The 57,671-nt window shown below is 39.3% G+C and carries 54 protein-coding genes (1 of these 54 running past the window's edge); 38 read left to right on the plus strand and 16 right to left on the minus strand.

Annotated features, from left to right (window positions below; all coding sequences use genetic code 11):
* Nucleotides 1–236 precede the first annotated feature (236 nt).
* The 4 genes from pth (at nucleotide 237) to serS (ending at nucleotide 4,471) form a co-directional block, all read left to right on the plus strand.
* On the plus strand, nucleotides 237–866 hold the full coding sequence (gene pth, locus RM541_RS16220; protein WP_311501181.1) for an aminoacyl-tRNA hydrolase: 630 nt from the start codon (nucleotides 237–239) through the stop codon (nucleotides 864–866).
* A gap of 7 nt (nucleotides 867–873) precedes the next feature.
* A complete protein-coding gene (locus RM541_RS16225) occupies nucleotides 874–1,812 on the plus strand; it encodes a bifunctional riboflavin kinase/FAD synthetase (protein ID WP_311501182.1) in 939 nt (312 codons plus the stop codon).
* On the plus strand, nucleotides 1,802–3,124 hold the full coding sequence (locus RM541_RS16230) for an HTTM domain-containing protein (protein ID WP_311501183.1): 1,323 nt from the start codon (nucleotides 1,802–1,804) through the stop codon (nucleotides 3,122–3,124). Before RM541_RS16225 ends, RM541_RS16230 begins: the two co-directional genes overlap by 11 nt.
* A gap of 75 nt (nucleotides 3,125–3,199) precedes the next feature.
* Nucleotides 3,200–4,471, plus strand: a complete 1,272-nt coding sequence (gene serS, locus RM541_RS16235; RefSeq protein WP_311501184.1) for a serine--tRNA ligase — start codon at nucleotides 3,200–3,202, stop codon at nucleotides 4,469–4,471.
* 58 nt (nucleotides 4,472–4,529) lie between these two features.
* On the opposite strand, the gene RM541_RS16240 is transcribed toward serS, so the two are convergent.
* A complete protein-coding gene (locus tag RM541_RS16240; protein ID WP_311501185.1) occupies nucleotides 4,530–4,751 on the minus strand; it encodes a hypothetical protein in 222 nt (73 codons plus the stop codon).
* Nucleotides 4,752–5,039: 288 nt separating this feature from the next.
* Here RM541_RS16240 and RM541_RS16245 point away from each other — a divergent pair, with 288 nt between their 5' ends.
* The 6 genes from RM541_RS16245 to RM541_RS16270 all read left to right on the plus strand — a co-directional run bounded on the left by RM541_RS16245 (nucleotide 5,040) and on the right by RM541_RS16270 (nucleotide 11,404).
* The gene (locus RM541_RS16245; protein ID WP_311501186.1) at nucleotides 5,040–6,824 is read left to right on the plus strand and encodes a tetratricopeptide repeat protein; all 1,785 of its coding nucleotides are present in this window, start codon (nucleotides 5,040–5,042) and stop codon (nucleotides 6,822–6,824) included.
* 34 nt (nucleotides 6,825–6,858) lie between these two features.
* Nucleotides 6,859–7,167, plus strand: coding sequence for a DUF4286 family protein (locus RM541_RS16250; protein WP_311501187.1), 309 nt, complete (start codon nucleotides 6,859–6,861; stop codon nucleotides 7,165–7,167).
* A 42-nt stretch (nucleotides 7,168–7,209) separates the two neighbouring features.
* Nucleotides 7,210–8,043 carry a 16S rRNA (adenine(1518)-N(6)/adenine(1519)-N(6))-dimethyltransferase RsmA gene (rsmA, locus tag RM541_RS16255; protein ID WP_311501188.1) on the plus strand — a complete coding sequence of 278 codons (834 nt, stop codon included), beginning with the start codon at nucleotides 7,210–7,212 and terminating at the stop codon, nucleotides 8,041–8,043.
* Entirely contained in the window at nucleotides 8,027–9,379 is a 1,353-nt protein-coding gene (gene mgtE, locus RM541_RS16260; protein WP_311501189.1) for a magnesium transporter, read from the plus strand. The genes rsmA and mgtE overlap by 17 nt, the downstream gene beginning before the upstream one ends.
* 639 nt (nucleotides 9,380–10,018) lie before the next feature.
* The gene (locus tag RM541_RS16265; protein ID WP_311501190.1) at nucleotides 10,019–11,005 is read left to right on the plus strand and encodes a 2-hydroxyacid dehydrogenase; all 987 of its coding nucleotides are present in this window, start codon (nucleotides 10,019–10,021) and stop codon (nucleotides 11,003–11,005) included.
* A gap of 9 nt (nucleotides 11,006–11,014) precedes the next feature.
* On the plus strand, nucleotides 11,015–11,404 hold the full coding sequence (locus tag RM541_RS16270) for a VOC family protein (RefSeq protein WP_311501191.1): 390 nt from the start codon (nucleotides 11,015–11,017) through the stop codon (nucleotides 11,402–11,404).
* Between the two features lie 197 nt (nucleotides 11,405–11,601).
* Here RM541_RS16270 and RM541_RS16275 read toward each other — a convergent pair whose 3' ends face one another.
* From RM541_RS16275 to RM541_RS16300, 6 genes are all read right to left on the minus strand, one after another.
* On the minus strand, nucleotides 11,602–12,252 hold the full coding sequence (locus RM541_RS16275) for an SDR family oxidoreductase (protein WP_311501192.1): 651 nt from the start codon (nucleotides 12,250–12,252) through the stop codon (nucleotides 11,602–11,604).
* A 101-nt stretch (nucleotides 12,253–12,353) separates the two neighbouring features.
* On the minus strand, nucleotides 12,354–14,156 hold the full coding sequence (locus tag RM541_RS16280) for a GNAT family N-acyltransferase (RefSeq protein ID WP_311501193.1): 1,803 nt from the start codon (nucleotides 14,154–14,156) through the stop codon (nucleotides 12,354–12,356).
* A gap of 28 nt (nucleotides 14,157–14,184) precedes the next feature.
* A complete protein-coding gene (locus RM541_RS16285) occupies nucleotides 14,185–15,453 on the minus strand; it encodes an aspartate kinase (protein WP_311501194.1) in 1,269 nt (422 codons plus the stop codon).
* Nucleotides 15,450–15,929 carry a GNAT family N-acetyltransferase gene (locus tag RM541_RS16290; protein WP_311501195.1) on the minus strand — a complete coding sequence of 160 codons (480 nt, stop codon included), beginning with the start codon at nucleotides 15,927–15,929 and terminating at the stop codon, nucleotides 15,450–15,452. Before RM541_RS16290 ends, RM541_RS16285 begins: the two co-directional genes overlap by 4 nt.
* 57 nt (nucleotides 15,930–15,986) lie before the next feature.
* Complete coding sequence (locus RM541_RS16295; protein WP_311501196.1) at nucleotides 15,987–16,475, minus strand: GNAT family N-acetyltransferase; 489 nt, start codon at nucleotides 16,473–16,475, stop codon at nucleotides 15,987–15,989.
* A gap of 187 nt (nucleotides 16,476–16,662) precedes the next feature.
* Nucleotides 16,663–17,088, minus strand: a complete 426-nt coding sequence (locus RM541_RS16300) for a TerB family tellurite resistance protein (protein WP_311501197.1) — start codon at nucleotides 17,086–17,088, stop codon at nucleotides 16,663–16,665.
* Nucleotides 17,089–17,227: 139 nt separating this feature from the next.
* Between RM541_RS16300 and RM541_RS16305 the strand changes: the two genes are divergently transcribed.
* From RM541_RS16305 to RM541_RS16315, 3 genes are read left to right on the plus strand one after another with little or no spacing between them, the layout of a single operon-like run.
* The gene (locus RM541_RS16305; RefSeq protein ID WP_311501198.1) at nucleotides 17,228–18,256 is read left to right on the plus strand and encodes a ligase-associated DNA damage response exonuclease; all 1,029 of its coding nucleotides are present in this window, start codon (nucleotides 17,228–17,230) and stop codon (nucleotides 18,254–18,256) included.
* Between the two features lie 18 nt (nucleotides 18,257–18,274).
* Entirely contained in the window at nucleotides 18,275–19,867 is a 1,593-nt protein-coding gene (locus tag RM541_RS16310; protein WP_311501199.1) for an ATP-dependent DNA ligase, read from the plus strand.
* A gap of 26 nt (nucleotides 19,868–19,893) precedes the next feature.
* Nucleotides 19,894–22,362 (plus strand): ligase-associated DNA damage response DEXH box helicase, encoded by a 2,469-nt coding sequence (locus RM541_RS16315; RefSeq protein ID WP_311501200.1) that lies wholly within the window; start codon nucleotides 19,894–19,896, stop codon nucleotides 22,360–22,362.
* Here the strand turns inward: RM541_RS16315 and RM541_RS16320 are convergent, their stop codons facing one another.
* A complete protein-coding gene (locus RM541_RS16320; RefSeq protein ID WP_311501201.1) occupies nucleotides 22,363–22,869 on the minus strand; it encodes a DUF1440 domain-containing protein in 507 nt (168 codons plus the stop codon). It abuts the gene before it with no gap.
* Between the two features lie 102 nt (nucleotides 22,870–22,971).
* Between RM541_RS16320 and RM541_RS16325 the strand changes: the two genes are divergently transcribed.
* Complete coding sequence (locus RM541_RS16325; RefSeq protein ID WP_311501202.1) at nucleotides 22,972–23,751, plus strand: amidohydrolase; 780 nt, start codon at nucleotides 22,972–22,974, stop codon at nucleotides 23,749–23,751.
* On the opposite strand, the gene RM541_RS16330 is transcribed toward RM541_RS16325, so the two are convergent.
* Nucleotides 23,738–25,351, minus strand: coding sequence for an Ig-like domain-containing domain (locus RM541_RS16330; protein ID WP_311501203.1), 1,614 nt, complete (start codon nucleotides 25,349–25,351; stop codon nucleotides 23,738–23,740). The two genes, RM541_RS16325 and RM541_RS16330, sit on opposite strands and share 14 nt — an antisense overlap.
* Nucleotides 25,352–25,406: 55 nt before the next feature.
* Nucleotides 25,407–26,087 (minus strand): ComF family protein, encoded by a 681-nt coding sequence (locus RM541_RS16335; RefSeq protein WP_311501204.1) that lies wholly within the window; start codon nucleotides 26,085–26,087, stop codon nucleotides 25,407–25,409.
* A gap of 60 nt (nucleotides 26,088–26,147) precedes the next feature.
* Between RM541_RS16335 and RM541_RS16340 the strand changes: the two genes are divergently transcribed.
* From RM541_RS16340 to RM541_RS16365, 6 genes are all read left to right on the plus strand, one after another.
* Nucleotides 26,148–27,032, plus strand: coding sequence for a DUF8428 domain-containing protein (locus tag RM541_RS16340; RefSeq protein WP_311501205.1), 885 nt, complete (start codon nucleotides 26,148–26,150; stop codon nucleotides 27,030–27,032).
* 60 nt (nucleotides 27,033–27,092) lie between these two features.
* Nucleotides 27,093–28,631, plus strand: a complete 1,539-nt coding sequence (locus RM541_RS16345; protein WP_311501206.1) for a glycine--tRNA ligase — start codon at nucleotides 27,093–27,095, stop codon at nucleotides 28,629–28,631.
* 191 nt (nucleotides 28,632–28,822) lie between these two features.
* On the plus strand, nucleotides 28,823–31,789 hold the full coding sequence (locus tag RM541_RS16350; protein ID WP_311501207.1) for a GEVED domain-containing protein: 2,967 nt from the start codon (nucleotides 28,823–28,825) through the stop codon (nucleotides 31,787–31,789).
* A gap of 130 nt (nucleotides 31,790–31,919) precedes the next feature.
* Nucleotides 31,920–32,681, plus strand: a complete 762-nt coding sequence (locus tag RM541_RS16355) for an exodeoxyribonuclease III (RefSeq protein WP_311501208.1) — start codon at nucleotides 31,920–31,922, stop codon at nucleotides 32,679–32,681.
* A gap of 12 nt (nucleotides 32,682–32,693) precedes the next feature.
* Entirely contained in the window at nucleotides 32,694–33,647 is a 954-nt protein-coding gene (locus RM541_RS16360) for an OmpA/MotB family protein (protein ID WP_311501209.1), read from the plus strand.
* Nucleotides 33,648–33,789: 142 nt separating this feature from the next.
* Nucleotides 33,790–34,821: an NADP(H)-dependent aldo-keto reductase gene (locus tag RM541_RS16365; RefSeq protein WP_311501210.1), complete on the plus strand. Its 1,032-nt coding sequence runs from the start codon at nucleotides 33,790–33,792 to the stop codon at nucleotides 34,819–34,821.
* Here the strand turns inward: RM541_RS16365 and RM541_RS16370 are convergent.
* The 6 genes from RM541_RS16370 to panC are packed head-to-tail and all read right to left on the minus strand — an operon-like array spanning nucleotide 34,818 to nucleotide 40,741.
* Complete coding sequence (locus RM541_RS16370) at nucleotides 34,818–35,948, minus strand: peptidoglycan DD-metalloendopeptidase family protein (RefSeq protein WP_311501211.1); 1,131 nt, start codon at nucleotides 35,946–35,948, stop codon at nucleotides 34,818–34,820. The two genes, RM541_RS16365 and RM541_RS16370, sit on opposite strands and share 4 nt — an antisense overlap.
* A 43-nt stretch (nucleotides 35,949–35,991) precedes the next feature.
* Nucleotides 35,992–37,356, minus strand: a complete 1,365-nt coding sequence (gene radA, locus RM541_RS16375) for a DNA repair protein RadA (RefSeq protein WP_311501212.1) — start codon at nucleotides 37,354–37,356, stop codon at nucleotides 35,992–35,994.
* A 20-nt stretch (nucleotides 37,357–37,376) separates the two neighbouring features.
* A complete protein-coding gene (locus RM541_RS16380) occupies nucleotides 37,377–38,525 on the minus strand; it encodes an alpha/beta hydrolase (RefSeq protein ID WP_311501213.1) in 1,149 nt (382 codons plus the stop codon).
* A gap of 34 nt (nucleotides 38,526–38,559) precedes the next feature.
* Entirely contained in the window at nucleotides 38,560–39,525 is a 966-nt protein-coding gene (locus tag RM541_RS16385) for a lysylphosphatidylglycerol synthase transmembrane domain-containing protein (protein WP_311501214.1), read from the minus strand.
* A gap of 3 nt (nucleotides 39,526–39,528) precedes the next feature.
* A complete protein-coding gene (gene panD, locus RM541_RS16390; protein ID WP_311501215.1) occupies nucleotides 39,529–39,879 on the minus strand; it encodes an aspartate 1-decarboxylase in 351 nt (116 codons plus the stop codon).
* Nucleotides 39,880–39,889: 10 nt separating this feature from the next.
* Entirely contained in the window at nucleotides 39,890–40,741 is an 852-nt protein-coding gene (panC, locus tag RM541_RS16395; RefSeq protein ID WP_311501216.1) for a pantoate--beta-alanine ligase, read from the minus strand.
* A 110-nt stretch (nucleotides 40,742–40,851) separates the two neighbouring features.
* Between panC and RM541_RS16400 the strand changes: the two genes are divergently transcribed.
* The 18 genes from RM541_RS16400 to RM541_RS16485 form a co-directional block, all read left to right on the plus strand.
* Nucleotides 40,852–41,664, plus strand: a complete 813-nt coding sequence (locus RM541_RS16400) for a glycogen/starch synthase (protein WP_311501217.1) — start codon at nucleotides 40,852–40,854, stop codon at nucleotides 41,662–41,664.
* A 10-nt stretch (nucleotides 41,665–41,674) separates the two neighbouring features.
* On the plus strand, nucleotides 41,675–43,234 hold the full coding sequence (gene bamH, locus RM541_RS16405; protein WP_311501218.1) for a BamH family beta-barrel-assembly machinery protein: 1,560 nt from the start codon (nucleotides 41,675–41,677) through the stop codon (nucleotides 43,232–43,234).
* Between the two features lie 6 nt (nucleotides 43,235–43,240).
* On the plus strand, nucleotides 43,241–45,088 hold the full coding sequence (gene glmS / locus RM541_RS16410) for a glutamine--fructose-6-phosphate transaminase (isomerizing) (RefSeq protein WP_311501219.1): 1,848 nt from the start codon (nucleotides 43,241–43,243) through the stop codon (nucleotides 45,086–45,088).
* A gap of 255 nt (nucleotides 45,089–45,343) precedes the next feature.
* Nucleotides 45,344–46,855 carry a F0F1 ATP synthase subunit beta gene (atpD, locus tag RM541_RS16415; RefSeq protein WP_311501220.1) on the plus strand — a complete coding sequence of 504 codons (1,512 nt, stop codon included), beginning with the start codon at nucleotides 45,344–45,346 and terminating at the stop codon, nucleotides 46,853–46,855.
* A gap of 74 nt (nucleotides 46,856–46,929) precedes the next feature.
* Nucleotides 46,930–47,217 (plus strand): hypothetical protein, encoded by a 288-nt coding sequence (locus RM541_RS16420; RefSeq protein WP_311501221.1) that lies wholly within the window; start codon nucleotides 46,930–46,932, stop codon nucleotides 47,215–47,217.
* A gap of 662 nt (nucleotides 47,218–47,879) precedes the next feature.
* Complete coding sequence (locus RM541_RS16425; protein WP_311501222.1) at nucleotides 47,880–50,189, plus strand: putative monovalent cation/H+ antiporter subunit A; 2,310 nt, start codon at nucleotides 47,880–47,882, stop codon at nucleotides 50,187–50,189.
* Between the two features lie 33 nt (nucleotides 50,190–50,222).
* Nucleotides 50,223–50,636 carry a Na+/H+ antiporter subunit B gene (locus RM541_RS16430; protein ID WP_311501223.1) on the plus strand — a complete coding sequence of 138 codons (414 nt, stop codon included), beginning with the start codon at nucleotides 50,223–50,225 and terminating at the stop codon, nucleotides 50,634–50,636.
* The gene (locus RM541_RS16435) at nucleotides 50,637–50,990 is read left to right on the plus strand and encodes a Na+/H+ antiporter subunit C (protein ID WP_311495037.1); all 354 of its coding nucleotides are present in this window, start codon (nucleotides 50,637–50,639) and stop codon (nucleotides 50,988–50,990) included.
* Nucleotides 50,987–52,516, plus strand: a complete 1,530-nt coding sequence (locus RM541_RS16440; RefSeq protein ID WP_311501224.1) for a proton-conducting transporter transmembrane domain-containing protein — start codon at nucleotides 50,987–50,989, stop codon at nucleotides 52,514–52,516. Before RM541_RS16435 ends, RM541_RS16440 begins: the two co-directional genes overlap by 4 nt.
* Nucleotides 52,513–52,989, plus strand: a complete 477-nt coding sequence (locus RM541_RS16445; RefSeq protein ID WP_311501225.1) for a Na+/H+ antiporter subunit E — start codon at nucleotides 52,513–52,515, stop codon at nucleotides 52,987–52,989. The genes RM541_RS16440 and RM541_RS16445 overlap by 4 nt, the downstream gene beginning before the upstream one ends.
* A complete protein-coding gene (locus RM541_RS16450; RefSeq protein WP_311495040.1) occupies nucleotides 52,986–53,258 on the plus strand; it encodes a monovalent cation/H+ antiporter complex subunit F in 273 nt (90 codons plus the stop codon). The genes RM541_RS16445 and RM541_RS16450 overlap by 4 nt, the downstream gene beginning before the upstream one ends.
* Entirely contained in the window at nucleotides 53,255–53,665 is a 411-nt protein-coding gene (mnhG, locus tag RM541_RS16455; RefSeq protein ID WP_311495041.1) for a monovalent cation/H(+) antiporter subunit G, read from the plus strand. The genes RM541_RS16450 and mnhG overlap by 4 nt, the downstream gene beginning before the upstream one ends.
* Nucleotides 53,666–53,815: 150 nt before the next feature.
* Nucleotides 53,816–54,961, plus strand: a complete 1,146-nt coding sequence (locus RM541_RS16460) for an aminotransferase class I/II-fold pyridoxal phosphate-dependent enzyme (protein WP_311501226.1) — start codon at nucleotides 53,816–53,818, stop codon at nucleotides 54,959–54,961.
* Nucleotides 54,958–55,575 (plus strand): dethiobiotin synthase, encoded by a 618-nt coding sequence (bioD, locus tag RM541_RS16465; RefSeq protein ID WP_311501227.1) that lies wholly within the window; start codon nucleotides 54,958–54,960, stop codon nucleotides 55,573–55,575. The genes RM541_RS16460 and bioD overlap by 4 nt, the downstream gene beginning before the upstream one ends.
* A gap of 42 nt (nucleotides 55,576–55,617) precedes the next feature.
* The gene (locus RM541_RS16470; RefSeq protein ID WP_311501228.1) at nucleotides 55,618–55,863 is read left to right on the plus strand and encodes a hypothetical protein; all 246 of its coding nucleotides are present in this window, start codon (nucleotides 55,618–55,620) and stop codon (nucleotides 55,861–55,863) included.
* Entirely contained in the window at nucleotides 55,853–56,122 is a 270-nt protein-coding gene (locus RM541_RS16475) for a type II toxin-antitoxin system RelE/ParE family toxin (RefSeq protein WP_311501229.1), read from the plus strand. Before RM541_RS16470 ends, RM541_RS16475 begins: the two co-directional genes overlap by 11 nt.
* A 68-nt stretch (nucleotides 56,123–56,190) precedes the next feature.
* Nucleotides 56,191–57,486, plus strand: a complete 1,296-nt coding sequence (gene bioA, locus RM541_RS16480) for an adenosylmethionine--8-amino-7-oxononanoate transaminase (RefSeq protein WP_311501230.1) — start codon at nucleotides 56,191–56,193, stop codon at nucleotides 57,484–57,486.
* A gap of 87 nt (nucleotides 57,487–57,573) precedes the next feature.
* On the plus strand, nucleotides 57,574–57,671 hold the 5' end (the start) of the coding sequence (locus RM541_RS16485) for an SET domain-containing protein (protein WP_311501231.1). Its footprint extends 490 nt past the window's final position; 98 of the gene's 588 nt are visible here — the first part of the coding sequence; its start codon is at nucleotides 57,574–57,576; its stop codon lies off the right edge, out of view.

Below are 57,671 nucleotides of genomic sequence, written 5' to 3' on the forward strand. Positions count from 1 at the left end.
GCTTAAAGCTTTCCACTTTCCTCTCTCCACTTAAAGAGCCTTTAAAAATGCCAATTTTCGGCCTTGAGTAAAACCTTAACCTTTTTATTTTAAACTAACGGTCTACAGTCTACGGTCTACGACCTACAGCCAAAAATTCCAGTTTTCATCAATCAGTTAATCCTGGAACTTTTCAACTTTAAAACTTTCCGACTTTCAACTGAATATTTAATTTTATCTTTACCAAAAAAGAGCATATGCTGTCTTTCTTCGGAAGAATATTAAGTAAAAGAAAGCCTCAGGAAGAAGAAATAGATCCCATGAAGAAATTTTTAATCGCCGGCCTTGGAAATATTGGTCGGGAATATGAAAATACCAGACATAATATAGGTTTTAAGATTGTGGATTTTCTCGCCGCTCAGGAGGAAGTTAACTTTTCTACCGACAGGCTGGGAGATATCGCCCAATTCAAATTTAAAGGACGGACTTTTATTTTGCTGAAGCCCAGTACTTACATGAATCTCAGTGGAAAAGCAGTGAATTACTGGATGACGAAGGAGAAAATTCTTCCCGAAAACCTGCTGGTGGTTACAGATGATCTTAACCTTGCCTTTGGAACCTTACGATTAAAAACAAAAGGCAGTGATGGAGGGCATAATGGGCTAAAAGACATCCAAAACGTCCTGAATACCACAAGTTATAACAGATTTAGATTTGGAATAAGTGACGAGTTTTCCAAAGGAAAACAGATAGATTACGTGCTGGGGGAATGGACGGAAGAGGAAGAGAAAAACCTTCCGGAAAGATTAAAAAAATCTGCAGAACTTATTAAGTCTTTTGGAACTGCAGGAGTTTCGAATACAATGAATAATTTTAACGGAAAATAAGCCGACTTTGAAAGAACATCAGGGAGCAAATGCTTTTCACAGTGAGTGCCAGACGGCGGTAACTATAGGGACTTTTGACGGAGTACATGCAGGTCATCAAAAAATTATTGAACGGCTGGTAAATACAGCAAAAGCAAATAATCTTGAATCTGCTATCCTTACTTTTTTCCCGCATCCAAGAATGGTGCTGCAAAAAGAAAGCGGACTTAAGTTAATCAATACAATTGCTGAAAGGAAGCAGATGCTGGAATCTACCGGCGTGGATCATTTAATAGTCCACCCTTTTACGCACCAGTTTTCAAGACTTTCGGCATTGGAATTTGTACGCGATATACTCGTAAATAAACTGAAGGCGAAAAAGGTAATTATCGGCTACGATCATCGTTTTGGAAGAAATCGTACTGCAGACATTAATAATCTCAAGGATTTTGGAGAGCAATTCGGTTTTGAAGTCGAAGAAATTAGCAAACAGGAAGTAGAAGCAGTTGCGGTAAGTTCTACCAAGATCAGAAATGCTCTTTATGAAGGAAGGGTTGAAAAGGCAAATAATTACCTGCAGCACCCTTTTACCTTAACCGGAACTGTGGTAAAAGGTCGCGGACTGGGAAAAGAATTTAATTTTCCTACCGCCAATCTGGAAATAAAGGAGGATTACAAGTTAATTCCGAAAAATGGAGTTTATGTGGTAAGATCCCAAATTGATGGAAAATATTTCTTCGGAATGATGAACATTGGTACAAATCCTACCGTTGGAGGGGAAGATCAAACGGTTGAAACTTACTTCTTTGATCTGGAACAGGATCTTTATGATAAAAAACTTCAGATTGAACTACTGGTGCGCATTCGGGACGAGAAAAAATTTGATTCAGTAGAATCTTTAAAAATCGCGATGAAACAGGACCAGGCTTTTTCCAGGCAGTACATACGTGATAATTATGCTGAATAGGTGGCTGTTTAAACACATAGATAATTCTGCTCTTGTAGTCTTCCGCATTCTTTTTGGGATGCTAATTACCATAGAAGCGTGGGGTGCAATATTTTCAGGATGGATCCAAAGAACGCTTATAGATCCGCCAAAGTTCACTTTCAATTTTATAGGTTTTGAATTCTTGCAACCGTTACCGGGCGATCTTATGCTTTGGTATTACGGACTTATGGGATTATTTGGTGTTTTTGTGATGCTGGGTTTTAAATACCGCATTAGCATTTTCTGTTACGGACTTATGTGGACAGGCGTTTATCTGATGCAAAAATCTTCCTATAATAACCATTATTACCTGCTAATGTTGCTCTGCATCATTATGCTTTTTTTACCTGCGCACCGTAACCTCTCCATAGACGCTTTAAAAAATCCATCCCTGAGAAAAATTTCTATGCCGCGCTGGGTCTGGATCGTAATTGTGCTGCAAATGTGGATTGTGTACACCTACGCTTCGGTCGCCAAATTCTATCCCGACTGGCTGGACGGTACAATGCCGGATATCCTGATGAAGAGTAAAGAAGATTACTGGCTGGTGGGCGATTTTCTTCAGAAGCAATGGATAAGACCGGTAATTACCTGGTTCGGACTTATTTTTGACCTGCTGATAATTCCGCTTTTGCTTTGGAAAAGAACACGTCTCATGGCATTTTTTATGGCTGTGTTCTTTCATCTTTTTAATAGCGTAATTTTTCAGATCGGCATTTTTCCTTACCTCTCGCTGGCTTTTATCCTTTTCTTTTTCCCTACGGAAAAGACCAACAAATGGTTCCTTCGGAAGAGAAAACCGCACTACGACAAAGGAGAAATCATAGTACCTTCCTATAACAAGGCGATAATTGCCATTTTAGCGTGCTGGTTTATTATCCAGGTTTCCCTGCCGCTAAGGCATTGGTTTTTTCAGGATAATGTGTTGTGGACAGAAGAAGGACATCGTCTAAGCTGGAGAATGATGCTGCGGTCTAAAAGAGGAAGCAGTTACTTTAAAGTTGTTGAAAAAGGAACTTCAGACACCCTTGTTGTGAAAAAATCTGAATATTTAAGCAAAAAACAACGACGGGCACTTAATTCCAAGCCCGATATGCTCTGGCAGTTTGCCCAATACCTTGAAAAGGAGTATGCTGAGAAGGGGAAGGAAGTAGAAGTTTACGTAGATGCACGGGTAAGTGTAAATGGGCGACCTTTAAAACAGCTTATTGATCCAAAAGTAGATATGGCCAAGGCAGAATGGAGCCATTTTGGCCATAATGACTGGATTTTACCTTCAGATTTAGACTAGAATTTTTAAGCGCTTTTGTTACATTTGCAGCTTCAAAATTAATTTTTAACCGGCACTTTAAAAATCAACGCCCTTATGTTACAAGTCAGCATTATCAGAGAGCAAAAAGATGCATTTATAGCAGCTTTAAAGAAACGAAATTTTGATGCTCAGGGGATTTTTGATGAAATCCTGCAGCTCGACGATATGCGCCGTTCTACGCAAACAAAGCTGGACAACACCCTGGCTGAGTCCAATAAATTATCCAAAGAAATTGGAATTCTGTTCAAAAACGGGGAAAAGCAAAAAGCAAATTTGCTAAAAGAGAAAACCGGAAGGTTAAAAGAAAATTCGAAGAATTATTCAGAGTTGCTTGCCAATACTATTATTGAAATGGAGAAGCACCTGTACACTATTCCTAATATTCCGCACGATTCTGTTCCCGCGGGCACTTCTGAAGAAGATAATGAAGAGGTTTATAAAGAGGGTGATATTCCGGTGTTGGCCGAAGGTGCTTTGCCACACTGGGAACTGACAAAAAAGTATGATATTATAGATTTTGAATTGGGAAATAAGATTACCGGGGCTGGTTTTCCTGTATACAAAGGAAAAGGAGCCAGGTTACAACGTGCACTTATTACTTATTTTCTTGACAAAGCTGTGGAAGCGGGCTATACCGAATATCAGTTGCCGTTAATGGTAAATGAAGCTTCCGGTTATGGTACAGGCCAACTTCCCGATAAAGAAGGGCAGATGTATCATATTGCTCAAGATGATCTGTATATGATTCCTACGGCAGAAGTGCCTATAACCAATATGTTTAGAGGAGATTTATTGACCGAAAATGATTTCCCGATTACCTGCACCGGTTATACGCCTTGTTTTAGAAGGGAAGCCGGTTCTTACGGTGCCCACGTACGCGGATTAAACCGTTTGCACCAGTTTGACAAAGTAGAGCTGGTAAGGCTGGAAAAACCTCAGGATTCCTATGCCGCCCTGGATGGAATGGTGGAACATGTAAAAAATATTCTTAAGGATCTTAAATTGCCTTATCGCATTCTGCGCCTTTGTGGTGGTGACCTTGGATTTACTTCGGCATTAACTTATGACTTTGAAGTTTTTTCTACCGCACAGGATCGCTGGCTGGAGATAAGTTCTGTGTCAAATTTTGAAGCTTTCCAGGCAAATCGCCTGAAATTGCGCTATAAAGACAAAGACAACAACAAAGAGCTTGTACACACTTTAAACGGAAGTGCACTGGCCCTGCCAAGAGTGCTTGCAGGCATTCTGGAAAATTACCAAACTCCTGAAGGTATAAAAGTGCCTGATGCTCTTATCCCGTATACCGGATTTGATATAATCGATTAGCGGATAAATAAAAAGGCCATCCAAATAATTTTGAATGGCCTTTTTAATCCTAAAGAGACTAACTGTCTCTTTTATTTTTCTTTCCTCTCTGTGTAATGCCTTCTGCCTCACTGGCGTCCTTCAGGTCATTGTCTCTTTCTTTCCTCTTTTCGGCGTGATCACCTTCCGCTTCCTTTGCTTTTAGAACGTCTTCGTTAAAATGAACACCATCACTGTGCTGGTCGTTCAAAATAACTTCGTCTCTTTCTTCATCTTTTTTCTTATTGCTGTTTGGATTCATCTTTTTCTTTTTAAGATAAGATTTATGCTCAATACTATCGAATAATTTTTAGACATTATAATACATTTAACTGTTGGTAATCAGTTCTATATCATCAACACGGAACGGAAGGCACAGGTTAAAGAAATAATTTGAGCCAGATTTTCTTCGAAAAAATAAGAATTAAAAAATTTCACTGTTTCAGGATCAGTACTTTCAGCACAACTATTTTTCAAAACATCTCATTTTATAAAACTTATTCAGTAGTAGTAACCTCTCTGGAATTAATCGAATCCTTATCTTTACAGTATGCGCTTTTTTCTATTCATAATTCTTTTTTTAACTGCCAGTTTCTCGCTGTTTGCACAGTCGGAACAATTGGCCAGGAATTTTTTTGAACAAGGAGAATATGAAAAGGCTCTTAAGACTTACCAGCAGCTCTTAAAACAAAATCCTGCTAATCCCATGCTTTTCGAGGGGGTGGTCTCCTCTTATCAGCAACTGGAGAATTTTGAAGAGGCAGAAAAGCTTTTGTATGAGAAGCTAAATAACTCAGCCAATAATCCAAATATTTTAATAGAACTGGGCCATAACTTTGAGCTGAAGGAAAACAAAGCCAGGGCCAAACAGTTTTATGAAGAAGCCCTGGATGCAATTGAAGGCAGACCAAATTATGCCTATTCTATAGCTCGTGGATTTGAAAAATATAATCTGCTGGATTTCGCTTCCCAGGCTTATGAGAGAGCTATGGAGCTTAGTGCAGATATGAATTTTAGTCTCCAGCTTGCCCGTATTTACGGGGAGCAGGGAAAGACGGAAGAGATGTTTCAGAATTACCTGGACCTTATCGACGCCGATCCTAAATTTTTTCCCATTGCCAACAGGGAATTTAATCGCTATATTTCTGAAGATGCTTCTTCAGAAGCTAATGTGACCTTCAGGAAATTAGTGCTGAAGAAGCTTCAGGAAAATCCTGCTTTGATTTATAATAAGATCCTTAGCTGGCTTTTTGTTCAGCAAAAACAATATGATCGTGCTTTTCTTCAGGAAAAGGCGATGTACCGCCGCGGAGAATTTGGCCTACAGGGTGTTATGAATTTGGCAATTATCGCCCGGGATAATAAAGATTTGGAGACAGCGAAAGAAATTATAGAATATGTAATAGAAGAGTCGCCTTCAGAGAATACCGTTCTACAAGGAAGTCAGCTCTTATTAGCGTTAAAACAGGAAAGTGCGAATCCGGAGGAATATGATTCACTGGACAAGGAATTTCAACAGTTGTTAAACCAATATGGCTATGGTATAAATACGCTTTCACTTCAGATCGATTATGCTACATTTTTGGCTTTTAACAGAAATAAAACTACAGAAGCCGTAGACTTACTAAAAAATCTGTCTGAAAACGTGACCAGTAACTTTGACAAAGCTCAGGTGAAACTAACACTTGCCGATATTCTCGTTTTAGAAGAAAAATTTAATGAAGCATTGATTTATTATTCACAGGTGCAGAAACTTGTGAAAAACGATGAATTTTCTCAAAATGCACGCTTTAAAGTGGCAAAAACCAGCTATTATAAAGGTGATTTTGAATGGGCCAAAAACCAGCTGGATGTTTTAAAATCTTCAACATCACAGCTAATTGCCAATGATGCGATGGAACTGAGCCTGCTTATCGAGGATAATTCCATTGAAGATTCTACACAGGCAGCATTAAAGCAATATGCCAGGGCAGATTTATTGGCATTTCAGCAAAAAGATTCCGAAGCTATAAGTGTTCTGGATAGCGTTCTGGAGTTTCATAAAGGGGAAAAAATTGAAGACGAGGCGCTGCTGAAGCAGGCAGGATTGTATGAGAAGGGTGCAGAATACAAAAAGGCGGAAGCTAATTATCTTCAGATTATAGAGCTTTACAATGAAGATATTTTGGCCGATAATGCCAATTTTTACCTGGCGGAATTATATGCCAATCACCTTAATGAGCCGGAAAAGGCAATGACTTTTTATGAAAATATAATTTTTAATTTTGCCGACAGCATCTTTTTTGTGGAAGCCAGGAAAAATTTCCGCACTTTACGGGGAGATCAACTTGAATAGTCTGTTTCTAAACTTCAAATAAAGAAGAAATTTTATGTATATATATAACGTCACTGTTAATGTCCAGGAAGAAATTCATGAGAAATGGGTAGCCTGGATGAAAAAAGAACATATTCCGGATATGTTAAAAACCGGAAAATTCTCAAAGGCTTTAATGACCAAAGTGATGGTAGAGGAGCCAATGGGAGGAATTACTTATTCTGTTCAATACACCGCTGACAGCAAGGAATTACTTCAGGAATATTACGATGAAAATGCAGAGGAACTTAGGGCGAAAACCAAACCTTTCGAAGGAAAGTTCGTAGCTTTTAGAACAGAACTCGAAGTAATTTCTGAACAATAATCTTTCCCGGACTGCCATAAAGGAGCAGATAAAACCACAGTTATGAAAAAGCAGAAAAAATTTAAAGCCTCCTTTGGGGCTGGGGAAGAGAACGGAGCTGTAAGGGCAAAAAAGCATCTTGGCCAGCATTTCCTAAAAGATGAAACTATAGCAGAAAATATTGCTGATACCTTAAGTTATTCCGGATACACGAAAGTGCTGGAAATTGGTCCGGGAATGGGCGTTTTGACTAAGTATTTGCTTCAGAAAGATGCAGAAGTGCATGTGATAGAAATTGATACTGAAAGTGTAGCCTACCTTCATGAGAATTACCCGGCACTGCATGGCAGGATACATGAGCAGGATTTTTTAAAATATGATCTGTCCCAGGCTTTCCAGCAGGAGCCTTATGCTGTAATTGGCAATTTTCCCTATAATATTTCTACACAAATTGTTTTTAAAGTACTGGAGAATCGTGACCTGGTTCCGGAATTTTCAGGAATGTTTCAGAAGGAAGTGGCAAAGCGTATTTGTGAGAAAGAAGGCAATAAAACCTACGGAATTTTATCTGTACTTACGCAGGCTTTTTATGAAGCCGAATATCTTTTTACCGTGCCACCTTCAGTATTTAATCCGCCGCCAAAGGTAGACAGTGGTGTGCTGCGGTTAAGGCGTAAGGAAGATTGTTCCCTTCCCTGCGACGAGAGATTGTTTTTCCGTGTAGTAAAAGCAGCATTTAATCAGCGTCGTAAAACGTTAAGGAATAGTTTAAAAAGCTTTGATCTGCCCGATAGTCTAAGGGAAGATACTATATTTGGGCAGCGTCCGGAGCAGCTAAGTACAGAGGCTTTTATGGATCTGACTTTAAAAATTCAGCCTTATGCAATTTCAGGTTAGTGATGAACTTATAGAAAGAATAGAATTTCTCATCGAAAATCAAAAGGATGAGGAATTGCTGGATCTTCTGGAGGAAATCCACCACGCTGATATTGCAGAAATTATAACAGAGTTAGAACTCGAACAGGCTACTTACCTGGTTAAATTGCTGGACAGCCAGAAAACGGCAGAGGCGTTAATGGAACTGGATATTGGCGTTCGGGAACGTATCCTGGAAACCCTTTCTTCAAAAGAAATTGCTGAAGAGTTAGAGGAAATGGATACCGATGATGCTGCCGATATCATTTCTGAACTTTCTCTTGAGCGTCAGCAAACAGTAATTGCCGAAATTCAGGATGAGCAGCACGCTGGTGATATTGTTGAACTTTTACGGTATGACGAGAATTCTGCCGGAGGTTTAATGGCAAAAGAGCTGGTAAAAGTAAACGAAAACTGGAGTGTAACAGGCTGTATGACAGAAATGCGTGCCCAGGCTGAAAATGTGACCCGGGTGCATTCCATATATGTGGTAGATAACAAAGATAAACTGAAAGGACGCCTTTCACTTAAAGATCTTCTTACGGCCTCCAGTAAAGCTAATATCAGCGATATTTATATTCCCACTGTAGATTACGTAAACGTACATACCGAGGGGGAAGAGGTTGCCAGGGTGATGCAGAAGTATGACCTGGAGGCAATTCCCGTGGTAGATGAAATGGGGCGGCTTGTTGGCCGTGTAACGATAGATGATATTGTTGATTTTATCAGGGAAGAGGCAGAAAGGGATTATCAAATGGCGGCCGGTATTTCTGAAGGGGTAGAAGCAGATGCTACTATCTGGAAATTAACGCGGGCTCGTTTGCCATGGCTGATTCTTGCTCTTTTTGGAGGATTTGTAAGTGTAACGGTGCTTGGAACATTTGATGCCGCCATGCAGGAGCACGCTGCACTCTTTTTCTTTGTGCCGCTAATAGCCGCTATGGCCGGTAATGTGGGGGTACAATCTTCAGCAATTGTCTTGCAGGGTCTGGCGAATCAGAGTTTAAGGGGTTCGCTTTTGCAAAGGCTAATTAAAGAAATATTATTGAGCCTTTTAAACGGAGTTGTACTGGCAACACTGCTACTTGTAGGCGGAATTCTTCTTTTGGGTTTTGACTTTCTTTTTGGTCTCACAATTGGGATTTCTCTTATTTCAGTAATCATTATAGCTTCTCTTATAGGAACCTTTGTGCCTATCATTCTCGATAAATTCGGAATAGATCCCGCTATGGCTACAGGACCTTTTATAACCACCAGTAATGATATTTTCGGGATCATCATCTTCTTTTCCATTGCCAAGGCTATATTAGAATTTTAAGAGACTTCTGAAAAATGCCAATTATCGGCCTGTAGTTTTTTTATTAATGCTGAAGCTGTTCCAATCGTCTTCAAAATGTCAGGTTAAGCCTGTCGAAACCTACTTTTTTGAAACTTTTTAAAACTATCTCTAGAACTTCTCCTGAAGGCGACACCTCGAAAAGGACAATTATCGGCTATCATCAATTGAGAATTCATAGTAAAATTTAAAGTGAGGCCGTCTTTCTTTTTCATCTAAGGAAAAAGAAAGAGCCTTTTCGGAGTCACACTGAGCCTGTCCAAGTGTGAACAATTAAGCAAATTCAGGAAACCTTAGTTGTATTTTCTTCTTCAAATGTCAGGTTGAGCGGAGTCGAAACCTATTTTTTCTTACTGAAATTCTTTGAAATATATTTATATAGCTTTCCTGAAGGCGATACCTGAAAAATGTCAATTTTCGGCTTCTAGTTTCCCGAAAAATTTTTCGGAGTACTTTCAGAATCTTTAGCGCTTTTGAGTGAATATTTTTGATCTGTTTATCTCTGATTTTCTTAATTAAAATCATTCTTTACCTTTGTAAGTTATGATCTGAAAACGGGAAATTATTTCATTTCAGGTTATGAATTAGTTCAATAATAGATTAAATCAAAAACTACTACAAATGATTATTCTACACTCCGATACCAACCATCCTATTTTACTTAAAAAACTTGCTGAAGCAGGGCATCACAATGTTGAAGCTTATGAGCAAAGTCGGGAAGAAACCCTGCAAAATCAGCATTTATATGACGGGATTGTAATAAGGAGCCGGTATACGATAGATAAGGAATTTATAGACGCCGCACCAAATTTGAAATTCATTGCAAGAGTAGGCGCCGGACTGGAAAATATTGACGTTCCCTATGCTGAAGAAAACGGAATAACGCTGTTTTCTGCGCCAGAAGGTAATATGAATGCGGTGGGAGAACATACGCTGGGAATGCTGCTTTCCCTTTTTAACAAGTTGAACAAAGCTGATAAAGAGGTGAAAGAAGGGCTATGGCATCGTGAAGAAAACCGCGGAATTGAACTCGACGGGAGAACAGTAGGAATTATTGGTTACGGAAACATGGGAAAGGCATTTGCCAAAAAACTCCGGGGTTTTGATGCTGAAGTGCTTTGCTATGATATTAAAGCTGACGTGGGAGATGATAACGCCAGGCAGGTTGATATGGATGAATTTTGTGAAAAGGTAGATGTGGTGAGCCTTCATACTCCATGGACAGAGAAAACTCATCAAATGATCAATAATGAATTTATTAAAAAATTCAGAAAGCCTTTTTGGTTTGTTAATACTGCGAGGGGAAAAAATGTGGTAACTGAAGATCTGGTGGCCGCTATTAAAGATGGCCGGGTGCTTGGTGCCGGACTGGATGTGCTGGAATATGAAAAAGCATCTTTTGAAAGCCTTTTTGCCAACAAAAAGAACGTGGCTATTAGTGCAGCAGAACCACTACCGGAAGCAATGCGGGAGTTAATGTTTCTTCCAAATGTAATCCTTAGTCCGCATGTGGCAGGCTGGACGGTGGAATCTCATAAACGACTTGCAAGTGTAATTGCTTCTAAGATAACAGAGAAATTTGGCCGTGGAGAAGGCGATAAAGATTAATTTCATCTAATGAAAAAAAGAGTCACGGGAATTGGCGGAATTTTCTTCAAGGCGAAAGATCCGGCGGCAGTTAAGAATTGGTATTCCACACATCTGGGGCTGGATACAGATCAGTGGGGATCTACTTTTTGGTGGAAGGATGCTGAAGGTAACGATTGTTCGACACAGTGGAGTCCTATGAATGAAGACACTGAATATTATAAGCCATCTTCTAAGCAGTTTATGATAAATTACAGGGTGGAAGACCTTGAAGAATTATTAAAGACCCTTAAAGCTGAAGGAGTACAGGTAATTGGAGATATAGAATCCTATGATTACGGAAAATTTGGCTGGATTATGGATCCTGAAGGTAATAAAATTGAGCTTTGGGAACCAAAGGATAAAGCTTTTCTTGAATAATAAGAGGTGGCCGGGAAATGGCAATTTTCAGTATCAAAAAAGTCATAATGCCAGGGCTTAGGCCTTCAATGCTTCTTCAACTTTGACAATTGCTAAAGTCAATGAAAAGCATTATCAGAATTAAAAAAACCTCCCGAACTATGCAATTCGGGAGGTTCTTGTTTTACTTACCTCAAAATAAAATCAGCAAAGTCTGATTAACCCAGTTTACTCAATTCAATCATCGCAGATTTAATTGATTCTTCACCTTCAATGGCTTCAAAAGTCATGTTTTTCACTAATGGATCTGCAAGGCTCATTACAAGCAAAAATGCCACATCATCACGCGAAATTTCTCCCTGCTTATTAAGCTTTTCGGCAACTTCTACCTTAGCAAGGCCCATATCATCAGTTAAAGCCCCGGGACGTACAATGGTAAATGGTATTCCACTCTCTCTTAAGTGCTCATCTGCAGCTTTCTTCGCTTTCAGGTAATGCTCAAGATCTTCAAATTTCTCGGGAGTATCTGTTCCCATAGCGCTTAGCATGATAAATTTTTTGACGTTACCTTTTTTAGCGGCATCTATAAGTTTTATCGCTCCATCTTTGTCCACAGCAGTAGTTTTTTCCGGACCAGTCTTCCCGCCAGATCCTGCTGCGAAAATTACTTTATCTATTCCCTGCATGGTATGATCCAGGTTTCCTTCAAGATCTGCAAGTATGCTTTCTACTTCCATGTCTTCGAAGATTTGCTTTTGTTCCTCTTTCCTGATCAGGGCTACGGGGGAAAAATTCTCTGTATTGTTTAAGATTTCAACAACTCTTTTTCCAGTCTGGCCGGTGGCCCCGGCTATAAGTATATTTTCCATTTAATTCAAGTTTTTTGTATCTGGTAAGGTAATAATGAAAAGGCGGCTCTCCTAAATCGTGGCTTAGTATAACAAGAAATTAACAGGAGTAAAAGAGATTTTTATTTCGCGGAATTAATATTTTGCTCCAGTTCCTTCTGTAACTCTTCCATTACTGGTTTTACAGTGCTTTCAGGAAGATCTGCAATCCGAATATACATTAATCCGTCTACTGCATCGTTAAACAGCGGATCTACATTAAAAGCAACCACCTTCGCGTTCTGTTTGATGTATTTCTTGATCAAAACCGGAAGTCGCAAACTTTCAGGTTCAATCTCATCAATGATTTTATCAAATTTATTCAGATCGGCATTGCTGGAGTCAAAAATAAAATCTTTATCAGCATCTTTCAGCTTTACTCTGAATTCTTTTTTCGGTTTTATATACTGAGCTACAAAGGGATCGTAGTAGTGAGATTTCATAAATTCAATCATCAGCGACTTGGAAAAATTGGAAAATTTATTGCTGATACTTACTCCGCCAATAAGATATTTATGTTCAGGAAAACGAAGCGTACAATGCACGATCCCCTTCCAGAGCAGAAATAAAGGCATCGGCTTTAGCTGATATTCTTTGGTTATAAATGCGCGCCCCATTTCTATGGACTGGCTCATCATCTCGTGCAGTTCGTGTTCAAACCTAAAAAGATCCTGAAGATAAAATCCGTTTATGCCGTGATCCTTGAAAATTTCGGCTCCCATTCCCATGCGATATGCCCCGGCGATCTTTTTAGCTTCGTTATCCCAAAGAAAAAGATGATAATAATAGTTGTCAAACTTGTCAAGATCTGTAGCATTATTGGTGCCTTCACCAATTGCTCGAAAAGTAATTTCCCGTAAACGTCCTATCTCCTTCAAGACATTTGGGACGATCTCTTTTTTTGCCAGGAATACTTCATAATTTTTGCTTACCAGAAGTCGTTTGTCAAGCTGTCTGCAGGTTTCCACTTCGCTTTCCATTAAAGCTTCATTTGTTGCTATCGCAATTTGCTTCGGAATTTTTGGGAGTTTCAAAGATTTCGGAATCTTTTCGAAAATGTTCTTTTTTTCAAAAACATTTGCCAGCATATAGGTTTTTCTGCGTAAAAAAGCAGTAAAAGCTTCAATATTGGTGTGCTGCACCTGGTCTTCTACAGGGATAGGATTTCCAATACGAACCTTTATCTTTCTTTTCTTCTGGGAAAGCATTTCACTGGGTAGTTTTGCAGTACGCAAGATGTCGCTCATGGAAGCCAGCCTGTAAAAAAACGTGCTGTTTTTAGCATGAAAGTAAATCGGGATTACCGGAACTTTTGCCTTCTGAATAAGCCGCATTGCAGAAGGTTCCCAGGGTTTGTCCACAATCATGCGATGGTCTCTGTAAGTAGAAACTTCTCCTGCGGGAAATATTCCCAGAGGGTTTCCTTCACGCAAATGTGCGATGGCAGTTTTAATACCACTTACGCTGGATTTTGCCTCTTTGTGATTTTCAAAGGGATTTACAGGCATAATATAGGGCCGCAAAGGATCCAGCCGGTGCAGTAGGAAATTCGCAACAATCTTATAATCGGGACGTTGACTGAGTAAAATTTTCATCAGGATCATTCCGTCAATTCCACCTAGCGGATGGTTGGAAATGGTAATAAAAGGACCGGATTTCGGAATTCTTTTCAGATCCTTTTCGGGAATATCGAAGTCGATTTCAAAACCCTCAAGAATAGAATCTATAAATTCCGGGCCTTCCAGATTTTTTCTTTTTTCATATTCTTTATTGAGCCGGGAAAGCCTGGTAGTTCTAAGAATAATCCAGCCGAGGGAAGTGCCGAGAAATCCATATTTCTCGAAATGCATCACCCTGGCGACTTCCCTGGAAGTTACTATACCCATAATAAAGCAAATTATCTCCTAAATATAATTATTTAGATGCTATTTCCTGTGCTGCAGTAACGAGCTGTACCGTATTCTGTGCAACCTGTTTTAAAAGAATTTTCCTGTCTTTTTCCAAAGTTTTTACGGCTGCATCGGTAAAATGCCGAATGGTATATAAAGAAACACCGGTAGTAAAACTGACTTTATACCTGGCTTTTAAATGCTGAATAAGTTTTTCCAGGTTGTTGAATTTATTATCCACGCATACCGAAAAGCTAATAGCAGAATTCTGTATAAGATCTACTTTTATCTGATATTGATGAAAAAGTCTGAAGATTTCGCTGATATTTTCCTCTACCATAAAAGAAAAGTCCAGTGAAGAAAGCGAAATCAGCACCTGATTTTTCTTTACTATAAAGCATGGGATGGACGGGATTATATGTTGCCCTTTGCTTACCGCAGTTCCCGGATCATCAGGATTTAAAAATGATTTTACGTAAAGCGGAATTTCCTTTCGTTGTAGCGGCTGCAGGGTTTTCGGGTGGATAACGGAAGCCCCGTAAAACGCCAGTTCAATAGCTTCTTCATAAGAAATTTGTTCCAACAATTGTGTTTTCTGAAAAACCCGTGGATCTCCATTTAAAACTCCGGGTACATCTTTCCAGATCGTGACACTTTCAGCATTTAAACAATAGGCAAAAATTGCTGCAGTGTAATCACTCCCTTCGCGTCCCAAGGTAGTGGTAAAATTATTAGGATCTGAAGCTATAAATCCCTGGGTGATATTAAGTTCGTTTCCCTTTATTTTCCGCGGAATTTCCTCCTGGGTTTCTTCCCAGTTTACCTGGGCATCCCGGTAAGTAGCATCGGTTTTGATCAGGGTGCGCGCATCAAACCAGTTATTTTTTACACCTGAAGCTTCTAAAAATTCGCTTACAATAGTAGTAGAAATTAATTCGCCGTAACTCACCACCTGGTCGTAAACAAAATCATATTTGGTAGACTTGTTATGCGCAAGAAAGTTTTCCAATTCGGTAAAAAAATCTTCAATTTTTTTAAATACTGAAGCGCTGGGATTCAGAAATAAATCAGCTACAATTTCCTGGTGGTAGTTCTTGACAATAGACAATGCAGGTCGAAAATTGCCATTTTTAAGGTATGCCTCCACAACCTCCTCCAAAGAATTGGTTGTTTTTCCCATAGCGGAAATGATCACAAGTCTGTTGCCGTTTTGTGTTTTGTTCAGGACCCGGAGTACGTTTTTAACCCCTTCAGCATCTTTTACAGAAGCGCCACCAAACTTAAAGACCTTCATCTTCTTTTTTTGAGGTTTTTCTTTATTGCGGTTTCGCCCATGTGTACGGTGTACCAGTTTTTCTTGATGTCGGCACCTGTGTTTTCGTAGAATTCTATAGCGTTGCGATTTCCTTCAGAAACTACCCATTCTACTCTTTTCACACCATTTTCGTGGCCATATTCTACCACTTTTTGATAAAGCGCACCTCCAAGTCCGGTTCCTCTCATAGATTCCCGTACGATAAGATCTTCCAAATGAACTGTTCTGCCCTTCCAGGTCGAAAACCGGAAATATACAAGCGCCATACCTTCAATAGTTCCCTCTACATCAGCGACAAAACATTTAAAATTGCCATTTTCGAACCCCTCCTTTTCGAGATCTTCAATTTCCACTTCCACTTCATCTGAAGAATTTTCGTAAGCTGCAAGTTCTTTGATGAGGTTCAGGACTGCGGCCATGTCTTCTTTTCTGGCTTCGCGAATTGTGTACTCCATAATTGATGGTTTTTCACAAAAATAGGAATAGATTTTTATAGGAGAGGGATAAAAATACTAGTTTCCGGCGGTTTTGCTTAGAAAACTTTTCATTCCGCTTTCATCCATTTGCACGGTCCACCAGTCACGAAAGACAGTTGCACCGCTACGCTCATAAAAATCCACCGCATTTTTGTTCCAGTCCAGCACCACCCATTCTGTACGTTTAACACCTTCTCCACCGGCAAATTCAATTACCTTGCTATAAAGTGCACTTCCCAGACCTTTGCCACGGTAATTTTCCCTCACGATAAGATCTTCAAGGTGAACTGTTTTTCCTTTCCAGGTAGAATATCTGAAATACAATAAAGCCATACCCTGAATTCTGCCTTCAACTTCTGCTACAAAACAGGTGAAAAGAGGATCTGGTCCAAAACCGTCGCGTTTAAGATCTTCTGCGTCTATAATGACTGCATCAGGTTCTTTTTCAAAGATTGCAAGTTCATTTATTAGCTCCAGTACCCGGGGCATATCTTCTTTGGTGGCTTTTCGGACAATAAATTCCATAAATTTTATTTTAGTTTATCAAAAAGAGCAGTTAATAAAAGGCTATAAGTCGATAATTGCCATTTTTGACGCATGACTCTTTCTCTTCAGAATTATGATTTCTTCTGAAAAGGCATCAGGTATTCTCTCCTTCTTCTGCGGAAGAAAAAATTTTAAACTGGTAATTTAAGCTGAAATAAGTTCCTTATTATTTCTTATTCAGAAGATAACGGTAATCTTCAAAGTCTAATTGACCGCTAAAAATCTGTATAGATCTTTTTATAATCCCTTCAGAAGCGTCACTTGAAAAGCCAAGACCAATGGCGTATCTTTTGATGAGGATCGTCTCTTCTGCATCAATTTCGTGATCTGCATAGATAATTTTGAAAAGATCATGTAGCCGCTCCAGCCTTTTCTCCACGCTATTATAACCATTAATAGGAAAGGCACCGGGATTTTCTATCACCTTCTCGTATTCATTCTGGTTAATATCCAGTTTTCTGGCGAAGCGCCTTAGCATTTCTTCTTCTTTCTCATTAATCTCCCCGTCGCTTGCCGCTAAGTTAACAATAGCTGCAAAATGACTTAAATTACGTAAGTGCTCTCCCGAACCAAATAAATCTGAAAATGACATCTATATATTTTTAAACAAATATATATAAAGGCAAAATTCTTTTCCTCAAAATTGTTCTAAAAGCAGCAGGGAACATTCGCTAATGTTTTCTTAATCGTTCTTTTTAAGCTTTCAATTTAATTAATTTCATCAGTCGCCCATGAGAAATTCAGCTACACCCTTACTAGCCTTCAATAAAAAAGGAATTTACTGCGCCGCGGCAGATGTTTACCTGGACCCCTGGAAACCGGTGGAAAAGGCAATTATCTCCCATGGCCATGCAGATCATTCCCGCTGGGGCCATAAAAAATATATTACCCATCATACCAATGTTCCAATTATTAAGCACCGGCTGGGCGATATAGAAGTTTCGGGTAAAGAATGGAATGAGACGTTTACGATCAATAATGTGAAATTTTCGCTGCACCCTGCGGGGCATATTATTGGTTCTTCCCAGATTAGAGTAGAGCATAAGGGAGAGGTATGGGTTTTTACAGGGGACTATAAAGTAGAAGATGACGGCGTTGCAGTTCCTTATGAGTTGGTGAAATGTGACACTTTTATTACCGAATGTACTTTTGGTTTACCTGCTTTTAAATGGCAGCCGCAGCAGGAAGTTTTTGAAGAAATTAACAACTGGTGGGAGCAGAATAGGAGTGATGGCAGGACCTCAGTTTTATTCGGATATTCCCTCGGAAAAGCGCAAAGATTGTTGAAACACCTTAATCCTGAAATTGGAAAAATTTATACGCACGGCGCGATCGAGAATATGACTGAAGTCGTGCGTCCACTTTGCGACTTTCCTGAAACTATAAGGATTACCCGCGACACCACAAAGGAAGAAATTAAAGGAAGTATTGTGCTTGCGCCACCCAGCGCACATGGCTCGCCGTGGATTAAAAAAATGGTTCCTTATGTTACAGGTTCGGCAAGTGGCTGGATGACGTTTAGAGGCGCCCGCCGAAGAAGAGCAATAGATAAAGGCTTTGTACTTTCTGACCATTGCGATTGGCAGGGTTTGCTGGCTTCTATTGAAGCAACAGGATGTGAGAAAGTGATTTGTACACACGGGTATACCGATATTTTTTCACGTTACCTCTGTGAAAAAGGTTACGATGCGAGAACCGAAGAAACACAGTACGAAGGCGAAGCTGGGGAACAGGAAGCTAAGAAAGAACAGGAAGATTAAGTCCGGAGAAAACCAACAATGAAATTATTTGCTGAACTTATAAAAAAACTGGATAGTACCAATAAAACCACGCTTAAGGTAGAGGCATTAACAGAGTACCTAAAAGCGGCTCCAGATAAAGACAAGGTTTGGGCTATTGCGATATTATCACATCGCAGACCACCACGTCCTGTTAATACCACACTTATGCGCAATTGGGCATCAGAATTGGCAAATATCCCTCTCTGGCTTTTTGAGGAATCTTATCATATCGTGGGAGATTTGGCTGAAACCATTGCTCTCGTTATTCCGCCGGCAGAGCAATCTTCAGAAAAAAGTCTGAGTCAGTATCTGCAGGAAATTATAGATCTAAAATCAAAGTCTGAAATTGATAAAAAGGAATATCTTTTTGCAAATTGGCTGGCTCTCAATTATTACGAACGCTTTGTTTTTACCAAGTTGATAACGGGAAGTTTCAGGATTGGAGTGAGTCAGAAGTTGATGACACGCGCATTATCCAAAGCCACAGAAATTGATGAAGATATTCTTGCCTATAAGTTAATGGGGAACTGGGGACCGGCCAATATCTCTTTTACAAAATTAATTCTTGAAGAAAATGAGGAAGATTACCTCTCAAAACCATATCCATTTTATCTCGCTTATGCCATAGAAGGCGAGCCTGGGGATCTCGGCGATGTTTCAGAATGGAGTGCAGAGCATAAATGGGATGGTATCCGTTCTCAGGCCATTGTTAGAAATGGTCAGTTGTTCGTGTGGAGCCGGGGTGAGGAACTGGTGACAGATAAATATCCCGAATTTGAAGCCCTTGTGGGAGTTATTCCGGATGGAACTGTTATAGATGCTGAAATCCTTCCTTTTCCTGAAGGTGAAATTGGAGCTTTTAATGATCTGCAGACACGGATTGGTAGAAAAACAGTATCTAAAAATCTACTGAAGAAGACACCGGTGATCTTGAAGGCTTACGATATTTTGGAGTGGGAAGGAAAGGATATACGAAAATTGCCATTTTCGGCACGTCGCCTTATTTTGGAAAAACTCTATGCTGAAGTTGCTTCGGAAGGTTTTCCGTTGCATTTATCTGAAACTATAAAATTTAATACCTGGGAAGAAGCTGCCGCCGAAAGAGAAAGAGCAAGGGAAGAAAAATCTGAAGGATTAATGCTAAAACGGCTTGATTCTCCATATTTAGTAGGTCGGAAAAAAGGAGATTGGTGGAAATGGAAGGTTGATCCCCTTACGATAGATGCTGTTCTTACTTACGCAATGCGCGGCCACGGGCGCAGGAGCAATCTTTTTACAGATTATACATTTGCGCTGTGGGACAGCGAAAAGGAAGAACTGGTAACTTTTGCAAAAGCCTATTCCGGGTTGACAGATGCAGAATTCAGGAAATTAGACGCATGGATCAAAAAAAATACGCTGGAAAGGTTTGGGCCGGTTCGCAGCGTTACTCCACATCACGTTTTTGAAATTGCTTTTGAAGGAATAGCAGAATCTAAAAGACATAAAAGCGGAGTTGCAACCAGATTTCCAAGAATGCTGCGGTGGCGGACCGATAAAAAGATTGAAGAAGCGAACACTCTGGAAGATCTGAAAGCTTTAATCCCCTGACCAACCGCCCCAGAAGGGTTAAGACTATGAATAGAAAGGAACTCTTAAATCTTGCAGAATCCTGGTTTTCCAAACAGAACTGGAAAGCTTTTCCATTTCAGAAGCAAACCTGGAATGCGTACCTTAAGGGCGAAAATGGGCTTTTAAACGCACCCACCGGGAGCGGAAAAACTTATGCGCTCTGGATTCCTATAGTCCTGGAATACATTAAAAACAATCCCGACTATAAAGAGAAGCACAAAAAAGGGCTAAAAGCGGTCTGGATAACTCCGCTACGTGCTCTTTCCGTAGAAATAGAACAGTCGGCACAACGTTTTGCTGAAGAAATGGGAACAAATTTCACTGTAGGCATTAGAACTGGTGACACTCCGCAAAAAATAAGGGCGGCACAAAAAAGGTCCATGCCAGATTTGCTCATTACCACCCCTGAAAGTCTTCAGTTGCTCCTTTCCTCAAAAAATTATGACAAAACCTTCAAAAATTTGAATGCTGTGGTTGTGGACGAGTGGCACGAATTGCTCGGTACAAAAAGAGGTGTGCAGGTAGAATTAGCCTTGTCCCGCTTAAAAACAATTTCCCAAAATCTCAAAATTTGGGGAATTTCAGCGACTATAGGAAACCTTCAGCAGGCAAGGGAGGTTTTGTTAGGACCGGAATCTGAAGCTTTTAAAAATTCAGTATTAATTAAAGCGAACCTGGATAAAAAGATCACGGTAAAATCTGTGATTCCGGAGAAAATGGAAAAATTTCCGTGGCGCGGACATTTGGGACTACACCTAATCGATGAGGTAGTACCAATTATCAAAAACTCACGTACTACGCTCCTTTTTACAAATACAAGATCACAATGTGAAATCTGGTTTCAGAAACTAATCAATAAATATCCCGAATTTGCAGGAGATGTGGCGATGCACCATGGGAGTATCAACAGGGAAACCCGGTTATGGGTCGAGCAGGCGATTAGAAATGAAAGTCTAAAGGCTGTGGTTTGTACTTCCAGCCTGGATTTGGGTGTAGATTTTGCTCCGGTGGAAACCATAGTGCAAATTGGAGGTCCCAAAGGAGTGGCGAGGTTCCTGCAAAGGGCGGGAAGGAGCGGCCACCAGCCGGGAAAGGAGAGTGTGATTTACTTTTTGCCTACGCATGCGATAGAGCTTATTGAGGCTTCAGCTTTGCAAAAGGCGGCTAAGAAGACAGCAGTGGAGGATCGTATTCCGTACCTGCTAAGTTATGATGTTTTGGTTCAGTATCTTACAACCCTTGCTGTTTCCGATGGTTTTTTTCCGAAGGATATTTATCCGGAAATAAAATCAACTTTTTGCTTTAACTCCATAACAGAAGAAGAGTGGCGCTGGATCCTCAATTTTGTTACCAAAGGAAGCCAGAGCCTGCAGGCTTATGATGAATACAAAAAAATTGAAATTGAAGAGGACGGGAAATTTAAAGTGAACGGTCGTGGGGTCGCCATGCGTCATCGTTTACAAATTGGGACAATTGTGAGCGATGCGATGTTGAGCGTGAAATACTTGACGGGCGGCTATATAGGAACGATTGAAGAGTGGTTTATTTCCAAACTCAATCCCGGTGATGTTTTTACTTTTGCGGGCAGGAACCTGGAGCTGGTACGGATAAAAAGCATGCAGGTACAGGTAAAGAAATCTACTAAAAAAACTTCTAAAATTCCCAGCTGGATGGGTGGCAGGATGACTTTTTCTGCACAGATGAGTGAATTACTACGGCAGGAAATGTATGAAGCTGGGGCTTCTGTCTCCCAGGGAACAAAGTCTTTAGAACTGAAAGCTTTAAAACCAATTCTGGAAAGACAGCAGAAAGAATCTATTGTGCCCGATAATGGTCAATTTCTGATAGAAACTTTTAAAACCAGGGAAGGCTTTCACGCTATATTTTATCCTTTTGAAGGACGGTTTGTTCATGAAGCACTGGCAAGTTTGCTCGCCTACAGAGTTAGCCTTTTATCGCCAATCTCATTCTCTATTGCCTATAATGATTATGGTTTTGAGCTCCTTTCTGATCAGCAAATGGATATGCAACAGGTATTAGATAACAATCTTTTTTCTGCGGAATTTTTAATGGATGATCTCTATAAAAGCTTAAATGCTACTGAAATGGCGCGTAGGAAATTCCGTGATATTGCTGTAATAGCAGGATTAGTCTTTACCGGTTACCCCAATAAAATGATTAAAAACAAGCACCTTCAATCCAGTTCGCAACTTCTTTTTAGCGTCTTCAGAGATTATGAGGACGATAATTTGCTTTTTAAGCAAGCCTTTAGGGAAACCTTTGAACATCAGTTGGAAGAAGGAAGGTTACGGATGGCATTAGAAAGAATAGCCTCTCAAGATATCATCTGGAAAAACTGTGAAAAGCCCACTCCGTTTTCTTTCCCGATTATCACAGACCGGCTTCGGGAAAAATTATCTTCAGAAAAAGTGGAAGACAGGATCAGGAAAATGCTGAAGCAGCTGGAGAAGTAGTTATTCTTTCAGCCGTTTATTTACGTAATCCCTCACCAATTCTGTAGTCACACCAAAAAGAACATGTGCAACAAGTTCATTAATCTGTATTCCTATGGGAATATTTTTCGGACTTTCTTCCAGTCCAAGTAAAGGTAGCGAAGTTTCGTGTGTAGAAGCCCATGTAGAACTTCCAAGAATGACACCATCCCTAATATTCAGTTTATCTTTTTTTCTTTTTCCATAGCCATAAGCTGCACCAATACTCACTCCAACCGGTATATTCACTAACTGCTCTGCCAGGGCCTCATTTTGCACGCTAACCGGACTCCCGGTTAATTTTGTAGAGAGATCATCCACAATTTTTATTTGCGCAGACCGGTGCTCGACCTTTCTCACTTTGAGAAATTTTTCGGCAAGAACTTTTACTGCTGTTCCTGCAAGCCCTCCAGCAACTCCTGCAATTATTCCACGGCTGGTGCTGGAAGTGAATGTATTTCTTTGAAAAAAAGAAGTATTGGAATTCATGTATAAGATTTTTAGACAAATAAAGCTATTTAATACAATACTTTTCTGCAATGATTTAACAGCGAATTAGGAGCGATTTTTTAAATTTTTATAACTTTACGTATGGCTCAAAGTTTAAATATAGCAATGCTTCAGGTTGATCTGAACTGGGAGCATCCGGAAAATAACCGTAGTCTTTTTAGTAAAGAAATTAAAGCGCTTTCAAAAAAAGTTGATCTGGTGATTCTGCCGGAAATGTTCACCACCGGTTTTAGTATGAATGCTGAAAAACTTGCTGAAGAAACCAACGGCTTAACCCTGCTCTGGATGAAAGAGTTAGCTCAGCGGCAAGATCTGGCTATCACCGGAAGTGTAATAATTACTGAAAATGGCAATTATTACAACAGGCTATATTTCGTTTATCCTGATGGATCTTATAAGACCTACGATAAAAGGCATACTTTCACCCTTGCTAAAGAGGATGAAACCTATACTGCGGGAAAGGACAGGCTTATAGTAGAATATAAGGGTTGGAGAATTTGTCCGTTGGTATGTTACGATCTTAGGTTTCCTGTATTTTCAAGAAATACTGTAGATTACGATTTGTTGATCTACGTGGCAAACTGGCCAGAGAAAAGAGTTGCAGCCTGGGATGCCCTGCTAAAAGCACGCGCTATAGAAAATATGAGTTATTGTTTAGGATTGAACCGCACAGGAATCGATGGTGAGGGCCATCGGTATAATGGGCATAGTGTGGTTTATGACTGCCTGGGTCAAAATTTGACGGAGTTGGATGTGGTAGAGCCATTTTCCAAAGAGGTGGAATTAGATTATAGCCACCTAACGCAAACAAGGGAAAAAATGAAGTTTTTGCTCGACAGAGATGAATTTACTCTAAAATAAAAAGCTCATTCGTATCCCAGTTTGCACGAATATCCAATGTGTCGGGGAAGTACTCTATTTGTTCAGGTTTTATTTTCTTCAGATAATTTCCAGTGTCCCATTTGTTGTTTTCGTTACGATCATAAATTATCCTCATAAAGTATTCGCCCGGATTTACATTTCCGAAGCTAACAACACTTTCTCCCGTGGAATATTTTTCCAATATAACTTCACCTTTAAGGTCTGTTAATTGAACAATGATGGGGTACTGTTCGACATTTTGTAGCCTGAAGGTGAGATTGCCAAATTCTGAAAATGCTTTTGTACTGACCCTCTGGGTTAAGGTGTCGTTTGTAGCTGCAAACATGTCTACCACTGTTCCGGGCAGAGCCATGACAGAGTACTTGCTGCTTTCTTCTTTTTCAAATGACACCCGTAACTCATTTTCCAATAAGTCCAATTCTGTTGAAAATGGTATAGCTATAGAATCCTGATTCATAATAGAAATAAAGCTGTCATTTTTCTCTACCAGAGGAGTGTTGGCTCTAAAAATTACTTCCTGATCAAAACCTATATTGCCGCTGGGCGTAACGCTCACGTTTAGTGAGTCTCTTTCCATCTCTGATATTCTGGCGATGAGCGTGTCCCTGCTTTTAGGACTAATAACTTCAAAATAAAGACTGTCTGTTTCTAATTGTGGTTCGTACCAGTAATAAAGGGAATCTGTTTTTCTGTCTTTTACAATGCGGGAAGAGAAATCATCCGGTTTTGGATTAAGAAGCGCTATTCTAACGCTGTCCAAATCTGTAACCCCTTCGTATCCAAATAAAATTTGCTGTCCTTTTAATTGCTTGGGACGCTGCACTTCAAATTCGAGCTCTTCTTTAAACAGCGTTATTTCGAAAGTAGAATCAGTAGGAATTGTAATGTGATTCTCAACAAAACCAATTTTTTCAGTTGCAGGATTAAATAAATAATTGTCATTATTATCAGTAATGGCGACCATCTTATAAGTACCCGCCTTTAGGTTTTCAAGCTGAAAATTATTAGTGCTATCCCGGGTATAGGTCACATAGCGCGGAGTTTGTTGATAAACCACAGAGTCTGAAAAGGTAGAATCCACCTCATACAGAAAAACGGAAATGAAATCTGCGGGTTTTTTAAGATAGGCGTCTTCCACTGTTCCACTAACTTCAAGTGAATCGATATAATCTCCTGTAGAAAAAACATACTTAAAATAATTTAATGGATTACCCTCATTATTATCTATAATGCTTTTTCCGAAGTTGATTGTATAGGTGGTATTTTCTTCGAGAGTGTCAAAAATTTCAATCTGTACATCTCTTCTTGCTGTGCCAAGAGGTAAAATGGCTGGCCGGGGACTCATGGGAGGGGAAATAATAACTTGTTGCTGCGGATTATTTAGTTTAATGTATTCATCAAAAAATATTCTAATTTCCTTTTTATTGAAGTTGGTGGTATAGTTCTCGGGGTTTGCTCGTATAAATTCTGGTGGATCCTCATCTTTTGGTCCACCTTCAGGCATTCCTTTTTTTGCACATTGTACCAATGTTAGCAGGAGTATAATAACCATTAAATAGCCCGGAATTCTATTTCTCATTTATTGAAGCTGATTTTGAGCAAAGAAACAATTATTTTAAGTTTTAACGCAAAATTCAATTTGTAATTGCCATTGTGGCGATACTCACCTTTACGCCTTCAATTTGCTGAATTTTTTCTATACAAGCTTCCAGTGTCGCACCTGTCGTAATTATGTCGTCCACAAGCAGTACGTGTTTGTTCCTGATTTTAGCTGAATTTTCTAAAAGAAATGTACCTTCCATGTTACCCCACCTCGAGAGTCTGTTCCGAAGTGCCTGAGTTTGGCCCGCAGATTTTTTAACCAGCACATCATCTACGTATCGCGCATCTAATTTTTCAGCAATTTTTCTGGCAAAACCTTCAACCTGATTAAAGCCCCGCGTTTTAAGTTTGTTTTTATGCAGGGGTACAGGAATAACAAAATCAACGCTCTGATAATTTTCAATTTCAGATAATTCTGTGCCTATCCATTCTCCAAGGAAAGCACTTATCTCTTCATGACCCCGGTATTTAAGATTATGAATTAAGGTTTGAACCATCCCTTTTTTTCTGAAGAAAAGAAGGGAAGTGGCATTTTCTACCTCTGCGCGTCCATGAAATACTTTTTTTGCGGGATTTTCGTTGTAAATGTGGTAATTTGTTACAGGTAACTCGTGCAAACACGGCGTGCAAACGATTTTTTCATTTTTGGCCAATTCTATGCTGCAGCAATTACAGACTCTGGGGTAGAAGAGGGAGACTAAATCGTGAAACATTTGTTAATGCATTGTGTTTTAATTTGTTAAAACATAAATTTACAAACTAAATTCATAAGTATGATGACCGAAAAGAAAAACAATACAGCATTAAAAATATTAACAGGGGTGCTGGCTGTGGCCTTGATCGCGTTGAGCATTTACACTATTAAATTTTATAATGAAGAGAAGGAAAATAAAGAAATCCTTCAGAATGAAAAGGCTGTTATAGAAAATGAACTTAATGACCTTATCATTAAATATGATGAAGCCATTGAAGAAAATGAAATAATGGACCAGAATATGGTGGAAGCGCGTGAGCGAATAACCAGGTTACTGGATTCTGTAAAAGATAATGAAGCTAATCTTGCCCTTATTTCCCGATACAGGAGAGAAATTGGAAATTTAAGAGCTGAAAAAGACAGGCTTTTCAGAGTGGTGGACAGTTTGAGTTCCCAAAATCAGCGTTTAACTACTGCAATGGATAGTACAAATGTAGTGCTTCAGGAACGCACGAGGTTATCTGATTCTTTGCAGGATACCAATCAAAATCTTTCTTCTAAAGTAGACCGTGCATCGAGATTACAAATCACCGGATTAACAGGAGAAGGTGTGATTGTGAGAAATAGCGGTAAGATTGTGGAGAACGACAGGACAAGGAGGATAGACCAGATAAGAACCTGCTTTACAATTTCTTCTAATGAACTGGCTGAAGCGGGAGAAAAAACCATAAATGTGCAGGTTTATAATCCCGAAAATGAACTTGTTGGAGATCAAATTGCTGTTCAGCATGAGGGCGGGGTAATGGTCTACAGCGCGAATTCCAAGGTGTATTACGAGAATGAAGAACTTGATGTTTGCGTTTTGGCTAACACCAGTGAAGAAAGGCTAATCGAAGGAGAATATAAAGTCTATGTATATTCTGATGCTTACCTTATTGGGACTTCTACTTTTAGCCTGAGATAATTTAAAACAAAAAAGAGGCCGTCTTGGTGTATATCAGGGCGGTTTTTTTATTTTTGTTCTATGGCAAAAAACGAAGATTTATTCAAGAATGTAATATCCCATGCTAAAGAGTATGGGTATATTTTTGCATCTAGCGAAATATATGATGGTTTAAGCGCTGTTTATGACTACGGTCAGAATGGTGCCGAATTAAAGAAAAACATCAAGGAATACTGGTGGAAAAGCATGGTGCAGATGCATCAGAACATAGTGGGAATAGACGCTGCAATTTTAATGCATCCCACTACCTGGAAGGCTTCAGGACATGTTGATGCTTTTAATGACCCCTTAATTGATAATAAAGATTCTAAGCGTCGCTACCGTGCAGATGTACTTGTAGAGGATTACGCTGAAAAGCTACTGCAAAAGGCACAAAAAGAAATAGACAAAGCAAAAAAACGCTTTGGAGACGATTTTGACGAGGAGCAGTTTACTTCTACCAATCCGCGTGTAAAAAGATACTTGGGTGATCGTAAAGAAATTCTGGAGCGTCTGGGAAGATCTTTAACAAATGAAGACCTTGCCGACGTAAAGTCGTTAATAGAAGAGCTTGAAATTGCGGATCCTGAGACTGGTTCTAAAAACTGGACAGATGTGAGGCAATTCAACCTTATGTTTGGAACAAAACTGGGTGCTTCAGCAGATTCTGCTACACAACTATACCTTAGGCCGGAGACTGCTCAGGGTATTTTTGTAAACTTTTCTAATGTGCAGAAAACCGGAAGGATGAAAATCCCTTTTGGAATTGCACAGATAGGAAAAGCTTTCAGAAATGAAATTGTTGCGAGACAATTCATTTTTAGAATGCGGGAATTTGAACAAATGGAGATGCAGTTCTTTGTGCGTCCGGGAGAAGAATTAAAATGGTATGAGCACTGGAAAGAGGTGCGCCTAAAATGGCATTTATCGCTTGGTCTGGGTGAGGAAAACTATCGTTTTCACGATCACGACAAACTTGCACATTACGCCAATGCGGCGGCAGATATAGAATTTGATTTTCCATTTGGCTTTAAGGAACTGGAAGGTGTTCATTCCAGAACCGACTTCGATTTAAAAGCTCACGAAGAACATTCTGGTAAAAAACTACGGTTTTATGATCCGGAACTTAAGGAAAATTACGTGCCTTACGTAATTGAAACTTCTATTGGGCTGGACAGGATGTTCCTTTCTGTGCTTGCAGCCTCTCTAAAAGAAGAAGACCTGGAAGATGGGAGTAGCAGGACAGTTTTAAAACTTCCGGCGGTGCTAGCACCTACAAAAGCAGCAATTTTGCCATTAGTGAAGAAGGATGGGTTGCCTGAACTTGCTCAGGAAATTTTTGATGAGCTAAAATGGGATTATAATATTCAGTTTGACGAAAAAGATGCGATTGGCCGCAGATACCGGCGCCAGGATGCTGCAGGAACGCCTCTTTGTATTACTATAGATCACGATTCCCTTGAAGATAAAATGGTGACAGTCAGGTTTAGGGATACCATGGAACAGAAGAGGGTCGAAATTTCGCAATTATCGGCAATTATAAAAAAAGAAACCGATTTTAGAAGCTGGATGGAAAGCTGATATGCTTTTTAAGCCTGCATCGGTACAAATTTAAATTGATAATTTAAAGCCTTAGCCGTTTTAGGAGTTTCTGGTAGAAGGGAATAAGAAGTGAGCAGGAAATTTCAGGATTATATTATTAACTTTAGAGCTTTTTCTTTCGTTGAAACGGCACACTATTTTCAACTTTTGAAGAAGCTATCTTACTTACCATGAAAAACCTACTATACTTCTTATTTTTTGCTGTCTTTCTTTTTCATCCTGATGCAGTAGCACAAACTAATGAATCTTCCGGTCCGGTTTACGTAGATTCCGCACGGGCTGTAGCTTCAGGAGCACTTTCTAAGGGTAAACTAGTAGCTCCTTCTTCAGAATTTAAAATTTATAATCCACGTAACCGCGGAATAAACAAGGTAGTACCGGGAAAAGGGCTTCCGAAAACTACAGACCCTGCATTGCAGCGAAAAGTGGGAGAGGTGCCTTCAAAAGCACCAATATTGTCCTATGAGGCTGTAAGTTCTCGCTCCACACCTACAGATCCTACTGGTTTTGTGGGGCCAAATCACTACATTAACGCCTGGAATTCGGCATTTGCAATCTGGGACAAGGAGGGAAATCAATTAATGCCACCCGCTTCTTTGGCGAGCATAGGAGGCGAATTTACCGGCGAAACCCTTGGTGATCCTATTGTAGTTTACGATGAGTTCGCAGATCGTTATTTAATAAGTCAGTTTAGTGATACCCCTGAAAGTTTTCTTATAGCCGTTTCACGTGGTCCGGATCCCTTAAACGATGGTTGGTTTACATACAGGTTTACCACTAATGGAGTGTTGCCCGATTACCCGAAGATTTCCATTTGGGGTGATGGTTATTATATTACTACTAACAAAAATGCAAATACTGCAGGTCAAAGCCAGGTGATTTACGTAGTGGAGCGGGACAAAATGCTTCAGGGAGAAACAGCCGGAATTTTGGCTTTTCCTTTACCTGGAATCCGTACTAACGGATTTTATAGCCCCGCAGGATTTCATGCAATAGGTGATATTGCACCTCCGCGCGGAAATTCCCCAATTGTTTTTATGCAGGATGATGCCTGGGCAGGTGTTATAGAGGATCATTTAAAGATTTGGCTGGTAAATGTCGATTGGAACAACCCTGATTCCTCTGTTATTTCAGAATCACAGCGACTTGGGCAGGCAGATGGAGTTTCACCCTTTATGGCGACTTTTGATGGTGGTTCCTTCAGCAACCTTTCACAGCCAGGTGATGCACCTGAAATTGATGCCCTCCAGGCGACGATGATGTATATGACGCAGTATAGGCGCTTCGAAACCCACACCTCTGTTGTAATGAATTTTGTTGTAGACGTAGATCCTACTGCTGCAGAACATGCCGGTATAAGATGGTATGAGCTTAGGCAAATGGCTAATCAGGAATTTTGGACAGTATATCAGGAAGGAACTTACGCACCGGATAAAAGTGACAGGTTTAGCGGAAGCATAGGTATAGATAACCAGGGAAATATTGGTCTGGGATTTACTATTCTAGATGATAGCCCTGAAACGCCAATTTTCCCATCAATAAGATACACAGGGAGGTATGCAGGTGATGATTTAGGAATAATGACTCTTGAAGAGCAGACAATAGTAGAAGGAGAAGATCCCGATCCTAATAGCAGGTATGGAGATTATGCACATCTTTCTGTAGACCCGGCAGATGATCTCACGTTTTGGCATAATGCTGAATATTTTGAAGGAATAAATCGTAAAAACAGGGTAGGTGTTTTTAGAATAGCAGCCGATAATGGGAATGATGTAGGCGCCATTGCACGTGTAACACCACAGGATGCCACATTGGGTACTGCGGAAGAAATTATGGTAAGGATAAGGAATTTTGGTTCTAATGCACAATCTGGCTTTCCTGTTAGTTATACAGTAAATGGAGGGGAAACAGTTACTGAAACTTTTACTGAAAGCATACCAGCAACCCAGTCTTTAGACTTTACCTTCTCGCAGCCTGCAGATTTCTCTGAAATAGGAGAGATCTATGAAGTAGTTTTTAGCACCGGGCTTAATAATGATCAGAATACTGAAAATGACACTTTTGTAGCTCAAATTAAAAACCTGCCGCCCCGGGACGTGGGTGTGACGTCTATAGACGTTCCTGTGACAGGGCAAAATTTAACACCTTCAGAGGTGGTTACCATAACGCTGGAGAATTTTGGTGGTGAGCCGCAATCTGATTTTCCAGTGTCTTACCAGGTTGGAAACAATATTCCGGTATTAGAAGTGTTTCCGGGAACTGTAGAAGTGGGAGAGAATGAGGTGTATACCTTCAATCAAAAAGCAGATCTTAGTCCGTCGGGAAGTTATAGGATAATTGCCAGAACACATCTTGAGGATGATTTTAATCCTACTAATGATCCCGAGACAAAATCAATAGCTAATCTTAATTGTATTCCTGAAGGATCAGATTGTTCTTTTGGTGACGGAATTTTTTATTTTGAATTAGAAGAAATTTTAAATGAACGCATACCTTGTGGAGATGGCTACATAGACTTTATTGGCTCCTCTGCCACTCTAGATCGCTCGCAAGGCACCTTTACAGTAACCGTAAAGTCTCTGTTTGCAGAGGAGGAAAAGGAACGTTTTTCTATGTGGATTGATCTTAATGACGACGCAGTCTTTGATGATGATGAACTGTTAATCAGTTCAAGAGTGATTCCACAGCCCAATACGGCCCTTTCTGTAGAGTTTTCTATTCCTGAAAATGCTCCTTTGGGAGAACATCTTTTAAGGATACGGGCGGGGGACACCAGCTTTGAGGGCGATCATAATGATCCCTGTGATGTAATGGATTACGGCACAACCCACGATTACTCCGTAAATGTGACTGATAGTACCCTAAATATTGAAGATTTTATACTTAATGAAGCGGAATTGCTTGTGGTAAGCAATCCCGATGGAACATATCGTGTAGCCATTGAGACAGATTATGATGAGACACTCAGGATTACTGTTCATGATATGCTGGGACAAAAGCTTCTGGAAAATAAAATTGAGAATAATGGTTATGGCTATGTGTATGATCTCGATATGTCTTATGCCGCAACTGGAGTTTATCTCGTTCGGGTAGGGACAAGAGAATTTGGAAAAGTAAAGCGCTTTATAGTTAAATAGAGGAAAGTAGGAGGCTGCTTTTTATGCTTAGATTTTGGAAAAATCTCATTGAAGTGCTGCTTTGAAACTATATATCTGGAATATGTGGATGTTTCAGATGTATTTAATTTGAAAAATCACAACAACATAAATGCGTATAATTTCTTATAATGTTAATGGTATTAGGGCCGCAATTAGGAAAGGATTTCTGGAATGGCTGCAGCAGGCTAATCCAGATGTTGTTTGTCTTCAGGAAATAAAAGCCAGTCCTGATCAACTCAACTTAGAAGATTTTGAAGAGGCGGGTTATCCTTATCACTATTGGTATCCTGCGCAAAAAAAGGGCTATAGCGGAGTAGCTGTTCTTAGTAAAATAAAACCGATTCATGTGGAATATGGGACGGGTGTGGATTATATGGATTTTGAAGGGCGCAACCTTCGGGTCGATTTTGAAGATTTTTCAGTAATGAGTCTTTACCTCCCTTCAGGAACAAATATTAAGAGGCTTGAGCATAAGTTTCAGTATATGGAAGATTTTCAGCAGTATGTAAATAAGCTAAAGCTGGAAATACCAAACCTTATTATTTGCGGTGATTATAATATTTGCCATGAAGCCATAGATATCCATGATCCTGTTCGACTAAAGAATGTTTCAGGATTTCTTCCGGAAGAAAGGGAATGGATTAATAATTTTATGAAAAGCGGGTTCATAGATTCTTTCCGGTACTTTAATGAAGAAGGGGATAATTATTCCTGGTGGAGCTATCGTGCAAATGCCAGGAACAACAACAAAGGTTGGCGTATAGATTATAATCTCGTTTCAAAAACCTTACAAGAAAAAATGAAACGTGCCGTTATATTACCAGAGGCATATCATAGCGATCACTGCCCTGTTTTAATTGAATTGGAATAAATTTCTATAGAAATGATCAGGAAAATTTTCTTTTTTGCAGCAGCAATAACTTTAATGTTAAGTTCGTGCGTCTCTTCTAAAAAATATAGAGAACTTGAGAACCAGCATGCCGACTTAAAACGTGAAAACCGTGAAATGTCTACTGATCTGGAGCGGTATAGAAAGATGGAAGCAGAATATAATTCACTGCAGGAAGAGCACACGGCTTTAACTGCAGAGCGCAATAATTTAGCTGAAAATCTCTCCTCACTCCAATCGAAGTACGAAAACTTGAAAAATTCGTATGACGCTTTGGAGCAGAACAGTTCTGCTGCTATAGCCGAAAATTCGAGGCAAAACCGGGAATTACTGGCACAATTGGAAGAAAAGGAAAACGCCCTGGCAGCAGAACAGACAAGACTGGAAAAGCTTCAGAAGGACTTGCAGGCAAGGTCTAATCGCATAAACGAACTGGAAGGTCTTATTGCTGCAAAAGATGCTAAAATGAATGCTTTAAAAGAAGCTATTTCCAAGGCCCTCACCAATTTTGAAGGAAAGGGACTTACCGTAGAGCAGCGCGATGGAAAAGTCTATGTTTCTATGGAAAATAAGTTACTTTTTGGTTCCGGAAGTTGGGCAGTAAACTCTGAAGGAAGAAGAGCTGTACAACAATTGGGAGAAGTACTGGCTCAAAATCCTGATATTGCCGTACTAATAGAAGGACATACCGATAATGTGCCTTATGGGGGCAGCGGTCCTTTAACCGACAACTGGGATCTTTCTACCAAGCGTGCAACGTCTATTGTGCAGATTTTAAAGGAGAACAGTAATATTGATCCGCAGAACCTCACTGCTGCCGGAAGAGGCGAATTTGCCCCGGTTGCGAGCAATGAAACTGCTGAAGGAAGAGCTAAAAACCGCAGGATTGAAGTTATCCTTACTCCTAAACTGGATGAGGTAACTAGACTATTAAATGAAACTGAATAAGGAAACCGCTTAAAGGAAAGAATAATCGAAAATTTGCTGTAATTTTTTTCTGAAGCTGTAAAACTTCCGAAGAAATTAGAGCTGTACAGCTGGATTTAAGATATTTGGGGTACAGAGTAAATCATTTTCAGAAAAATAATCAATGAAATATACAATTTTACCAAATACTGATATTAAAATCAGTAAAATATGCCTGGGCACTATGACCTGGGGAGAGCAGAATACAGAAGCTGAAGGCCACGAACAAATAGAATATGCCCTGGAGCAGGGAGTAAATTTTCTTGATGCTGCAGAGATGTACCCGGTTCCTGCAAATGCAGAAACCCAGGGGAGAACTGAAGAAATTATTGGGAGTTGGCTTAAAATGTCGGGGAGAAGAGAGGATGTAGTTCTTACTTCAAAAGTAGCGGGCCCTGGTGAAATGGTTGCTCATATCCGTCCCGAATTAGGTTACCACAGGGAAGCTGTGGAAGAGGCCGTGAATAATAGTCTAAAACGACTGCAGACAGATTATATAGACCTCTATCAGTTACACTGGCCGGAACGACAATCTAATTTCTTCGGGAAGAAGGGTTATACCCACGAAGAGGAAGAGTGGGAAGATAATTTTAAAGAAGTTCTGGAAATTCTTGATAGCATGATCAAAGCCGGAAAAATCAGGCATATTGGGTTGTCCAATGAGACACCCTTTGGATTGATGCGATTTTTGGAGGAAAGTAAAAGTGGTTTACCAAAGATGGTGAGTGTGCAAAACCCTTATAATCTTTTAAACCGGAAGGATGAAATTGGACTTACCGAAATACTTCATCGCAAAAATGTAGGATACCTGCCTTACTCTCCATTGGGAATGGGAACCTTAACCGGGAAATATCTTAACGGAATTAAAGAGAACACGAGGTTAGGGTTATTTCCGCAGTACAAGAGATATTCAGGGGAGCAGGCGGTAAAAGCTACGAAAGCCTATAACGACATTGCCAAAAAGCACGATATCAGCCTTACCCATATGGCGTTGGCATTTATCAATCAGCAGCCGTTTGTTACCAGTAATATTATTGGTGCGACAACTCTAGATCAACTAAGTGAGAATATAGAAAGTATTAACGTAAACCTTTCAGAAGAGATTCTAAAGGAGATAGAAGAGGTTCATAAAGCGATACCAAATCCTGCACCTTAGATAGGTTTCACAAGACTTTGATGAATAAAGGAAGCCTTATTTTCCCGTGTTCTTATGTGGTACCAGTCTCTGGACTTTCCTAGAATCTGAAGGGTGTCCTGAGCTTTAGAAGAACCTATAATCTTTGAACCCGAAGTTGTTGGTTTGTTTCTAAGGTTTGCCGTAACTGCTTTAGTAAGTATTTTATGCGGAATGTTGTCTTCCACCTCGTCCAGGTTTAATGGCTCTGGCATAAATACGAAATTCAAAGGGTTTATAGCACCCTGAAAATTCTTATAAATCCCAAAATGGAGGTGTGGGGGAGTGGTTCTCGCATTTCCGGTATTTCCTACAAATCCTAAAGTGTCTCCCACTTTTACCCTTCCGGAAACAGGATTAATACTATCAAGATGTGCGTAATATAGAGACTGACCCCTGCGGCTGTCCCTCAACCAAACCTGTTTTCCGCCAAGGCCTTTTTCTCCGGTATAAGTAATGCGACCAGAAGTGGCTGCCACAACAGGAGTTCCTCGTTCTGCAAAGATATCAATCCCTTCATGACTTCTTGCCCCTCCATCCCGCTGGGCTCCCCAGAAGCTCTGTACCGCTGAGTTGCTATAGGATGCGACGGGGAAAAGGTAAACCGGACTCTTTATCATCTTCAGTAAAAAAGGAGAATTTCCCTCAATAGCGGGTTGAATTACAACTTTATATTTTCCTTCTTTTTCAGCTTCAAAAGCAAAATGTTTTGCACCAAACTCTGCGCTTTCAACTTTGGTGAAGGGATTTAAAGAATCTTCGGTTCTCTTAAAAACATCAATAAAAACCAGTTCTTTTAGAGAATCGGTTTCAATTTCAAGATTAAAAAGCTCCCCTGGATTTAATTCTATTTCATAGGAGTACACAGGAAAAATACGAGGCAGAAATTTGCCTTTTTCGGCATATGGCAGTTCTACCTGGATACTGTCATTTAAGGCGATTTCCACCTGATTTTTCCATTTAGTAAAAAGACTATCAGAAAGATTAAAATCCCTCTTGTATACCTCTTTTGCTGTAGGATTTGTGATGTAATCTGAAGCTTTATTCAGCTGAGAGCAGCCCGAAAGAATTACTGCCGATAATATCAATAATAATCTTGTTAATCGCATATAATTATTTTTCAGCAGCTTAACTTCATTAACTGTGCCATTTTTATTCAAATAAATGACTTACAACATCTTCAATTTTTGCTAATTTAATAATTTGGATATTATAATTATTCTTTGGAACCTTACTTTGTTTCGAAATTAAGATTTTTCCAAAACCTAGTTTTTCGGCTTCTGTTATTCTTTGTTCAATGCGGGTTACCGGCCGTATTTCTCCTGCCAGCCCTACTTCTGCAGCAAAACAGACATCTTTTTCCACAGGAATATCTTCATTGGAGGATAATATAGCTGCGACCACTGCAAGATCTATGGCAGGATCATCCACGGAAATTCCTCCGGTAATATTCAAGAATACATCTTTGGCACCCAGTTTAAATCCTGCACGTTTTTCCAGTACTGCAAGAATCATATTGAGTCTTTTGGCATTATAACCCGTATTAGAACGTTGGGGCGTTCCATAAACCGCGGTGCTCACCAGCGCCTGAATTTCTATCATTAAAGGCCGCATTCCCTCGAGAGTTGCGGCAATGGCGGTACCGCTAAGATCCTCGTCATTTTTAGAAATAAGTATTTCCGATGGATTGCTTACTTCTCTTAGTCCGCTGCCCTGCATTTCATAAATACCTAGCTCGTGCGTAGAGCCAAACCGGTTTTTGTGAGCCCTTAAAATTCTGTATACGTGATTGCGATCACCTTCAAACTGAAGGACCGTATCTACCATATGCTCCAGTACTTTTGGACCGGCAATACTTCCTTCTTTGGTAATATGGCCAATTAAAATAACCGGAACTCCGCTCTCCTTGGCAAATTTTATAAGTTCAGCAGTGCATTCCCTGATCTGAGAAATACTACCCGGGGAACTTTCAATATAATCACTGTGAAGGGTTTGTATAGAGTCAATAATAACCACTTCAGGAGATATAGCTTCGATTTGCCGGAATATGTTCTGCGTTTTAGTCTCGGTAAGAATGTAGCAGTTGGCAGGATTTGGATCTATACGTTCTGCCCGCATTTTAATTTGCTGCTGACTTTCTTCTCCGGAAACGTATAACACTTTATACTTCAACTGAAGTGATATTTGCAATAAGAGCGTACTCTTTCCAATCCCGGGTTCGCCTCCTAAAAGTGTAAGTGATCCGGGAACAAGACCTCCGCCCAATACCCGGTCCAGCTCATTATTACCCGTTTTCCACCTGTTTTGAGGAGCATTTTCTATTTCGGCAATTTTCAAAGGCCTGGAAATTCTCTTTGCCTCCTTTGAAGCAGGGGATTTCCAGTCTTTAGGATCGGGTTTCTGAACAACTTCTTCTACAATCGTGTTCCATTCGTTGCACGCGGTACATCTGCCCTGCCACTTAGAATATTGTGCTCCACAATTCTGGCAATAGAATGTGGTCTTTACTTTTGCCATTTATTTTTTATGATTTATTTCTAATAACCGAAATCTCTTTTAATTGCATTAGCTTTTTCCAGCATAAAATCAACATCTAAAAAAGCAATTTTCTCCTGCCCATAAGAATTTTGATAAGCTTTCATTGCTTTCTTTGGATTACCGGTTTCTTCGTGATATCGTGCTTCAAAATAGGTGCTAAGCATTGTCTTCGGGAAATGATCGTTTGCAAGTTTGCTAAGTTCCTCATATTCATCCCATCTCCTGGTTTTCTCTATAGCCTGATGAATGGCAAGGAAATCGTTTAGCCTTATTCGTTTCTCAATTCCATAAAGATTGTAAATAGATTCATACTTTTCGATAAGGTATTCGGTTGGAGATACAGAAGTCTGTAGTAAAACTTCATTATACTCTTTTTGGGAAATAGGGCTGTAAACTTCAAACATACTTTCTATTGCAACAGGGATAGCCCTTCCTACAAGGGAGTAATGACTGGCATTATCAAAATTATTAAAGGTGTAAGAAACCAGGTCATTATCAAGACCTATTAATTGATTGTCCAGAGCCAAAATATTTTCTTTTAACTGGCTGATGTCGTCGCTTCCTGTCGCTAAGTAATACCATTTTTTATTTTCGCTTCTGGATAGTGCATTCGTTATTCTTTTTGCCATTTCAGGGGCAAGATCAGGGCTAAGATTCACATATCCCTCAAAAATCTGTTCAGGTTTAAGTAAGTAGTAGTTCAGGAAATTCGCAGTAAGATCATGGCCGACAATAATTTGAAAAGGTGCTGTCCTGTATTTTTGATCAACACTTTTTAAAAGCTCCATTCCCAGAAATTCAAAAAATTCAGCCCCTTTTTCTGAGGGTAGAAAACGCTGGTTGTCGTAATTCACGTCTTTATTTCGTGATTCGAACTGATTAATGCCCACCACAATCATTTCAGGAATATCTTCCCAATATGAATAATAATCCACAATTCCAGCTACAGGTTCAAAAAGGTAATCACCATCCAGAACCATAACTACCGGATAATATTTCTCCTTGTTCTCCTCGTAATTGCGGGGTAGCTGAATTTTGATTTCACGCGTTTCCTTCAATTTTGCAGAGGAAACCGTTTCATAAATAATTTGTGCGGAACTGATCATGGGGCATATCAGTACCACTAGCATAAGTAGTTTTTTCATCATAGGTTAAAGATAGATTACAATGGCAAGATAAGTATTATTTCTTTCGGTTTATAACCGGTAACAGAATGAAAGACAGGCCGCCAAAGATAAGTACCATCAAGGTCTGAGAGCCCCATAGGATCCAGCCAAAAGCTTCACCACTTTGTTTGCTTATTCCGTAAAGCATAAGAATAGCACCAATTGCAACAGGATAAACTCCTATTCCCCCATTTGTCGCAGAAATGGCAAAAGAACCTACCACAAAAGCAGCCATTATTGCTCCTATACTTGCGCTGGCAGTTTCCGGTACGGTAAAAACGATCACGTAAAACATTAGCACATACATGGTCCAGATAAAGATAGTATGGAAGAGAAACTCCCATTTTTTCTTCATCTTCAGGATGCTTATCATTCCTTCCAGAAGACCTTTTGCTAACTTTTTCACTTTTAACGCAATTGACCACTGAGATCTTTTGATAAATTGTAAAACGAGAATACCTATGAATATTAAATTAATAAAAATCCCAATGCTTACCAGCGGATTTATATTATTGGCTTCAAAATAGGTGAGAAGGTTATCTGTTTGTAGTGCAATAGTAACAGCTACGATTAGTAAAAGGATGATCAAGTCTGCTATTCTTTCAGAAATAATAGTTCCAAAACCTTTTTCGAAAGGTACTTTTTCATAAGAAGAAAGAGTGACTGCACGTAAAACCTCACCAGATCGCGGTATACCAAAATTGGCGAGGTAACCTACCATAACAGCCATAAAACTGTTCGCGAGACGGGGAGAATAGCCTAAGGGTTCAAGAAGATATTTCCATCTATATGCTCTGGAAAGGTGGGACAAAGCCCCCAATACAATGGAGAGAAAAATCCAGAAAGGGTTTGCAGTTAAGACATTATCCAGCAATTCCTCGCGCTCCAGAGGAGTTGCACTTTGAAGAGAATACCAAATTAAAAAAATCCCCAGCGCCAGGGGGATTGTAATTTTTAATAATTTGATAGTCTTTTTTTTCAAAAATCAGGATAATAGATTGGTGTCTTCATTTGGAAATACAAGAGAAGGTTTAAAGTTTTTGGCTTCTTCAAAATCCATTATTGCATAAGCAATAAGGATAAGGACATCGCCTTTTGCCACTTTTCTTGCCGCAGCGCCATTAAGAGTTATTTCTCCGGAATTTCGTGGACCCGGAATAACATAAGTCTCTAGCCTTTCGCCATTATTATTGTTAACGATTTGTACTTTTTCGCCTTCAATTATATTAGCGGCTTCCATAAGATCTTCATCTATAGTAATGCTTCCAATATAATTTAGATCGGCTCCGGTGACTTTAACCCGGTGAATTTTTGATTTTACTACGTGCACCTGCATTTTCAAAAAATTAATTATTTAAAGGCATGTTGTCTATTAACCGAATATCATCAGCATATGCTGCAATAAAAGCTCTGTATTGTGCTCCTTCCTGTTTCCGGTTAACTCTTTTTAAGGTCTGTATATCTGCAATTTCAAAATACTCAAGCTTCAAAAAAGGATAATTCTGAAATTCATTTTTCACCCACTTTGTCACATAATCTGCACTTTTTGTGCCAAAGAGCTGCTTTGACTTTATCAGCGTGTCATATATAAAAGCCGCTTTTTCCCGGTGTAAACTGCTTAGTCGTTCGTTTCTGGAACTTCTTGCAAGTCCAGATTCTTCCCTTAAAATAGGACACCCTACAATCTCTACAGGTAGTTGGAGTAGTTCGGTTAATTTTCTTATAATCTGAAGTTGCTGAAAATCTTTCTCGCCAAAGAAAGCTTTATCGGGTTTAATAATTGTAAAAAATAGCTTAATTACCGTGCCCACTCCGTCAAAATGGCCGCTTCTGTATTTGCCTTCCATGACCTTCTCCAGACCTTGAAAATCAAAATGTTCAGAAGCCACCTTTTTGCCATATAGTTCATTGGCATTAGGAGCAAAAACAATGATATCATCCTGTGCTCGCTTTAACAATTCCATATCCTGATCCAATGTCCTGGGATACTTTTCAAGATCATTAGGATTGTCAAATTGGGTAGGATTAACAAAGATGCTTACCACTACTCTGTCGCACTCCTGCAAAGCCTGTTGTACAAGGGACAGGTGCCCTTCGTGGAGGGCTCCCATTGTAGGAACCAGACCAACAATTTCCCCTGCGGATTTATAGTCCAGAAGCGTGGCGATTAGCGGTTGTTTTTCTTTAAATATCTGCACTTTATTATAAAATTAACAGCGTGCAAACTTAATATATTACTAGCAATCTGCATAAATTTTTGTAATTTTGCGTGTTTTTTATTCGCAATCGCAATTAAAGCAAAGATTTTATGAAAGATAAGAGAGTATTATACGTCTCCTCTGAAGTTATACCCTACCTGCCTGAAACAGACATTTCATCTACCTCTTTTGAAGCCGCTAAAATGGTTAATAACCAGGGTGGTCAAATTAGGATTTTCATGCCCAGGTTTGGGAATATCAATGAAAGGCGTCATCAGTTACATGAAGTAATACGACTTTCAGGAATCAACCTGGTTATAAATGATTTGGATATGCCACTGATCATTAAAGTGGCATCCATTCCCAAAGAGAGAATGCAGGTCTATTTTATAGATAATGAGGACTACTTTAAAAGAAAAGCAACGCTAACTGACGAAGAAGGAAATTTATTTGATGATAATGATGAGCGGGCTATCTTTTTTGCAAAAGGTGTGATTGAAACGGTAAAAAAATTAAACTGGTCTCCAGACATAATTCATGTTCATGGATGGCTTGCTTCACTTCTTCCTCTTTACCTCCGGAACTATTATGGGAACGAACCGCTTTTTAGTAATGCACGAATAGTTACTTCAGTATACAATCAAAGTTTCGATGAGACGTTAAGTACAGAGATGCAGGAGAAAGTTCTTTTTGATGGAATGGAAGATGAGGATGTAAAGCATTTGGCAGAACCAAATTATGTCAACCTCATAAAAACTGCTGTAGACAATTCTGACGCTATTATCTTAAGCGGGGATAATGTGCCAGATGAACTTAAAACTTATGTAAACAGATTAAACAAGCCTGTTCTTCCTTATAAAAACAGAGAGGAATTTACACAAGCTTACCAGGACTTTTATGCTGAAAAGGTTCTGAAACAGTAAAAATTTGCGAATGAATTTTGATAGAATGACTTTAAAAATAGCAACTGCCTTTGTTGTTATTTTTTCTTTTGTAGCCTGCGATGAGGACTATACTGAAATCGGGGGTGAAGTAATCGGCAATCCAACAGATGTTGATCTGCGTGAAATAGACGTTACCGCATGGTCGGAAAAGATAGAATCTGTTCAAACTAATAATTTACCAGCACATCTTCTAGGTGCATATAACCATCCTGTCTATGGTTTGACTGAAGCAAGTATTTTGACTCAGGTCTCTCTTTCTGGTGGAAATCCGACTTTTGGTGGTGAGCCGGTATTGGACAGTGTGGTGCTTAAAATGCCATTTTTCAGTACTCTTGTAGAAGGTAGTGAAGGTGGTGACGGAGAATATGAGCTGGATTCTATTTATGGAAATTCTCCTTTCAAAATTTCTGTTTTTGAATCTGGATATTACTTGAATGATCTGGATCCTGCAAGTAATTTTGAACAAAGACAGAAATATTATTCAGATCAGCAGGAATTATTTGAGGATTATATAAAGGGAGACACATTGTACAAAAATGACAATTATCGTCCTTCAGCTCAAAAAATAGTTTCTTATGAGCCTACTATTACTGGAGTGTCTGATACAGTGGTTTCTTCCCCTGCTTTGAGGGTGAAACTGCCGGTTGAATTTTTTCAGCAAAAAATACTTGATAAAGAGGGGGATTCTGAACTTGCGAATAATGATAATTTCAGAAATTATCTTCGGGGTCTTTTTATAAAAGCTGAAGCTGTCAATAACGACGGTAGTATTATGTTGCTTAATCTTGCACCTCAGGGTGGTGGTGGAATTACTCTTTATTATAAATACAACACTTCTAATGAAGGGACGGCGATGACAAGAGCAAGGCGAAGCTTTAGGCTTAATTTTGGCAATAATGTAGTAAATACTTTTGAGGGAGAATATCCAGATGAAGTGATTCAGGATATACAGAGTTCAGGGTCAGAAACCGGAGCCGAGAACCTATATTTAAAAGGAGGGGAAGGTAGTATGGCAATTATCGAACTCTTTTCTAATGCTGCTGAACTTGAAGAATTAAAACAGAACAATTGGCTGGTAAATGAGGCAAATCTCAGTTTTTATGTTAATCAGGATTTGACTGACGGCGTAAATGAGCCGGAGCGGATTTATTTGTACGATCTGAATAACAACAGGACACTTTTGGATTATACTTACGATACAGGAACAGATCAGCTTGATCCTTTAAATTCTTTAACGAGTCATTCTTCACGTCTTCAAAGAGATGAAGAAGGTAACGGAGTAAGATATACAATGCGTATAACCCAGCATGTAAATAATCTCCTTAATAAGGATTCTACCAATGTACGCCTGGGACTGGTAGTTACACCAAATATAAACATCACAGCAAACGCTGCGGTGGAAGGTTTTGAAAACGAAGACCCAAATATAAATAAAGTGCCATTAGCTTCAGTTTTGACTCCGCTTGGAACGATTCTACACGGAAATAGGTCTGAAGATGAAGAAAAGAGACTGAAATTAAGAATTTATTATACTGAAACAAACGATTAACAAATTATGTGTGGAATTGTAGGTTATATTGGCCACCGGGATGCTTATCCCATAGTTTTAAAAGGACTCCAGAGATTGGAGTACCGCGGGTATGATAGTGCAGGAATTGCTCTGTTTAATGAAGGAGAACTTAAACTTTGTAAAACAAAGGGAAAAGTTTCAGACCTTAAAGAGAAGATGGAAAATTCCCTGGAATTATCTGGAAATGTTGGTATTGGTCATACACGCTGGGCTACTCATGGCGAGCCAAATGATGTAAATTCCCATCCTCATTATTCAAATTCCGGAGATCTTGTAATTATCCATAACGGAATTATAGAAAATTATGATTCCCTTAAAAAGGAACTCAAAACACGTGGCTATACATTTAAAAGTGAGACAGATACCGAAGTTTTGGTTAATCTTATTGAAGATGTAAAACTAAAAGAAAATGTAAAGCTTGGAAAAGCTGTTCAAATTGCCTTAAATCAAACTATTGGGGCTTATGCAATTGCAGTTTTTGACAAGAATAAACCAGATGAAATAGTCGTTGCGAGATTAGGTAGTCCTCTTGCGATAGGTGTTGGTGAGGACGAATTTTTTGTAGCGTCTGATGCTTCTCCTTTTATAGAATTTACAAATAATGCAATTTACCTGGAAGATGGTGAAATGGCTGTTGTTCGTCTTCATAAAGGAGTAAAAATAAGAAAAATTAAAGATGATGCGCTTGTAGATCCTTATGTTCATGAACTTCAGATGAACCTGGAACAAATAGAAAAAGGAGGGTATGAGCATTTCATGTTGAAAGAGATTTATGAGCAGCCAAGCGCCATAAGTGATACTTATCGTGGCAGGATGTTGCCGGATAGAGGTATAATAAGGATGGCGGGTGTAGATGATAATATTGAACGTATAGCACATGCACGAAGAATCCTTATTGTAGCCTGCGGAACCTCCTGGCATGCAGGTCTTGTTGCAGAATATATATTTGAAGACCTGGCGAGGATACCTGTGGAGGTGGAATATGCATCAGAATTTAGGTACAGAAATCCTATTATTTCCGAAAATGACGTGGTTATTGCTATTTCCCAGAGTGGGGAAACTGCAGATACTATGGCCGCAATAAAATTGGCGAAAGAAAAAGGAGCTTTTGTTTTTGGAGTTTGTAATGTTGTTGGATCTTCTATTTCTCGCGAAACTCATGCAGGTGCTTATACCCATGCTGGTCCGGAAATTGGTGTGGCTTCAACAAAAGCCTTTACCACACAAATTACTGTTTTAACTTTAATGGCCTTAAAGCTTGCGAAGCATAAAGGGACGATTTCAAATTCAGATTTCCGCTTTCATCTACAGGAACTGGAGAGAATTCCGGAGAAAGTAAAACAAGCACTGAATTCAGATGAGCATATTCGCGGTATTGCAGATATTTATAAAAATGCCACCAACTGTCTTTACCTGGGAAGAGGATTTAATTTTCCTGTAGCGTTAGAAGGAGCTTTAAAGCTTAAAGAGATATCGTATATTCATGCTGAAGGGTATCCTGCGGCAGAGATGAAGCACGGTCCTATTGCACTTATAGATGAGCAAATGCCGGTTGTGGTAATTGCTACTAAAAAAGGACATTACGAAAAAGTAGTAAGTAATATCCAGGAGATCAAATCTCGAAAAGGAAAAATTATAGCTGTGGTTACAGATGGAGATATTGAAGTTCGCGAACTTGCAGATCACGTAATAGAAGTACCGGAGACTATGGAGTCGCTTACACCACTTCTTACAACAATTCCTTTGCAGTTGCTTTCTTACCACATAGCAGTAATGCTTGGAAAGAATGTAGATCAACCAAGGAATCTGGCTAAATCTGTTACTGTAGAGTAAAAAATCTCAAAAATTTTTAATAAATCCGCTTCTGAAATTTCAGAAGCGGATTTTTGTTTTCTTATTCTTACGACAACTTTTTCATTTAGTAGTATACAAATGAGCTAAAAAACTTCTTAATTGGGGTATATGAATTTATAAAGAAAAAACTATCTTTGCACCCTGAAATTTACCTCTTTCAGGCTTAGGGAATTATTAATCAGGCCTGTAGGTTTTTTCATATTTTAAAATATTAAAACAATAAAGAATTAGATAATGTCTAAAGTCACAGGTAAAGTTGCTCAAATTATTGGTCCTGTAGTTGATGTTGCGTTCGACTCAGAAAACGCTGAACTGCCAAGGATTTATGATTCTTTGGAAATTACAAGAAAAGATGGTTCCATTTTGGTGCTGGAAGTGCAATCTCACATCGGGGAAGATACTGTAAGGACTGTTTCCATGGATTCTACCGACGGTTTGAGTAGAGGCGTAGAAGTAGTTGCTACAGGAGCACCAATTCAAATGCCGGTTGGTAAAGATGTGTACGGTCGTTTATTTAACGTGATTGGAGATGCTATAGATGGTCTGGGGAACCTGCCAAAAGCAGGGAAAGACGGACTTCCAATTCACCGTGAAGCACCAAAATTTGAAGATTTATCTGTTTCGACTGAAGTTTTATTTACAGGTATAAAAGTGATCGACTTAATTGAACCTTATTCAAAAGGTGGTAAAATTGGTCTTTTTGGAGGTGCCGGGGTAGGTAAAACAGTACTTATTCAGGAGCTTATTAATAACATCGCAAAAGGTCACGGCGGACTTTCTGTATTTGCAGGAGTTGGAGAAAGAACAAGAGAAGGAAATGACCTTTTGAGAGAGATGTTGGAGTCTGGTATTATTAAATACGGAGAGGACTTTATGCATTCTATGGAAGAAGGTGGTTGGGATCTTCAAAAGGTGGATAAAGCCGCAATGAAGGATTCTAAAGCAACTTTCGTATTTGGACAAATGAATGAGCCACCGGGAGCACGTGCGCGGGTAGCACTTTCCGGATTAACAATAGCAGAATATTTTCGTGATGGAGCAGGGGAAGGACAGGGTAAAGATGTTCTATTCTTTGTAGATAACATTTTCCGTTTTACACAGGCGGGATCAGAGGTGTCTGCACTTCTTGGACGTATGCCTTCTGCGGTAGGTTATCAGCCAACTTTGGCAACAGAGATGGGTGCGATGCAGGAGCGTATTACTTCAACTAAAAATGGATCTATTACATCTGTACAGGCGGTTTACGTACCTGCAGATGACCTTACTGACCCGGCGCCGGCAACAACCTTTGCCCACCTGGATGCGACTACGGTACTTTCGAGAAAAATTGCCGAACTTGGTATTTATCCTGCGGTAGATCCATTGGATTCTACTTCAAGAATTCTTACTCCAGATATTCTTGGTGACGATCATTATAATTGTGCACAAAGGGTAAAAGAGTTGTTACAGCGTTATAAGGAATTACAGGATATTATTGCTATTCTCGGGATGGAAGAACTTTCTGAAGAAGATAAGCAGGCGGTATCACGTGCAAGACGTGTACAGCGTTTCCTTTCACAGCCTTTCCATGTAGCAGAACAGTTTACAGGATTAAAAGGAGTGTTAGTGGATATTAAAGAAACTATTAAAGGTTTCAATATGATTATGGACGGTGAGTTGGATCATCTTCCTGAGGCAGCTTTTAACCTTAAAGGGACTATTGAAGAGGCTATCGAAGCAGGAGAGAAAATGCTTGCTGAAGCATAGATAGTAATGAGTATTGGGTGGTTAGTATTAAATCTAACTACACAATGCTTAATTCTCACTACTAAAAAAGAATTATGTATTTAGAAATAGTTACTCCTGAAGCAGTTGTTTTTAGCGCTGAAGTGGAAGCGGTAAAAGTCCCTGGTCACGACGGTGAATTTCAGATGCTGAACAATCACGCGCCTATTGTTTCAACTCTTACAAAAGGAGAAGTGAAAATAAATCTTGTCGCCGGTACTTCACCGGAAAAGTTGCATAAGACTGTTCGAAAGTCTTCTTCAGACGCAAAAGAACTTTTCTATGAGATAGATGGGGGTGTTTTGGAATTAAAAGATAATAAAGTAATTATTTTAGCCGATTAAGGTTTAATAAGCTTAATAGTAAAAACCCTGTTGTAGTGTACAACAGGGTTTTGTTTTTCCATTCTTAAACAAATTGAGGTGCGAAAATTGCCATTTTATACCCTCACCTGGATCTAATTGGCTTAGGTGAAAAATCTTGTGGCTTTTCGTCTGTTTTTGATTCTTTTTTGAATTCTTTATATTGAAGCCTCCACGTTTCTGCAATTTTTACTCAAAAATTAAGTTCCTAATATGGAGGTTTCTATTTTTAGTGCCTTTTGTGAGCTAAAAATGTTGCTTTTTGCTTCTGGAATAATAACGCTGACATTGAATTTGGTTGTATGTCTAAAATGGCAATTATTGAATACTATTTTAGGTAGTTAGCTGCTCCTGCACATCTCAAGAATTGACCGGCTGCAACTTCATTAATATGTAGTGAAAGTTGTTGAACTAAGTATAAATCTAAATTATAAGTGCTTTTCAAGATGGATAACCGCTAGATAATAAATTTGATTTGTTGAATTTAACGGTTTTTAAGAAATCCAGTAATAAAAAATCAACAGAAAAGAAGATATTTTGCCATCTATATAATGCATATTTTTAGAGGATGAAGTACTTCCAGAAAATGGAAAAACTTAAATAATACTGCTATATTTGTCTGAACACGGAATTTTTTTGAAAATATGCTAACAGCAATACTCTTAGGATTTTTATTTGCTCTTTTTCTGGTTTTTTCAGGAAAATTATTTAAAGGAAAATTTTCTGTTCTTGCTTCGCTGGTTCCACTCGGTCTATTTGCTTATTTCTGCAGCTTTATACCCCTAATTTCGAACGGTGAAGTAGTCAGAAAGTCATATGAATGGGTGCCATCGTTTGGTGTAAACTTTAGTTTTACACTGGATGGGCTTTCATTGCTATTCTCATTAATGATTACGGGAATTGGGTTTCTCGTGTTTGCCTATACTTCAGCTTACCTTAAGAATCACGAATATCTGGATAGATTTTACGGCTATTTAAGTGCTTTTATGGGTGCCATGCTGGGGCTGGTGCTTTCAGACAATGTTATTTCACTATTTACTTTTTGGGAGCTAACGAGTATAAGTTCATTTTTCCTCATTGGTTTTAATAACACCAATCCGGCATCACGAAAATCAGCATTAACAGCATTGGGAATTACTGGAATTGGTGGTTTGTTCCTGCTGCTGGCCGGGCTTGTTTTGGGGAATATTTCAGGAACATATTCCATATCCGAAATGCTGTCCATGAAGGAGGCTATTTCGGGACATGAATATTATGCTCTTGCCGTAATTTTTATTTTTGTTGCAGCTTTTACAAAATCGGCACAGTTTCCTTTTCATTTTTGGCTTCCGGGTGCGATGAAGGCTCCCACGCCAGTATCTACCTACCTGCATTCTGCGACTATGGTTAAGGCAGGAATTTACCTTTTAATGAGATTTACACCGGTTTTGGGAGATCAGGAAATTTGGAATACCACGCTTATTATAGTGGGAGCTGTAACCATGGTATATTCTGCTATACATACTCTTTTTAGAACAGATTTAAAAGGGATACTGGCTTATTCCACCATTTCAGCATTAGGGATACTTGTATTTCTTGTAGGTATGGGAACCCGAGATACACTGTTGGCTGCAGCGGTTTTTATTATTGTTCACGCACTATACAAGGCTACTTTATTTCTTGTAACAGGTATAATCGATCATGAAACTGGGACAAGGGATGTAACTGCCCTGTCTGGGCTACGGAAGGTGCTAATGCCGGTAGCTATTGCCGGATTCCTGGCAGCTGTCTCCAGTGCGGGAATTCCGCCAAGTTTTGGTTTTTTAGGAAAAGAACTTACATATGAAGGTACTCTTCATTCTGAAACGTTTAATTACATCTTAATTGGTGCTATTGTATTAACTAAAATTTTGCTTTTTTACGCAGGTTTTGTTGCTGGTCTTAAACCCTTTACGGGAAAGCTTCCGGAAAGATTTTCCAGCCTGCATATGCCAAGCCCCTTAATGTGGGTGCCACCGGTATTTCTTGCTGTTTTGGGAATGGCTTTTGGAATTTTTCCTGCGCTTATTCAGGATTCCATTATAAAGCCGGCAGTGACTGCTTTGGGGGCTAACGCCGGGGATGTGCATCTTGCGCTCTGGCATGGCTTCAATACAGCATTTATCCTGAGCCTGGTGACCATCGTGGTGGGAGCGATTATGTATTTTGTACTAAAACCTTCAGCTAAACTTGAGTCCTTTATTGGCAAATTTGAAACTTTTTCCCCAAAAAGTATTCTGGAAAAGCTTAGCGGAATCTTTGTGCTTTTTTCAGGATACTGGACCAGAATTTTTCAAAATGGTTATTTGCGTAATTACGTTTCTACCATTGTTTTTTTTCTTGTGGTTTTGGTTGGTTACACAATGATAGGAAATACTGAGCTTAAGCTGGACTACTCGTCTCTTTCAGAAATTACCATTTATGAAATGGCCATTGCTATACTTCTTATTTGCGGTGTTATCTATACAGTTTTTACAAAATCCAGGCTTGCGGCTGTAGCTGCGATGGGAGTGGTAGGATTGGCGATCTGCCTTATATTTGTTTTTTACAGTGCGCCAGATCTCGCCATGACCCAATTTTCTATTGATACTTTAACGGTCATCCTGTTTGTATTGGTGCTCTACAAGTTGCCGAGATACCTGGAGTTGGCAGATTATAAAACGAGACTTAAAGATGGCTTGCTATCTCTTGCGTTTGGTGCTATAGTAGCAATTTTAGCTCTGGAAGTATTGTCTGAACCTGTTAATAATGAGATTGGAGACTTCTATGCAAAGAATGCCTACATTATGGCACATGGGAAAAACGTGGTAAATGTGATTCTGGTGGATTTTAGGGGATCTGATACTATGGTAGAAATTTCGGTACTGGCTATTGCTGCGATTGGGGTATTTGGTTTATTGAAATTGCGTTTAAAAAGCTCAGATCGTATTAAGTAAATTACATAGAATAGCTATTTCAAAATTTAAAGAATGAAAACTGTAATATTAAGAACAGCATCAAATTATCTTTTACCGATATTACTGCTGTTTTCTATTTTTATATTATTGAGAGGGCATTATCTTCCGGGAGGTGGTTTCGTGGGTGGTCTAATAGCTGCAATCGCTTTCGTACTTCACTCTTTTGCCAACGGATTAAAAAACACTAAAGACCTTCTAAGAATGCATCCAGGTTTCCTTATGCCGGTTGGTCTTGGATTATCATTTTTAAGTGGAATGTCGCCGGTTCTTTTTGCAGATATGCCGTTTATGACCGGTCTCTGGATGGAAGGACATGTTCCTGTTTTGGGGTCTATTGGTTCTGCTTTATTCTTTGATATAGGGGTCTACCTGGTAGTTGTGGGTGTTACACTTACAATAATTTTTACAATATCAGAATCTGCATAAATGGAAATACTTTTAGCAATAATGATAGGGGTACTTTACGCTTCAGGAATTTACATGATCCTGCGCCGTAGCCTGGTAAAACTTATCATTGGAATAATACTTTTTGGAAATGGGGCTAACCTGCTTATTTTTCTTTTAGGGAGAATTACCAAAGGAGCACCACCAATAATTCCTGGCGAGTCCGAGGTATTTTTGGAAGCCTATGCAGATCCTGTGCCCCAGGCATTAATATTAACCGCGATTGTTATAAGCTTTGGTCTTCAATCCTTTGCCATCATCCTGGTAAGGAGGGCGCACAAAGTGGTTAAAACCGATGATTTAGATGAAATGAACGCAACCGACGAAGATTCATGACACACCAATTAATTATATATCCTTTATTTCTACAAATTCTGCTTGCGATTTTGCTGATGTTCTTTTGGAACCGGATTAATTCTCAGCGAATCATTAGTATTTTGGGGAGTACAGTAAATCTAGGAATTTCCATCTGGTTGTTTACTGCAATTTGGGAACATGGAACTACCACTGTACAGGCAGGAAATTGGGAAGCTCCGTTCGGAATCACCTTTGTCGCCGATATGTTTTCGGCTACACTCGTACTTTTAACCGCTATTTCAGGATTAGCAGTCTCCGTCTTTTCTTCGGGCTCCATTATACCGGACAGGTTACGCTTTGGGTATTTCCCCATTTTCCACTTTTTATTATTGGGATTAAATGGCGCATTCTTAACCGGAGACATATTTAACCTGTATGTATGGTTTGAAATTATAATTATCAGCTCATTTGTGCTAATAACTATCGGGGGAGAGAAGGCACAGCTGGAAGGCGCTGTGAAGTATTTTACCATGAACATTATTGCTTCGATGATTTTCCTTACTGCCATTGCTGTGCTATACGGTTTAACCGGAAGCCTCAATATGGCAGATCTTGCAGGTAAGGTTGCCGCAATAGAAAATCGCGGTCTGGTAGAAGTCACTGCAATTTTGTTTCTCATAGGCTTCGGAATAAAAGCGGCGGTTTTTCCGTTGTATTTCTGGTTGCCGGCGTCATACCATACTCCTCCTTCTGCAGTGTCAGCTATTTTTGGCGGATTACTTACAAAAGTAGGTGTATATGCATTAATCCGTGTTTTTACACTCATTTTTGTAGGAGATGCATTTCTTGATCAGATCCTTATGGGAATAGCTATTCTTACGCTTTTTAGTGGAGGTGTTGGAGCGCTTGTACAGAATAACGTCCGGAAAGTTTTTTCTTATCTTATAATTTGCCATATTGGATATATGATTGTGGGGCTTGGGATGTTTACTGAAGTAGCTATAGCCGGAACAATTTTTTATCTTATCCATGACATCGTGGTAAAGACCAATTTATTTATGCTAAGCGGCCTGATCTATAAAATTAATGGATCTAATAGTATGCGGGTTTTGGGAGGATTTTATGGGAAATATCCAAAATTGAGTTTGCTCATCTTCATTCCGCTGTTTTCACTTGTAGGTATACCACCACTATCGGGATTCTGGCCTAAAATTTCCCTTATTAATGCCGGCTTTACCACTGGAAGCTATTGGACTATTGGAGCTATAATTTTTGCAAGTTTTATTACTTTGGTAATTATCGCGAAACTTTGGGCAGAGGTTTTTTGGAAAACACCCGAAGATCGGCCGCGACATGCCAGCTTCGAATACTTTAGCGATATAAGTAAAATAAGGAAAATTCAGTTTATAGGTCCAATCGTGTTCCTTAGCCTGGTTTCTCTGTATATTGGTTTTGGAGCAGAACACATACAGTTGCTGTCTTCAAGAATTGCAGAAGAATTAATAAATAACGATCAATATATAGATGCTGTCCTTAATAATGGTTCTCAAATGCTTGAAAAATGAAAAACCGGTTTGTATCTAACTTATTGCTTAGCCTTGTATGGATTGCCTTAACCGGAACTTTTACTGTGGCCAATCACGTGTTTGGATTTGTTCTTAGCTTTATTATCCTAAGAGTAATAACAAAAGGATCCGGCACTGGAAGATATTTTACTATTGTTCCTAAGATTATAATTTTTATGTTTTATTTCCTGTACGAGTTAATTAAAGCGAACCTGCAGGTAGCATACGAGGTAATTACCCCTAACTTTCAAATGAAGCCCGGAATAGTTAAAATTCCGCTGGATGTCAAATCTAATATAGGAATAACACTTCTGGCAAATTTAATATCACTTACTCCGGGAACTTTGAGCCTGGATGTTTCCAATGATCGTAAGGTTTTGTATGTACATGCCATGTATGTAACAGACCGTGAGGAGTTTATAGCCAGCATAAAAAATGGTTTTGAAAAGCGCATACTTGAAATTTTGACATGACATTAGAAGACTATCTATATTATATAATTTTACCCATCTTAATGTTGGCGATAATCCTTATTTTTTATCGTTTCCTTAAAGGTCCCAGTATTGCAGATAAAATTATTGCACTGGATCTTCTAATTACAACCGGGATAGGCGTAATAAGCATTTATACCATAGTTACCACCAAATCTACATTGCTGGATGTAGCCATGATACTTGCATTAATTGCCTTTTTAAGTACAGTCGCATTGTCTTATTATTTGGAAAAAAGAAATAGAAAATGACATCAACCATAGTCGCAATACTGGCCACCCTTGGTGCCCTGTTCGTCCTTTTGGCCGCAGTGGGCATAGTAAGAATGCCAGATACGTATTTACGTATTTCTGTAACAACAAAAGCCGCCACCTTGGGGGTAGGTTTATTGTTGCTGGCTGTAGCTATTTATTTTCAGGAGCTTTCCACTACCACAAGAGCTATGATTATCTTGGTGTTTTTATTTATGACCGCTCCCGTGAGTGCCCATTTAATAGGAAGAGCATCCTATTTTATTGGAATAAGACTATGGAAAAATTCTGTAATGGACGACTTAGAAGGCAAATATCAGAGAAATTCCCACGTTCTTAAAAGTGAAACAGACGATACTCCGGAAGATAATGTGCGTCATCGTGATAATGAGGATGATTTTCTTTAAGCAATTATTTTCCTCTCCTTATTAAAAGTATTGTTCGCCAAATATTGAAGCCACAGAGCCTGCAATTGTAGAGCGCGATCATTCCTGTTCTCTATACAAATTCCTGCCATTTTGTAGTTACAAACTTTCCTGAAGTTGTAATTTTGTTTTATGTCTGGTTACCCGAGAAATTTAGAAAGAAGACTTGAGATTAGAAAGAAGGACAAAGCCTTTCGTGCTTTGGGTGAAGAGAATAATCTCATCGATTTTTCTTCAAACGATTACCTCGGATTCTCTTCTTCTGAAAAAATTTTTGATGCTGCGGAAGAAATTCTGAATGTTCACAATCTTCGGAAAAATGGCGCTACAGGTTCAAGATTACTTTCCGGAAATCACAATTTATATGCTGTTGCTGAAGATTATCTGAAGAATTTCCATAATACCGAAGCTGCACTTATCTACAATTCTGGATATGATGCCAATATTGGCCTTTTTTCGTCGGTGCCTCAGCGGGGGGATTTTATATTTTACGATGAGCTTGTGCACGCTTCCATTCGCGATGGAATAAAAATGAGCAATGCCAAATCTTACAGTTTTCGACATAACGATCTGGAAGACCTCAAAAGGAAAATCAGCAGGCTTGAGATGGCAAATTTCAATTTTTTTATAGTTACGGAATCTGTTTTTTCCATGGATGGCGATATTCCGGACTTAAAATCGCTCGCTAATTATACTTCGGAAAAGAATTTCTTCCTGATTGTAGATGAAGCACATGCTGTAGCCGTTTTTGGGAGAAAAGGAGAGGGTTTAATTCAGGATTTAGGGCTGGAGAAGGATATTTTTGCCCGAATTGTCACTTTTGGGAAGGGAATGGGCTGTCACGGTGCAGCAATTTTAGGTAGTAATACGCTGAAGGATTATCTAATTAACTTTTGCCGGAGTTTTATTTTCACCACTGCTTTGCCTCCGCATGCTGTAGCCACTATTTTAAGCGCCTATCAAAATTTGGCAAATATCGGCCTGGAGAATCTTCAGCAATTAAAAAGTAATATTGAATATTTTAAGGGTCAGCTTAAAATTCAGGATTTGGAGACGAGTTTTATTGCCAGCAATTCTGCAATTCAGTCGTGTATTATTCCGGGTAATGCTGAAGTAAAATCTGCTGCTGAAAATCTTCAGAAGAACGGATTTTCAGTAAAACCTATTTTATCACCAACAGTGCCGAAGGGAAAGGAAAGATTGCGGTTTTGCCTGCATTCTTTTAATTCCGAAGAAGAGATTCAAAAAGTCTTAAAATCACTTTCAGAAATAATATGAAACATAAATATTTTGTCACCGGAATTGGAACCGAAGTAGGGAAAACCATTGCTTCCGCAATTATTACCGAAGCTTTGGAAGCCGATTACTGGAAACCGATCCAGGCGGGCGATTTAAAAAATTCTGATACTCATAAAATTGAAAAACTTATAAGTAATTCCAAAACTGAATTTCATCCAAATTCCTTTGCACTTAAGACGCCGATGAGTCCGCATGCGGCGGCAGCAATAGATAAGGTAGAAATTACTTCAGAAGAAATTAAGGAGCCGCGAACAGATAATCACCTGGTAATTGAAGGAGCCGGCGGGCTTCTGGTGCCCATCAACGAATATCAAACCATTGCAGACCTCATTAAGCCCGATTACAGAATCATCCTGGTTTCCCGACATTATCTTGGAAGTATTAATCACACACTTTTAAGCCTGGAACTACTTAAAAGTTACGGACTCGAATGCTTCGGAATAATTTTTAGTGGAGAAGAACATCCAACTTCCGAAGAAATTATAGAGAAGATGGGAAATGTGCCGATAATTGGAAGAATTGAGCAGGAACCTTATTTTGATCAAAATGTGGTAAAAGAGTATGCGGAAATTTTTAAATGTAAGTTATCTTGAATTATAAATTTTTCCTACTTTGGTATATATAAAGTATATATCGTGGAGAAAATTAGAAAACTTATAGATATAGAGGAGGATGTTCTGAATATTTTGGAGCAGGAGGCGAAAAAGCAGAAACGTTCTTTAAAAAATTTTTTAGAATACACTATTGAAGAAACTGCGAGAAAGCTGGAATCACCTTCTGCGGAATATCAGAAGATGATGGATGACATGCTGCAGCGCCTGGAAAAAGATGAAGTGAATTTTAGTCCTATTGAGGAATTTAAAAAGAAATATGACTTATAAAGTCTTAATTTCTAAAGAAGCAGAAATAGAACTTGCCACTGCAGAATGTTACTTTAGGGTGAGAAATCTCCACCGGGATTTTTTAAATGATTTTAAACGGCAACTTGAGTTTCTTGAGAATACCCCGGCATCTTTTCAAAAAAAATATAGGGAGGTGAGAATAGTAAATTTTAATCAATTTAATTATTCTATCCATTATGTAATTTCTGAGGACAAAGTTCTCCTTCTCCGGATTCTAAATCAGCGACAAAATTTTTAATTAAAATTTATTGAAAGATTTCACAGGTCTTTAAAACCTGTGAGGTCTAAAACCAGACGAAAAAAAATATGCCAGTTTCAGACTACCTATTAAAAGAGCAAAAGCTTTCAGAAAGAGATAAAAAACACCTTTGGCACCCTTTAACGCAGCACAAAATTTCCCCGGAGATGCTGGCCATAGAGAAAGCCAAAGGCGCAAAATTGTATGATGAAGCCGGGAAGGAATATATTGATGGGATCGCCTCGTGGTACACTTGTATGTACGGGCATTGTAACGAATTTATTACTTCGCGGGTAGCAGAGCAGATGCAAAAGCTGGATCAGGTGGTTTTTAGCGGATTTACGCACAGGCCTGCGGTAGAACTTTCTGAAGCTTTAATGAAAATCCTACCTGCCAACCAGCAGAAAATATTTTTTAACGATAATGGCTCTACAGCAACAGAGATTGGGATAAAAATGGCGCTGCAGTACCATCACAACCAGGGCCACGATCGTAAAGTGATGCTGGCTTTTGAGGACGGTTTTCATGGAGATACTTTTGGGGCAATGTCGGTTTCGGGGCTTTCGGTTTACAACGGTGCTTTTGAAGATCATTTTATAGAAGTGGTGCGCATCCCCACGCCAAATGGCACCAATAATTTTGCAGTTATCGACAAACTGAAACAGCTGATTTCAGAAAACAAAATTGCCGGATTTATTTATGAGCCGCTGGTACAGGGCGCTGCTGCTATGAAAATGCACGATGCAGAAGGTCTGGAAGAAATCTTGAAGATTTGTAAACAACATGAAATAATTTGTGTTGCAGACGAGGTCATGACAGGGTTTGGAAAGACAGGAAAATATTTTGCTTCAGATTATCTCGAGACGAAACCGGATATCGTATGTATGTCCAAAGCGCTCACGGCGGGGCTTTTGCCAATGGGACTCACTTCCTGCACCCAGGCAGTTTATGATGCGTTTTATTCAGATGAGATTGCGAAGGGGCTTTTTCATGGGCATACGTATTCGGCTAATCCGCTCGCTTGTACCGCGGCTTTGGCGGGGATAGAATTGCTTACTTCTAAAGATATTCAGGAAGATATTTCCAGAGTAATAAAGTCGCACCAGGATTTTAATGCCAAGATTAAAAATCATCCAAAAGTCACCAATACGAGACAGCTCGGAGTAATTTATGCGTTTGATCTTAATGTAAAAATGGAGCGCTACGGAAATCTTCGGAATCAATTATTTAAACATTTTATGGACAGCGGAGTCTTTTTGCGGCCGCTTGGGAATACCATTTATATTCTTGCACCATATATTATTTCTACTGCTGAACTGGAGAAAATTTACGCTTCCATAGAAGAAGTTCTGGAGAAATTTTGAAACTAAAAATTTAACTTTTGCGGCTAAAAAATCCAGACTTTCGTGTTCTTTTATTTACTTAATTTATAAGAACTAATTTTGAAAGTTATGATGCATCCGGATACGGAAGTCCGTTTTATCAGCGACGAAATTGGCTATGGCGTAGTAGCTAAAAAGTTGATTCCAAAAGGAACAATAACCTGGGT

Origin of the sequence: Autumnicola psychrophila, assembly GCF_031846645.1 — a bacterium.
GTDB lineage: Bacteria > Bacteroidota > Bacteroidia > Flavobacteriales > Flavobacteriaceae > Autumnicola > Autumnicola psychrophila.

Bases quoted from the DNA above. Each gene is read 5' to 3' on its own strand.
- RM541_RS16290 (WP_311501195.1), bottom strand. From the start codon at position 15,929: ATGGAGTACACAATTCGCGAAGCCAGAAAAGAAGACATGGCCGCAGTC.
- glmS (WP_311501219.1), top strand. From the start codon at position 43,241: ATGTGTGGAATTGTAGGTTATATTGGCCACCGGGATGCTTATCCCATA.
- radA (WP_311501212.1), bottom strand. From the start codon at position 37,356: ATGGCAAAAGTAAAGACCACATTCTATTGCCAGAATTGTGGAGCACAA.
- RM541_RS16440 (WP_311501224.1), top strand. From the start codon at position 50,987: ATGACACACCAATTAATTATATATCCTTTATTTCTACAAATTCTGCTT.
- RM541_RS16360 (WP_311501209.1), top strand. From the start codon at position 32,694: ATGATCAGGAAAATTTTCTTTTTTGCAGCAGCAATAACTTTAATGTTA.
- RM541_RS16280 (WP_311501193.1), bottom strand. From the start codon at position 14,156: ATGGGTATAGTAACTTCCAGGGAAGTCGCCAGGGTGATGCATTTCGAG.
- RM541_RS16340 (WP_311501205.1), top strand. From the start codon at position 26,148: ATGATGACCGAAAAGAAAAACAATACAGCATTAAAAATATTAACAGGG.
- RM541_RS16265 (WP_311501190.1), top strand. From the start codon at position 10,019: ATGATTATTCTACACTCCGATACCAACCATCCTATTTTACTTAAAAAA.
- RM541_RS16450 (WP_311495040.1), top strand. From the start codon at position 52,986: ATGACATTAGAAGACTATCTATATTATATAATTTTACCCATCTTAATG.
- RM541_RS16380 (WP_311501213.1), bottom strand. From the start codon at position 38,525: ATGATGAAAAAACTACTTATGCTAGTGGTACTGATATGCCCCATGATC.
- RM541_RS16365 (WP_311501210.1), top strand. From the start codon at position 33,790: ATGAAATATACAATTTTACCAAATACTGATATTAAAATCAGTAAAATA.
- RM541_RS16425 (WP_311501222.1), top strand. From the start codon at position 47,880: ATGCTAACAGCAATACTCTTAGGATTTTTATTTGCTCTTTTTCTGGTT.
- RM541_RS16430 (WP_311501223.1), top strand. From the start codon at position 50,223: ATGAAAACTGTAATATTAAGAACAGCATCAAATTATCTTTTACCGATA.
- rsmA (WP_311501188.1), top strand. From the start codon at position 7,210: ATGAAAAAGCAGAAAAAATTTAAAGCCTCCTTTGGGGCTGGGGAAGAG.
- RM541_RS16230 (WP_311501183.1), top strand. From the start codon at position 1,802: ATGCTGAATAGGTGGCTGTTTAAACACATAGATAATTCTGCTCTTGTA.
- bioD (WP_311501227.1), top strand. From the start codon at position 54,958: ATGAAACATAAATATTTTGTCACCGGAATTGGAACCGAAGTAGGGAAA.
- RM541_RS16460 (WP_311501226.1), top strand. From the start codon at position 53,816: ATGTCTGGTTACCCGAGAAATTTAGAAAGAAGACTTGAGATTAGAAAG.
- mgtE (WP_311501189.1), top strand. From the start codon at position 8,027: ATGCAATTTCAGGTTAGTGATGAACTTATAGAAAGAATAGAATTTCTC.
- RM541_RS16350 (WP_311501207.1), top strand. From the start codon at position 28,823: ATGAAAAACCTACTATACTTCTTATTTTTTGCTGTCTTTCTTTTTCAT.
- RM541_RS16295 (WP_311501196.1), bottom strand. From the start codon at position 16,475: ATGGAATTTATTGTCCGAAAAGCCACCAAAGAAGATATGCCCCGGGTA.
- RM541_RS16245 (WP_311501186.1), top strand. From the start codon at position 5,040: ATGCGCTTTTTTCTATTCATAATTCTTTTTTTAACTGCCAGTTTCTCG.
- RM541_RS16330 (WP_311501203.1), bottom strand. From the start codon at position 25,351: ATGAGAAATAGAATTCCGGGCTATTTAATGGTTATTATACTCCTGCTA.
- RM541_RS16345 (WP_311501206.1), top strand. From the start codon at position 27,093: ATGGCAAAAAACGAAGATTTATTCAAGAATGTAATATCCCATGCTAAA.
- RM541_RS16355 (WP_311501208.1), top strand. From the start codon at position 31,920: ATGCGTATAATTTCTTATAATGTTAATGGTATTAGGGCCGCAATTAGG.
- RM541_RS16435 (WP_311495037.1), top strand. From the start codon at position 50,637: ATGGAAATACTTTTAGCAATAATGATAGGGGTACTTTACGCTTCAGGA.
- RM541_RS16400 (WP_311501217.1), top strand. From the start codon at position 40,852: ATGAAAGATAAGAGAGTATTATACGTCTCCTCTGAAGTTATACCCTAC.
- RM541_RS16325 (WP_311501202.1), top strand. From the start codon at position 22,972: ATGGCTCAAAGTTTAAATATAGCAATGCTTCAGGTTGATCTGAACTGG.
- RM541_RS16250 (WP_311501187.1), top strand. From the start codon at position 6,859: ATGTATATATATAACGTCACTGTTAATGTCCAGGAAGAAATTCATGAG.
- RM541_RS16270 (WP_311501191.1), top strand. From the start codon at position 11,015: ATGAAAAAAAGAGTCACGGGAATTGGCGGAATTTTCTTCAAGGCGAAA.
- RM541_RS16285 (WP_311501194.1), bottom strand. From the start codon at position 15,453: ATGAAGGTCTTTAAGTTTGGTGGCGCTTCTGTAAAAGATGCTGAAGGG.
- RM541_RS16310 (WP_311501199.1), top strand. From the start codon at position 18,275: ATGAAATTATTTGCTGAACTTATAAAAAAACTGGATAGTACCAATAAA.
- RM541_RS16315 (WP_311501200.1), top strand. From the start codon at position 19,894: ATGAATAGAAAGGAACTCTTAAATCTTGCAGAATCCTGGTTTTCCAAA.
- panD (WP_311501215.1), bottom strand. From the start codon at position 39,879: ATGCAGGTGCACGTAGTAAAATCAAAAATTCACCGGGTTAAAGTCACC.
- RM541_RS16275 (WP_311501192.1), bottom strand. From the start codon at position 12,252: ATGGAAAATATACTTATAGCCGGGGCCACCGGCCAGACTGGAAAAAGA.
- RM541_RS16475 (WP_311501229.1), top strand. From the start codon at position 55,853: ATGACTTATAAAGTCTTAATTTCTAAAGAAGCAGAAATAGAACTTGCC.
- bamH (WP_311501218.1), top strand. From the start codon at position 41,675: ATGAATTTTGATAGAATGACTTTAAAAATAGCAACTGCCTTTGTTGTT.
- atpD (WP_311501220.1), top strand. From the start codon at position 45,344: ATGTCTAAAGTCACAGGTAAAGTTGCTCAAATTATTGGTCCTGTAGTT.
- RM541_RS16420 (WP_311501221.1), top strand. From the start codon at position 46,930: ATGTATTTAGAAATAGTTACTCCTGAAGCAGTTGTTTTTAGCGCTGAA.
- mnhG (WP_311495041.1), top strand. From the start codon at position 53,255: ATGACATCAACCATAGTCGCAATACTGGCCACCCTTGGTGCCCTGTTC.
- RM541_RS16335 (WP_311501204.1), bottom strand. From the start codon at position 26,087: ATGTTTCACGATTTAGTCTCCCTCTTCTACCCCAGAGTCTGTAATTGC.
- RM541_RS16445 (WP_311501225.1), top strand. From the start codon at position 52,513: ATGAAAAACCGGTTTGTATCTAACTTATTGCTTAGCCTTGTATGGATT.
- RM541_RS16240 (WP_311501185.1), bottom strand. From the start codon at position 4,751: ATGAATCCAAACAGCAATAAGAAAAAAGATGAAGAAAGAGACGAAGTT.
- RM541_RS16320 (WP_311501201.1), bottom strand. From the start codon at position 22,869: ATGAATTCCAATACTTCTTTTTTTCAAAGAAATACATTCACTTCCAGC.
- RM541_RS16300 (WP_311501197.1), bottom strand. From the start codon at position 17,088: ATGTCATTTTCAGATTTATTTGGTTCGGGAGAGCACTTACGTAATTTA.
- serS (WP_311501184.1), top strand. From the start codon at position 3,200: ATGTTACAAGTCAGCATTATCAGAGAGCAAAAAGATGCATTTATAGCA.
- RM541_RS16305 (WP_311501198.1), top strand. From the start codon at position 17,228: ATGAGAAATTCAGCTACACCCTTACTAGCCTTCAATAAAAAAGGAATT.
- bioA (WP_311501230.1), top strand. From the start codon at position 56,191: ATGCCAGTTTCAGACTACCTATTAAAAGAGCAAAAGCTTTCAGAAAGA.
- RM541_RS16370 (WP_311501211.1), bottom strand. From the start codon at position 35,948: ATGCGATTAACAAGATTATTATTGATATTATCGGCAGTAATTCTTTCG.
- pth (WP_311501181.1), top strand. From the start codon at position 237: ATGCTGTCTTTCTTCGGAAGAATATTAAGTAAAAGAAAGCCTCAGGAA.